General features: G+C 74.1%; 12 protein-coding genes (2 of these 12 only partly in view). 1 reads left to right on the top strand and 11 read right to left on the bottom strand.

The annotated features are described in order from the left end of the window. From HUT19_RS36890 to HUT19_RS36875, 4 genes are all read right to left on the bottom strand, one after another. Positions 1 to 1,165: the beginning of a type I polyketide synthase gene (locus HUT19_RS36890; protein ID WP_176184987.1), read on the bottom strand. 2,717 nt of this gene lie to the left of the window's left edge; 1,165 of the gene's 3,882 nt are visible here — the first part of the coding sequence; its start codon is at positions 1,163 to 1,165; its stop codon lies off the left edge, out of view. Positions 1,166 to 1,179: 14 nt separating this feature from the next. Continuing rightward, positions 1,180 to 16,806, bottom strand: a complete 15,627-nt coding sequence (locus HUT19_RS36885) for a type I polyketide synthase (protein WP_176184986.1) — start codon at positions 16,804 to 16,806, stop codon at positions 1,180 to 1,182. A 67-nt stretch (positions 16,807 to 16,873) separates the two neighbouring features. After that, the gene (locus HUT19_RS36880; RefSeq protein WP_176184985.1) at positions 16,874 to 21,616 is read right to left on the bottom strand and encodes a type I polyketide synthase; all 4,743 of its coding nucleotides are present in this window, start codon (positions 21,614 to 21,616) and stop codon (positions 16,874 to 16,876) included. Further along, complete coding sequence (locus HUT19_RS36875; protein ID WP_176187747.1) at positions 21,616 to 27,006, bottom strand: type I polyketide synthase; 5,391 nt, start codon at positions 27,004 to 27,006, stop codon at positions 21,616 to 21,618. The genes HUT19_RS36880 and HUT19_RS36875 overlap by 1 nt, the downstream gene beginning before the upstream one ends. An 870-nt stretch (positions 27,007 to 27,876) precedes the next feature. On the opposite strand from HUT19_RS36875, the gene HUT19_RS36870 reads away from it, so the two are divergent. After that, positions 27,877 to 30,669, top strand: coding sequence for an AAA family ATPase (locus tag HUT19_RS36870; RefSeq protein WP_176184984.1), 2,793 nt, complete (start codon positions 27,877 to 27,879; stop codon positions 30,667 to 30,669). A gap of 158 nt (positions 30,670 to 30,827) precedes the next feature. Here the strand turns inward: HUT19_RS36870 and HUT19_RS36865 are convergent, their stop codons facing one another. From HUT19_RS36865 to HUT19_RS36835, 7 genes are all read right to left on the bottom strand, one after another. Then, positions 30,828 to 41,372, bottom strand: a complete 10,545-nt coding sequence (locus tag HUT19_RS36865) for a type I polyketide synthase (RefSeq protein WP_176184983.1) — start codon at positions 41,370 to 41,372, stop codon at positions 30,828 to 30,830. Positions 41,373 to 41,458: 86 nt separating this feature from the next. Further along, positions 41,459 to 52,213, bottom strand: a complete 10,755-nt coding sequence (locus HUT19_RS36860; RefSeq protein WP_176184982.1) for a type I polyketide synthase — start codon at positions 52,211 to 52,213, stop codon at positions 41,459 to 41,461. Positions 52,214 to 52,293: 80 nt separating this feature from the next. Further along, positions 52,294 to 53,592, bottom strand: a complete 1,299-nt coding sequence (locus HUT19_RS36855) for a methylaspartate mutase (RefSeq protein WP_176184981.1) — start codon at positions 53,590 to 53,592, stop codon at positions 52,294 to 52,296. Further along, entirely contained in the window at positions 53,589 to 54,065 is a 477-nt protein-coding gene (locus tag HUT19_RS36850; RefSeq protein ID WP_176184980.1) for a cobalamin B12-binding domain-containing protein, read from the bottom strand. Before HUT19_RS36850 ends, HUT19_RS36855 begins: the two co-directional genes overlap by 4 nt. Next, positions 54,062 to 55,300 carry a type III PLP-dependent enzyme gene (locus HUT19_RS36845; RefSeq protein WP_176184979.1) on the bottom strand — a complete coding sequence of 413 codons (1,239 nt, stop codon included), beginning with the start codon at positions 55,298 to 55,300 and terminating at the stop codon, positions 54,062 to 54,064. The genes HUT19_RS36850 and HUT19_RS36845 overlap by 4 nt, the downstream gene beginning before the upstream one ends. Then, entirely contained in the window at positions 55,297 to 56,826 is a 1,530-nt protein-coding gene (locus HUT19_RS36840; RefSeq protein WP_254885983.1) for an AMP-binding protein, read from the bottom strand. The genes HUT19_RS36845 and HUT19_RS36840 overlap by 4 nt, the downstream gene beginning before the upstream one ends. Continuing rightward, positions 56,823 to 57,671 carry the 3' portion of an AMP-binding protein gene (locus tag HUT19_RS36835; RefSeq protein ID WP_176184978.1) on the bottom strand. The gene runs 708 nt beyond the window's last position, so 849 of the gene's 1,557 nt are visible here — the last part of the coding sequence; its start codon lies off the right edge, out of view; the stop codon is at positions 56,823 to 56,825. Before HUT19_RS36835 ends, HUT19_RS36840 begins: the two co-directional genes overlap by 4 nt.

The following is a 57,671-nucleotide window of genomic DNA, read 5'->3' as shown; positions in this document are numbered from 1 at the left end:
GGCGCATCGCCATCACCATCTTGATGACACCCGCCACCCCCGCGGCGGTCTGGGTGTGGCCGATGTTGGACTTCACCGAGCCCAGCCACAGCGGCTGTCCGGGGTCGCGGCCCTGGCCGTAGGTGGCGAGCAGCGCCTGCGCCTCGATGGGGTCGCCCAGGGTGGTGCCGGTGCCATGGGCCTCGACCACGTCCACATCGGTGGCGGCGAGCCGCGCACTGGCCAGCGCGGCACGGATCACCCGCGCCTGCGACGGGCCGTTGGGCGCGGTCAGCCCGTTGGACGCGCCGTCCTGGTTGACGGCCGAGCCACGTACCACCGCCAGCACCTCATGGCCGTTGCGGCGGGCGTCCGACAGCCGCTCCACCACCAGCACCCCGACGCCCTCGGCGAAGCCGGTGCCGTCCGCGTCCCTCGAGAAGGACTTGCACCGGCCGTCCGGGGAGAGCGCGCCCTGTCGGCTGAACTCCACGAAGGTGCCGGGCGAGGCCATGACGGCGACGCCGCCGACGAGGGCCAGGCTGGACTCGCCCTGCCGCAGCGACTGCGCCGCCAGATGCAACGCCACCAACGACGACGAGCACGCGGTGTCGATGGACAGCGTCGGCCCCTCCAGACCCAGGGTGTACGCCACCCGCCCGGAGACGATCGAACCGCTGCCGAAACTCCCGAAGTAGTCGTGGTACATCACCCCGGCGAACACACCCGTCCGACTGCCCTTGAGCGACACCGGATCGATCCCCGCACCCTCCAGCGCCTCCCACGCACCCTCCAGCAACAACCGCTGCTGCGGATCCATCAACAACGCCTCACGCGGACTGATCCCGAAGAACCCCGCGTCGAACTCCCCCGCCTCATGCAGAAAACCGCCGTGGGCCGTGTACGACTTCCCCTCCATGCCCCGCTCGGGGTCGTGGAGGTCCTCGTCCCAGCCGCGGTCGGCGGGGAACGGGGTGATGCCGTCCCCGGCCCGCGCCACCAGGTCCCACAGCTCCTCGGGGGAACGGACCCCACCCGGGTAGCGACAGGCCATGCCCACGATCGCGATCGGCTCGCGCAGGGCGGCGTTCAGGGTGCGGTTCTGCTCGCGCAGCCGCTCGGTCTCCTTGAGCGATGCGCGGAGCGCCTGGACCGTCCTGGTGTCCGGCGTCTCGGGCTGGGCCACGTTCCCACTCCTTGTCACAGGGCGTCGTCCTCCCCGACGAGATCGTCGAGAGCCAGGCTGATCAGGCTTTCGGCGTCCATGGCGTCGATCGACTCACCACCGCCGTCGCCCGTACCGTCGCCGTTGCCACCGGCGGCGGTGGTGTCCGGGCCGAGGCCCGCCAGTTCCAGCAGACTGTCCATCAGTCCGGAGTCCCGCAGCCTGGCCAGCGGGATGGACACCAGGGCGCGGCGGACGGTGTCCTCCTCGCCGCCGGAAGCGGCCGGCGTGGCGGGTGCCAGTCCGGTCGTGAGGTGTTCGGCCAGCACCAGCGGGCTCGGATAGTCGAAGATCAGCGTGGCGGGCAGCCGCAGTCCGGTGATCTCGTTGAGGCGGTTGCGGAACTCCACGGCGGTCAGGGAGTCGAAGCCCAGATCGGTGAAGGCGAGCTCGGGGTCGACCGCGTCGATCCCCAGGACCTCGGCGGCGTGTTCCCGCACCAGCTCCAGCAGCATCGGGACGCGTTCGCCGTCCGCGAGGGCGGCGAGGTCACGCCGCAGCGCCGCGGACGCGGTGGACGCGGCCGGGGCCGCCCGGTGCGGGATGCGTACCAGACCGCGCAGCAGCGGCGGGATCCGTCCGCTCCTCGCCATCGCCGCCAGGTCGAGCCGGGCGGGCATCAGCACGGTCTCGTCGTGCCCGGCCGCGGTGTCGAACAGGGCGAGTCCGGTGTCCTCGTCGAGTGCGCGCACCCCCGCCCGCTCCATCCGGCGACTGTCGGTGTCACCGAGCCGTTCGGCCATCCCGCCGCCCGCCCAGGCGCCCCAGGCCAGGGAGGCCGCGGGCAGACCGAGCGACCGGCGGTGCACGGCCAGTGCGTCGAGGAAGGCGTTGGCCGCGGCGTAGCTCGCCTGTCCGGGGCCGCCCAGCAGACCGGAGGCCGAGGAGAACAGCACGAAGGCGGAGAGCGGCCGGTCCCCGGTGAGCTCGTGGAGGTTCCAGGCGGCGTCCACCTTCGGGCGCAGCACGGTCTCCAGGCGCTCGGGGGTGAGCGTGGCGACGGTGGCGTCGTCCAGCACCCCGGCCGCGTGGACGACGGCGGTGACCGGACGCCCGGTCAGCACACGTTCCAGCGCCTCGCGGTCCGCGGCGTCGCAGGCGACGACCGTGACGTCGGCGCCGAGCCCGGTCAGCTCCTCGGTCACCTCGGCCGCTTCGGGGGCGTCCGGACCGCGCCTGCTGAGCAGCAGCAGCTCGGACACCTGATGGGCGGTGACGAGGTGGCGGGCCACCGCGCGGCCGAGCGCACCGGTGCCGCCGGTGATGAGCACCCGTCCGGCCGCCCAGTCCACGGGGCGTCCGGAGCCGGCCAGCGGGACGCGGACCAGCCGTGGGGTGCTGAGGGCGCCGGAGCGCACCGCCACCTGGGGCTCGCCGGTGGCGAGGACACGTGGCAGCAGGCGGTGTGCGTCGGGGCCGTCGGTGTCCACCAGGACGATACGGCCGGGGTGTTCGGACTGCGCGGAGCGGAGCAGGCCCCAGGCGGCGGCGCCGCCGAGGTCGGTGATGTCCTCGTCCGCGACGGCGACCGCTCGCCGGGTCACCACGGCCAGTGTGGCGGTGGCGTACCGCTCGTCGGCCAGCCAGCCGCGCACCCGGTCGAGCAGGGCGCTCAGCCCGGTGCGGACCGCCGCGGGTCCGTCGCCCCCGGTGTACGCCAGGACGACGGTCCCGGCCGGGTCGCCGGATCCGGTCACCGCGTCGTCGGGTCCGGCGGCCACCACGACCTCGGCGACCTCATCGGCCAGGGCGTCGGCGATCTCCTGGTGTCCGTCGCCCTTCAGTACCGCCCAGCGTCCGGCGGAGGGTGTGATGTCGCCCGGCAGACCGGTCCAGTCGAGGGCGAACAGGGTGTCGTGTCCGCCGGTCGCGGCGGCGGCCAGCCGCTCCGGGGAGATCTCGCGCAGGGACAGCGAGGCGACGCGGACCACGGGTGTCCCCGCGGTGTCGGTGGCCTCGAGGGTGACCGCGTCGGGGCCGTGCGGGGCGATCCGTACCCGCAGGGCGGTGGCGCCCGTGGCGTACAGCTCGACCCCGCTCCAGACGAACGGGAGGGTCATCCGCTCCCGCGCCCCGTCGCGCAGGCCGATGGCGTGCAGGGCGGAGTCGAAGAGCGCGGGGTGCAGTCCGAGTCCGGCGGTCTGCGCGCCGGGTTCGACGGCGACCTCCGCGAACACCTCCTCGCCGCGGCGCCATACCGCGCGCAGCCCCTGGAAGCGCGGTCCGTAGAGGGCGCCGAGGCCGGCCAGCCGCTCGTAGGTGCCGTCCAGCCCGAGCGGTTCGGCACCGGACGGCGGCCAGGCCACCGGGGCGGACGGCGCCGGGGCCGGGGTCCCCCGCAGCACTCCGGTGGCGTGGGTGGTCCACGGGTCGCCGTCGGCGGCCGCCGCGTACACCCGGAAGGCGCGGGCGCCGGTGGCGTCGGGCTCGCCCACGGTGCACTGGAGCCGTACGGCGCCGTCGTCGGGCAGCACCAGCGGTTCCCCGATGGTCAGTTCCTCGACGGCGCCGCAGCCCACGCGTGCCCCCGCGGCGAGCGCCATCTCCACGTACGCGGTGCCGGGCAGCAGCACCGCGCCGCCGATGGCGTGGTCCGCGAGCCACGGGTGGTCACGCAGCGAGAGGTGTCCGGTGTGCAGGGTGCCGTCCGCCCCGGCCAGTTCCACGGCGGTGCCCAGCAGCGGATGGTCCGCGGGGGCGCCGTATCCGGTGGTGTCGCTGTCCATCCAGTAGCGGCTGCGCTGGAAGGCGTAGGTGGGCAGTTCGACACCTGTGCCGTCGGGGAGCAGCGTGGTCCAGTCGACGGCGGTGCCGTGGACGTGCAAGGCGGCCAGGGCGGTGAGCGCGGCCTCCGGCTCGTCGCGGTCCTTGCGCAGCAGTGGCACCACGGGTGCGTCGCCGCGCAGCGACTCGGTGGCCATCGCGGTGAGCACCCCGCCCGGCCCGGCCTCGGCGAACCGCCGGACGCCCAGTTCCTCCAAGGTGCGTACGGCGTCGGCGAAGCGCACGGCGTGGCGGGCGTGGCGCACCCAGTACTCGGGCGAGCACAGTTCCTCGGGGGCCGCCTGGGCACCGGTGAGGGTGGAGACGAGCGGGATGCGCAGGGGATGGTAGGTGAGTCCTTCGGCGATCCGCCGGAACTCCTCCAGGGCGGGTTCCACCAGGGGTGAGTGGAAGGCGTGGCTGACGGTGAGTTCCCTGGTCCGCTCGAAGCCGGTGGCGATGGCGCGCACCTCATCGGCGTCGCCCGAGATCACCACGGAGGACGGTCCGTTGACGGCGGCGATGCTCACCCGCGCGGTCAGCAGCGGTTCGATCTCCTCCTCGGTGGCCTTCACCGCCACCATCACTCCGCTCTCGGGCAGGGCCTGCATCAGCCGGCCGCGGGCGGCGACCAGGGTGCAGGCGTCCTCCAGGGACCACACCCCGGCCACATGGGCGGCGGCGAACTCGCCGATGGAGTGTCCGGCGAGCAGATCGGGCCGCACCCCCCAGGACTCCAGGAGCCGGTGGAGGGCGACTTCGACGGCGAACAGGGCGGGCTGGGTGTACTCGGTGCGCTCCAGCAGTTCGGCGGAGCCGATGGCCTCCCGCAGCGGACGGTCCAGCAGCGGGTCCAGTTGGGCGCACACCTCCTCGAAGGCACGGGCGAAGGCGGGGAACGCCGCGGCGAGCCCGGTGCCCATGTCCACGAGCTGCGAGCCCTGTCCGGAGAAGAGGAATGCCAGCTTGCCGTCGGCCGCGGTGCCGGTGGTCACGGCGGACGCGGTGGCGCCGTCGGCCACCTGGCGTACGCCGTCGAGGAGTTCACCGAGGTCGCGGCCGACCACGGCGGCCCGGTGGGTGAGGGCGGCGCGGGTGGTGGCGAGGGCGCCCGCCACCCGGTGCGGATCGGCCTCGGGGGTGCCGGTCAGCCGGTCCAGCAGCCGGGCGGCCTGGGCGCGCAACGCCTCGCGGCTGTGCCCGGACAGCAGCCAGGTCACGGTGGCCTGCGGCGGCGGGGCGGTCGGTGCGCTCTCGGGCTCGTCGGCGGGGGCGGCCTCGATCACCACATGGGCGTTGGTGCCGCTGATGCCGAAGGAGGAGATTCCGGCGCGCCGCGGACCGCCGTGGTCGGGCCACTGGTGTGCCTCGGTCAGCAGCCGGACGTTGCCGCCCTCCCATTCCACATGGCGGGAGGGCGCGTCCACGTGCAGGGTCGGCGGCAGCACCCGGTGACGGATGGCCTGCACCATCTTGATGACCCCGGCGACACCGGCGGCGGCCTGGGTGTGCCCGATGTTGGACTTCACCGACCCGAGCCACAGCGGACGGTCCTCGGTGTGTTCGGCGCCGTAGGTGGCGATGAGGGCCTGGGCCTCGATGGGGTCGCCGAGAGTGGTGCCGGTGCCGTGCGCCTCGACCACGTCGACCTCGGCGGCGCTGACGCCCGCCGCGCCGAGCGCCCGGCGGATGACACGCTGCTGGGCGGGGCCGTTGGGGGCGCTGATGCCGTTGGACGCACCGTCCTGGTTGACGGCGGTGCCGCGCAGGACGGCGAGCACGCGGTGACCGTTGCGGCGGGCGTCGGAGAGCCGTTCCAGCACCAGGACACCGGCGCCCTCGCCGAAGCCGGTGCCGTTCGCGGCGTCGGCGAAGGGGCGGCAGCGGCCGTCGCGGGACAGTCCGCGGTGGCGGCTGAACTCGACGAAGGTGCCGGGGGTGGCCATCACGGTCACCCCGCCCGCGAGCGCGAGCGAGCAGTCGCCCTGGCGCAGCGACTGGGCGGCCAGGTGCAGGGCCACCAGCGACGAGGAGCAGGCGGTGTCCACCGACAGGGTGGGCCCCTCCAGGCCGAGGGTGTAGGCGACCCGGCCGGAGACCACGCTGCCGGAGCCGAAGCTGCCGAAGTAGTCGTGGTACATGACGCCCGCGAACACCCCGGTGGCGCTGCCGCGCAGGGTGGCCGGGTCGATGGCGGCGCGCTCCAGCGCCTCCCAGGAGGTCTCCAGCAGCAGCCGCTGCTGGGGGTCGGTGACCAGCGCCTCGTCGGGGTCCATGGCGAAGAACCCGGCGTCGAAGTCGGCCGCGTCGTACAGGAATCCACCCTCGCGGGTGTAACTGGTGCCGGGGCGGTCCAGCGTGGGGTCGTAGAGCGCGTCCAGGTCCCAGCCGCGGTCGGCGGGGAACGCGCCGATGGCGTCGGTCCCCTCGGCGACCAGCCGCCACAGGGCCTCGGGCGAGTCGGCGCCGCCGGGGAAGCGGCAGCCCATGCCGATGATGGCGATGGGGTCGTCGGCCACCGCGGCCGGCACGGCGGGAACGGCGGGCCCGGTGTCGAGGCCGCCGACGAGTTCGGTCAGCAGATGGCGGGCGAGCGCCGCCGGGGTGGGATGGTCGAACACCAGGGTGGCGGGAAGCCGGAGACCGGTGGCGGCGGTGAGCGCGTTGCGCAGTTCGACAGCGGCCAGCGAGTCGAACCCGAGGTCGCGGAAGGGCAGTTGCTGCCCGACCGCGTCGGCCGAGCGGTAGCCGAGGATGGTGGCCACATGGGAGCGCACCAGCTCCAGCAGGACGGGTTCGCGTTCGGTCTCCAGCAGCGCGGCGAGCCGGTCGCGCAGTGCGTCCGCGCCCCCCGCGGGGCGTGCGGCGGCGCTCTGCCGCTGGACGGGCACCAGGGAGCGGAACAGCGGGGCGAGGCCGTCGCCCTGGGCGCGCAGTCCGGCGGGCTCCAGCTTCACCGGCAGGACCGCGGGGTCGGGGCCGCGCAGGGCGGCGTCGAAGAGGGCCAGGCCCTCCTCGGTCTCCAGCGGTGCGACACCGCCGCGGGAGATGCGCGAGCGGTCGGTGTCGTCCAGGGTGCCGGTCATGCCGCTCGCCTGCGCCCACAGACCCCACGCCAGGGAGTGTGCGGGCAGCCCGCGCGCGCGGCGGTGGCGGGCCAGGGCGTCGAGGAAGGCGTTGGCGGCGGCGTAGTTGCCCTGACCGGGCGGGCCGAGGGTGGCGGCGGCCGAGGAGAACAGGACGAACGCCGTCAGATCGAGCCCGGCGGTGAGCTCGTGCAGATGCCAGGCCGCGTCCACCTTGGGGTGGAACACGGTGTCCAGCCGCTCGGGGGTGAGGGAGGAGAGCACTCCGTCGGCGAGCACACCGGCGGCGTGCACCACGGCGGTCAGCGGGTGCTGTGCGGGGATCTCCGCCAGGACGGCGGCGAGGGCGGCGCGGTCGGCCACATCGCAGGCGGCGGTGGTCACCTCGGCGCCCAGCGCGGTCAGTTCGGCCACCAGGGCGTCGTCGGCGCCGCCGCGGCTGAGCAGCAGCAGCCGGCCCGCACCCCATGCGGTGACCAGATGACGGGCGATCACCCGGCCAAGGGCGCCGGTGGCGCCGGTCAGCAGTACGGTCCCGTCGCCGTCGAGGGCGGGCGGCTCCGTCTCCGGTGCGGGCGGCTCGGCCCTGACCAGCCGGGGGAGGTGCACCGCGCCGTCGCGGAGGGCGAGATGCGGCTCGCCGGTGGCGAGGGCCGCGTGGAGCAGGTCCGGCGGCGGTGCCGTGTCCCCGTCGTGTTCGACGAGCACGATCCGGCCCGGGTTCTCCGACTGGGCGGAGCGCACCAGACCGCCGACGGCCGCACCGGCGAGGTCGCCGCCGGCGACCACGGTCAGCAGGGTGTCACCGGACTCGTCGGCGAGCCGGTCACGCAGCGTGTCCAGCACCGTGTCGACGCTCGCCCGCACCTCTGCGGCGCCGGTGCCGGACGGGGCGTGGATGACCTCCGCCGGTGACGGCTCCGCACCGGATGCCGGGGCGGGGATCCAGTCCACCCGGTAGAGCGAACTCGCTCGGGACGACCGGGCGGCAGCGGCCAGCGCGTCGTTCGAGATCGGGCGGAGGGTCAGGGAGTCCACCGTGGCCACGGGCGCGCCGGTGGGATCGGCGAGGGTGACGGAGACCGTGCCCTCCTGGCCGGTGGGCCGCACCCGGACCCGCAGTGCGGTGGCGCCGGTGGCGTACAGCCGCACCCCGGACCAGGCGAACGGCAGCAGCGCGGTGTCCGCGGCGGTGTCGAGGAGGCCGACGGTGTGCAGGACGGCGTCCGACAGGGCGGGGTGCAGACCGAAGCCGTCGGTCTGGCCGCCTACGGCCACTTCGGCGCAGATGTCCCGGCCGTCGCGCCACGCCGCCTTCAGGCCCTGGAACGCCGGGCCGTAGCCGAGGCCGACCTCGACGAGCTCGTCGTAGAGCCCGTCCAGCGGGATGGACTCGGCGCCCGGGGGCGGCCATGCCGTGAGCCCGGTGGCCGCCGGTGCGGACGCGGTGTCGGGGGCGAGCAGGCCCTCGGCGTGGCGGGTCCAGGGCAGATCCCCGGCGGGGTTCTCGGGGCGCGCGTACACCGTGACCGGACGGCCGCCGTCGTCGGTGGCGCCCACGACGACCTGCAACTGCACCGCGCCGTGGGCCGGGAGCACCAGCGGCGCCTCGATGGTCAGCTCCGTGACCCGTCCGCAGCCGACCTGGTCACCGGCGCGCAGCGCCAGTTCGAGATGGCCGGTGCCGGGGAACAGCAGCTCCCCGCCCACCACATGGTCGGCGAGCCAGGGGTGGGTGCCCGCGGACACCCGGCCGGTGAGCACCACACCGTCGCCGTCCGCGCGCACCATCGCCGCGCTGAGCAGTCCGTGCTCGGCCGGGGCGAGACCGGCGGCGGTCACATCGCCACCGCCCGCGGCGCTGTCCAGCCAGTACCACTCGTGCTGGAAGGCGTACGGCGGCAGATCGACACGGCGCGGCCCGCGGCCTTCGAGGACGGCGTGCCAGTCGACGCTGGCCCCGTGGGCGAACGCCTCGCCGAGGGCGGTGACAAAGCGGGTCCGGCCGCCGTCGTCGCGGCGCAGCGAGCCGACGGCGGCCACACCGTCGTCGGTCTCCTGGATGCCGACGGTGAGCACCGGATGCGGGCTGGACTCGATGAACAGGGTGTGGCCGTGGCCGATGGCGGTCCGGACGGCCTGTTCGAAGAGGACGGTGCCGCGCAGATTGGTGTACCAGTACTCGGCGTCGAGGGTGGAGGTGTCGACGGCCTCGCCGGTGACGGTCGAGTAGAAGGGCACCTCGCACGTACGGGGCCGGACGTCGGCCAGCACCTCGAGCAGCCGCTCGCGCAGCGTTTCCACCTGCGCGGAGTGCGAGGCGTAGTCCACCGGGAGCCGTTTGACCCGGACGTCGTCCCGCTTCAGCCGCTCCTGGAGCCGGTCGAGGGCGTCGGCGTCGCCGGACACCACGGTGGAGCCCGCCCCGTTGACGGCCGCGACGGAGAGTCCGTCGCCGGGGGTGAGGCGTTCGCGGAGCAGGCCGGCGGATTCGGCGACGGACATCATGCCGCCCCCGCCGGACAGGTCCTCGGCGATGGCCTTGCTGCGCAGGGTGACGATCCGGGCGCCGTCCTCCAGGGAGAGGGCCCCGGCCGCACAGGCCGCGGCGATCTCGCCCTGGGAGTGGCCGATCACCGCGGCGGGGCGCACTCCGTAGGTCTGCCAGGTGTGGGCGAGCGAGACCATGACCGCCCACAGCAGCGGCTGGACCACATCCACCCGGTCCAGCGGGCCGTGCAGCTCCGCCATGAAGTCCCAGTCGATGAACGGTGCGCAGGCGGCGGCGCATTCGGCCATGTGGGCGGCGAACGCCTGTGAAGACTCCAGGAGTTCGGTGGCCATTGCGGACCACTGCGAGCCCTGGCCGGGGAAGACGAACACCGGGCGGACCTGGCCGGGGGCGCTGCCTTCGACGAGGCCGGGGGCGGTGGCCCCGGTGGCGAGGGCGGTGAGGGCGGCCCGCAGTTCGGTGGTGTCGGCGCCGATGAGGGCGGCCCGGTGGCCGAAGTGGGCACGGCTGGTGGCCAGCGAGAAGCCGATGTCGGAGGGGTCCGCGGCGGGGTGTGCGTCGAGGTGGCCGAGCAGCCGCTCCGCCTGGGCGGGCAGCGCCTCGGGGGTCTTCGCGGTGAGCAGCCAGGGCAGCGCCACACCGGGGGCCGGCGGGGCGGGTGTGGCAGCCGCGGAAGTGGCGGTACGCGGCGGCTGTTCGAGGATGGCGTGGGCGTTGGTGCCGCTGATACCGAAGGAGGAGACGGCCGCGCGGCGCGGGCGGTCCGGCTCGGGCCACTCCCGCTCCTCGGTCAGCAGCCGCACCTGGCCCGCGTCCCAGTCCACCTGCCGCGACGGCTCGTCGACATGGAGGGTGCGCGGCAGCACCCCGTGGCGCATGGCCATCACCATCTTGATGACGCCCGCGACACCGGCGGCGGCCTGCGTGTGGCCGATGTTGGACTTCACCGAGCCCAGCCACAGCGGCCGTTCGGGGTCGCGGTCCTGCCCGTAGGTGGCGAGCAGCGCCTGCGCCTCGATGGGGTCACCGAGGGTGGTGCCGGTGCCATGGGCCTCGACCACGTCCACGTCGGCCGGGGAGAGCCGGGCGTTGTCCAGCGCCTGCTGGATCACCCGTGCCTGCGACGGGCCGTTGGGCGCGGTCAGCCCGTTGGACGCGCCGTCCTGGTTGACCGCGGTACCGCGCACCACCGCCAGCACCTGGTGGCCGTTGCGGCGGGCGTCGGAGAGCCGTTCGACAACGAGGACGCCGACGCCCTCGCCCCAGACGGTGCCCCCGGCGGAGTCGGCGAAGGCGCGGCAGACCCCGTCGGGGGCGAGCGCACCCTGCCTGCTGAACTCGATGAAGGTCTCGGGGGTGGCCATGACGGCGACGCCGCCGACGAGGGCCAGGCTGGACTCGCCCTGCCGCAGCGACTGCGCCGCCAGGTGCAACGCCACCAACGACGACGAGCACGCGGTGTCGATGGACAGCGTCGGCCCCTCCAGACCCAGGGTGTACGCCACCCGCCCGGAGACGATCGAACCGCTGCCGAAACTCCCGAAGTAGTCGTGGTACATCACCCCGGCGAACACACCCGTCCGGCTGCCCTTGAGCGACACCGGATCGATCCCCGCACCCTCCAGCGCCTCCCACGCACCCTCCAGCAACAACCGCTGCTGCGGATCCATCAACAACGCCTCACGCGGACTGATCCCGAAGAACCCCGCGTCGAACTCCCCCGCCTCATGCAGAAAACCGCCGCGCCGCACATAGCTGGTGTCGGGGCGTTCGCGGGTGGGGTCGTAGACACGGTCGATGTCCCAGCCGCGGTTGACGGGGAAGGTGGTGATGGCGTCGGTGCCGTCGGCGACCAGCCGCCACAGGTCCTCGGGGGAACGCACGCCGCCCGGATAGCGGCACGCCATGCCGACGATGGCCAGCGGCTCGTCGGCGCGTACCGCGGTGGTACGGGTGGTCTTGCGCGGTCCCGTGTTCGCGCCGCTCAGCTGACCGCCGAGGTATCCGGCGAGGGCCCCCGCCGACGGATAGTCGAAGATCAGGGTGGCGGGGAGCCGCAGCCCGGTCTCGGCGGAGAGGGCGTTGCGCAGTTCGATGGCGGCGAGCGAGTCGAAGCCGAAGTCCTTGAAGGCGCGTTCGGGGTCGATGGCCTCGGGGGTGCTGTGGCCGAGGACCACCGCGACCTGGGCGCGTACCAGCCGCAGCAGGGCTTCGGCGCGGTCCTCGTCGCCGAGTCCGGCCAGCCGCTCGGTGAACGGCAGCCCGGCGCCCCCGGCGGCGGCCTCGCGGCGTGCGGCCCGTCCGGCGAGCGTGCGGAACACCGGGGCGAGCCCGGCTCCTTGCGCGCGCAGCGCGGAGAGGTCGAGCCGTACCGGGGCGAGGGCCGGGAGGGGGGTGCGCAGCGCCAGGTCGAAGAGGGCGGTGCCCTCCTCGGCGGTGAGTTCATTCATCCCGCCGCGGGAGATCCTGGCGCGGTCGGTGGCGTCGAGACCGCTGGTCATCCCGCTGGTGGGGGCCCAGGGTCCCCAGGCGAGGGAGAGCGCGGGGGCGCCCTGGGCGCGGCGGTGCACGGCGAGTGCGTCGAGGACCCCGTTGGCGGCGGCGTAGTTGCCCTGGCCGGGCGCGCCGACGACCCCGGCGACCGACGAGAAGAGGACGAACGCCGCGAGGTCGTGTCCGGCGGTGAGTTCGTGGAGGTGGAGGGCGCCGTCGGCCTTGGGGCGCAGGACGGCGTCCAGCCGTTCGGGGGTCAGTGAGGTCACCACACCGTCGTCGAGGGTTCCGGCGGCGTGGACGACGGCGGTGAGCGGGTGCTCCTCGGGGACGGTGGCGAGAACGGCGGCGAGGGCGTCGCGGTCTGCCACATCGCACGCGTGGACGGTCGCCTCGGCCCCGAGCGCGGCGAGTTCGGCGGTCAGTTCCCCGGCGGCGCCGCTCCTGCTGAGCAGCATGAGGTGGCGTACGCCGTGACCGGTGACCAGGTGGCGGGCGATGACGGGGCCGAGGCCGCCGGTGGCGCCGGTGAGCAGCACGGTGCCCTCGGGGTCGAGGGCGGGGGCGGGGTGGCCGGTGGTCCCGTCCGTCGTCGCCTCGGCGATGTCCGCGCGGACCAGCCGGGCGGCGTAGGCGGCGCCGTCGCGGACGGCGAGCTGCGGTTCACCGGAGGCGAGGGCCGGGGCGATCACCATATCGGCATCGGTGTACGCGTCGAGGTCGAGCAGGACGAACCGGTCGGGGTTCTCCGACTGGGCGGAGCGCACCAGGCCCCAGACGGCGGCGCCCGCGAGGTCGGTCACGTCCTCGCCGTCGGCCGAGACGGCGCCGCGGGTGACCACCACGAGGGTGTCGGGGTCCTCGGCCTGGAGGGCGTCCAGCGCCGCGCCGGTGGCGGCGCGTACGGCCCGGGGGTCGGCGCCGGGGACACTCTCCAGGACGCGGTACGCGGTGTCGGGTGCGGCGTCGTCCAGCCGGACGGGCTGCCAGCCGGTGCGGAACAGGGCGTCGGCGGCGTCGTCCCGGCTGGAGCGCATCCGGGTCAGCGGCCGGGAGGCGAGCGAGGTCACGGTGGCCACGGGCGCTCCGGTGGCGTCGGCCAGGTCCACGGCGAAGGAGTGGCTGCCGGTCGGGGTCAGCCGTACCCGCAGCGCGGACGCGCCGACGGCGTGCAGGGCGACCCCGGCGAACATGAAGGGCAGCCGGGCCGTTTCGTCGTCCGAGCCGTCGCCGAGCAGGGCGAGGGCGTGCAGGGCGGCGTCGAAGGCGGCGGGGTGCAGACCGAACCGGTTCGCGTCGGCGGCGGGCCGCTCGGGCAGCCGGACCTCGGCGAACAGCGCGTCGTCGCGCCGGTAGGCGGCGGTCAGGCCCTGGAAGGCGGGGCCGTAGTGCAGCCCGGAGGCGGCGTGCCGCTCGTAGAGCCCGTCGATGTCCAGCGGTTCGGACTCCGGCGGGGGCCAGGCGGTGAGGTGTTCACCGGGTGCGGCGGGCGCGTCGGTGAGCAGACCGCCGGCGTGCAGGGTCCACGGCTGGTCGGCGGGGGCGTTCTCGGGGCGGGCGTACACACTGACGCTCCGGCCGCCGCCTGAGCCGGGGACCCCGACGGTGACCTGGACGCGCAGCGCGTCGTCCGCGGGCAGTACCAGGGGAACTTCGAGGGCGAGTTCCTCCAGGTGACCGCAGCCGACCTGGTCGCCCGCCCGGATGGCCAGTTCGACCATGGCGGTGCCGGGCACCACCACCCGGTCGCCGACGACGTGGTCGGCGAGCCAGGGGTGGGTGCGTACGGCGATCCTGCCGGTGAGCACCGCGCCGTCGGTGTCGGCCAGCAGGGTGGCGGCGCCGAGCAGCGGGTGGTCGGCGGAGTCCAGGCCCGCGGAGCTGACATCGCCGGTGGCGGCGGTCTCGGGCCAGAACCGTTCGCGCCGGAAGGCGGTGGTGGGCAGGTCGACCCGCCGGGCCCCGGTGAACAGGGCGGACCAGTCGGGCGAGTGGCCGCCGTTGTGGAGCTGGGCGACGGCGGTCAGCAGGGTCTCGGTCTCGGGGCGCTCCCGGCGGGTGGTGGCGGCGAGCACCGTGTCACCACCCTCGAGGCACTCCTGCGCCATCGCGGTGAGGACGGCGTCCGGGCCGAGTTCGAGGTAGCGGGTGACACCGGAGGCCTCGAGGGCGCGGATGCCGTCGTGGAAGCGGACGGCCTCGCGCACGTGGCGCACCCAGTAGTCGGGGGTGGTCAGTTCGGCGGTGGCGAGCGCACCGGTCACATTGGACACCACCGGGACGGCGGGCGGTGCGTAGGCCAGTGACGCGGCGACGGTACGGAACTCCTCGAGCATCGGCTCGAGGAGCGGGGAGTGGAAGGCGTGGGAGACCGGGAGCCGCCTGGCCTTCTCGAACCGGGCGGACAGCGCCTCGACCGCGGCCTCCTCCCCCGAGATCACCACCGACCGGGGGCCGTTGACCGCCGCGATGCCGACACCGTCGGTGAGCAGCGGGGCCACCTCGGATTCGGTGGCCCGTACGGCGACCATGGCGCCGCCTTCGGGCAGCGCCTCCATCAACCGGCCGCGGGCGGCCACGAGGGTGCAGGCGTCCTCCAGGGTGAGCACCCCGGCCACATGGGCGGCGGCGATCTCGCCGATGGAGTGTCCGGCGAGGACGTCGGGGGTGAGTCCCCAGGACTCCAGCAGCCGGAACAGGGCCACTTCGAAGGCGAAGAGGGCGGTCTGGGTGCGGCCGGTGCGGTTCAGGGGTGCCGGGTCGGTGCCGAAGACGATGTCCTTCAGACCCCCGCTGTCCTTCGGACCCCCGCTGTCCTTCGGACCACCGCTGTCCTTCGGACCGTCACCGCCCTTCGGACCGTCGCCGAAGCGGGCGCAGATCGCGTCGAAGGCGCGGGCGAAGACCGGGAACTCCTCGTACAGCTCCCGGCCCATCCCCGCGCGCTGGGAGCCCTGGCCGGTGAAGAGGAAGGCGGTCTGGCCCTTGACGGTCCGGCCGCGCGGGGCGGCCCCGGCGGAGCCGTCGGCCACTTCGGCGAGGCCGCGCAGCAGTTGGTCGCGGTCCCGGCCGAGCACAACGGCGCGGTGGGTGTGGGCGGTTCGGGTGGTGGCGAGTGCGTGGCCGATGTCCGCGATGTCCTCGGAACCGGCGGCGGCGAGCAACCGTGCCGCCTGGTCGCGCAGGGCTTCGGCGGTGTGGCCGGAGAGCGGCCACGGCACGGTGGACGGCGCGGTGCGGAGCGGTGCGGGCTCGGCGGGCTGTCCGGTCCCCGGCTCGGAGCCCCGCCCGACGGACTGCCCGGCGTCCGACTCGGTGCTCGGATCGGTGTCCGGATCGGTGTCCGGCTGCGCCGGGTCCTCGGCGGGAGCCTGCTCGATGATGGTGTGCGCGTTGGTGCCGCTGGCGCCGAAGGAGGACACCGCGGCGCGGCGCGGACGGCCGGTCTCGGGCCACGCCCGTTCCTCGGTCAGCAGCCGCACCTCCCCCGCCGTCCAGTCCACCGTGGTCGACGGCTGGTCCACATGGAGGGTCCGGGGCAGCACCCCGTGGCGCATCGCCATGACCATCTTGATGACACCGGCGGCGCCGGCGGCGGCCTGGGTGTGGCCGATGTTGGACTTCACCGAGCCCAGCCACAGCGGCCGTTCGGGGTCGCGGCCCTGGCCGTACGTGGCCAGCAGCGCCTGCGCCTCGATCGGATCGCCGAGCGTGGTGCCGGTGCCGTGTGCCTCCACCGCGTCGACATCGGCCGTGGTCAGCCGCGCACCGGCCAGCGCGGCACGGATCACCCGCTGCTGCGACGGGCCGTTGGGCGCGGTCAGCCCGTTGGACGCGCCGTCCTGGTTGACGGCCGAGCCACGGATCACGGCCAGCACCTCATGACCGTGGCGGCGCGCGTCCGACAGCCGCTCCAGGGCCAGCATGCCGACGCCCTCGCCCCAGCCGGTGCCGTCCGCCGCGTCGGCGAAGGACTTGCAGCGGCCGTCGGGGGCGAGTCCGCGCTGACGGCTGAAGGCGATGAACGAGCCGGGGGTGGACATCACGGTGGCGCCGCCCGCGAGTGCCAGGGTGCATTCCTTCTGACGCAGTGACTGCACGGCCAGATGCATGGCGACCAGGGCGGAGGAGCAGGCGGTGTCGATGGTGACCGAGGGGCCCTCGATGCCGAGGGTGTAGGAGATCCGCCCGGAGATGACGGCCGCGAGGGCTCCGGTGCCCAGAGCCGCTTCGGTGTCCTGGGGCATCTTCTGCAACAGGTCGCGGTAGTCCTGTCCGTTGGTGCCCGCGAAGACCCCGACCCGGGCGCCGTGCACGGAGTCCGGGGCGATCCCGGTCCGCTCCAGCGCCTCCCAGGAGGCTTCCAGCAGCAGCCGCTGCTGGGGGTCCATCGCCACGGCCTCGCGCGGTGAGATGCCGAAGAAGTCGGGTTCGAAACCGGCGGCGTCGTCCAGGAAACCACCGTGCCGCACGTAGCTCTTGCCGGTGGCGTCCGGGTCGGGGTCGTACAGCGTCTCCACGTCCCAGCCGCGGTCGGCGGGAAAGTCGCCGATGGCGTCGGTCCCCTCGTGCACCAGCCGCCACAGGGCTTCGGGTGAGTCCACTCCGCCGGGGAAGCGGCAGCTCATCCCGACGATGGCGATCGGTTCCCGGTCCTCGGTCTCCAGCTCGCGCAGCCGCCGGCGGGTCTGGTGCAGATCCGCGGAGACCCGCTTAAGGTAGGAGAGCAGCTTGTCGTCGTTGGTCATCGCGTATCGCCACTTCTGTACGGAGCGGCCCGCCGGGGGCGCGCGGTCGGTCGCGGGTGGGGTGCGGTCACGCCGAGCCGAGTTCGTTGTCGATGAACGCGAAGACGTCGTCGGCGGAGGCGTCCTCCAGACGCCCGGCGATCGACGCTTCGCCCTCGGCCAGGGTGTCGCCCAGGCCGGTGAGGATCGCCTGCACCCGTGCGGTGATCCGGCCCTGTTCGATGTCCTCGGCGGTCAGAGCGCCGAGCCGGGCGGCCACCCGGTCCAGTTCGGCCAGGACGGAGTCCACGGAGGTGTCGGCCCCGGCCAGTTCGGCGCCCAGGTGTTTGGCGAGCGCGGCGGGTGTCGCGTAGTCGAAGATGAGGGTGGCCGGGAGGGACACCCCGGCCGCGGTGCTGATGCGGTTGCGCAAATCCACCGAGGTCAGCGAGTCGAAGCCGAGGTCGCGGAAGGCGGTGGTGGGCTCGACCCCGTCGGCGCCGTCGTAGCCGAGGACGGTGGCGGCCTGACCGCACACCAGGTCCAGCAGGGCGCGATCGCGCTCCCCGGCGGTCATCGCGGCGAGCCGTTCGGCGAACCCGTCGGGTACGGAGCTGTCGCCCCCGGAGGCCGGAATGGCCCGCACCTCGGGGAGGTCGGCCAGCAGCGGGCTGGGGCGGGTGGCGGTGAAGGCGGGCGCGAACCGGGTCCAGTCGATATCGGCCACGGTGACCGTGGTCTCGCCGCTCTCCAGGGCACGGCGCAGCGCGGTCACGGCGCGGCCGGGGTCCAGGGGTGACATGCCCAGGGCCCGGCTCGCGTCGCGTACGGCGCCGTGTCCGGCCATGCCGTCGCCGGCCCAGGGGCCCCACGCCACCGAGGTGGCGGGCAGGCCCGCGGCGCGCCGGTAGTCGGCGAGGGCGTCGAGGAAGGTGTTGGCGGCGGCGTAGTTGGCCTGGCCCGCGCCGCCGACGGTGGCGGTCAGCGAGGAGAACAGCACGAACGCGGTGAGGTCCAGACCGGCGGTGAGTTCGTGCAGATGGCGGGCCGCGTCCGCCTTCGGGCCGAGCACGGTGGCGAAGCGGTCGGGGGTGAGGGCGTCGAGCACTCCGTCGTCCAGCACCCCGGCCAGGTGCAGGACGGCGGTCAGCGGGTGTTCGGCGGGAACCGACTCCAGCAGTGCGGCGACGCTGTCGCGGTCGCTGACGTCGCAGGCGGTGAGGGTGACCAGGGTGCCGGTGGCGGACAGCTCCTCGACCAGCTCGGCCGCGCCCGGTGCCGCCTCGCCGCGGCGGCTGGTGAGCAGCAGGTGTCCGGCGCCCTCGGCGGCCAGCCAGCGGGCGACGGCCGCGCCCACCGCGCCGGTGGCCCCCGTGACCAGGACGGTGCCGGTGGGGGTCCAGGGGGTGCCGGTGCGGGGTGCGGCGTGCTCCAGCCGGCGTCCGTACGTCCCCGAGGCGCGCACCGCGATCTGGTCCTCGCCGGTGGTGGCGGTGAGTGCGGCGGCGAGCCGTGCCACGACGCCCGGTGCGAGCTCGCCCGGCAGATCGACCAGACCGCCCCAGCGCTCGGGGTGTTCGAGGGCCGCCACCCGGCCGAGGCCCCAGATCCCGGCCTGTTCGTAGCCGTCGGGGCGGGCCAGCGGCTCATGGGCCACGGCGTCCCGGGTGGCGCACCACAGGGGTGCGGTGGCTCCGGTGTCGCCGAGGGCCTGGACGAGGGCGGCGGTGGCGGTGAGCGGGACGTACGGGGCCAGCAGCGACAGCACGCCGTCGACCTGGCAGCGGTCGGTGAGCAGGGCGGTGAGCGCGGCGCGGTCGTGGGTGCCGTCGGGCACGGTGAGGGTGTCGACGGTCAGCCCCCGGTCGGCCAGTCCGTTCAGCACGGTCCGGACCCAGGGGTCGTCGGCGGCCGGTTCGGACACGACGGCCAGCCAGCGGCCGGTGGCGAGGGTGTCCCCGGCGCCGGGCAGTGGACGCCAGCCGACGCGGTAACGCCAGCCGTCGACGGTGGAGTTGGCCTGCCGCTGGTCGTGCCAGGTGGCGAGGGCGGGGACGAGGGAGGCCACCGCGGCCTCGTCGTCGGTGCCGAGGGTGGCGGCGACTCCGGACACGTCGCGGTCGCGCACCAGCTGCCAGAAGGCGTCGGCGCCGTCGTCCGCGCTCCGGCCCGCGGCGGGGGTGAGCGAGGGCGCGTTCTCCCAGTGCCGGTCGCGCCGGAAGGGGTAGGTGGGCAGCGGCACCCGCCGTCCGCCCTCGAAGACCACCGGCCAGTCGGGGCCCGCTCCGCTGAGGTGCATCCGGCACACCCCGCCGATGAGCGCCCTGGCCTCCTCCTGGTCGCGGCGCTGGGTGGCGATCACATCGGGGACGGCGTCCTGGGCCATCCCGGTGAGCACCGCGTCGGGGCCGATCTCCAGGAAGCGGGTGGCGCCCTCGTCGGCCAGGGTGCGGACGCCGTCGTGGAACCGGACGGCCTCGCGGACATGGCGCACCCAGTAGTCCGGCGAGGTGAGTTCACCGGGCGCGGCGAGCCGTCCGGTCACATTGGACACCACCGGCACCGTGGGCTCGTGGAAGGTGAGGCGGTCCAGCTCCGCGCGGAACGGCTCCAGCATGGCGTCCATGCGGTGGGAGTGGAAGGCGTGCGAGACCCGCAGCCGGGTGGTCTTCTCGAACAGTCCGGCCACCGCGAGGACGGCGTCCTCGTCACCGGACACCACGACCGAGCGGGCGCCGTTGACCGCCGCGATGTCCACCCCGTCGGTGAGCAGCGGGGTGACCTCGTCCTCGGTGGCCAGCAGGGAGACCATGGCGCCGCCGTCGGGCAGTTCCTGCATCAGCCGGCCGCGCGCCTCGACCAGCGCGCAGGCGTCCTCCAGGGAGAGCACACCCGCCACATGGGCGGCGACGATCTCGCCGATGGAGTGGCCGCCCAGCAGGTCGGCCCGGACACCCCAGTGGTGGAGCAGCCGGTACAGCGCGGTTTCGAAGGCGAACAGGGCGGCCTGGGTGTAGCGGGTCCGGTGCAGCAGCTCGGAGTCGGGGTCGAACATCACCTCGCGCAGCGGACGGTCGAGCCGCCCGTCGAAGGCGGCGCACACCTCGTCCAGGGCGGCGGCGAACACCGGGAAGCCGTCGTACAGTTCGCGGCCCATCCCGGGGCGCTGGGAGCCCTGGCCGGAGAAGAGGATCGCGAGCCGGCCGGGTTCGGCGGCGGCCACGGCGGTGTCCCGGCCGTCGGCCAGCGCCCGCAGCCCGTCGAGGAGTTCGGCACGGTCGCGGCCGGTGACGGCGGCCCGGTGGGTGAACAGCGAACGGGTGGTGGCCAGGGAGTGGCCGATGTCGAAGATGTCGTGGTCCCCGGCGGCGGCCAGCAGCCGGGTGGCCTGAGCCCGTACCGCCTCGGCGCTCTTGGCCGACAGCACCCAGGGCACCACCGGGAGCCCCGGGCGCTCGGGCGCCGGGGACTCGGGGACGGCGGGGGCCTCCTCGAGGATGGTGTGCGCGTTGGTGCCGGAGATGCCGAACGAGGAGATGCCCGCGCGGCGCGGCTGACCGTGGGTCTCCCACGGCCGGGACTCGGTCAGCAGCTCCACCTCGCCCGCGGTCCAGTCGACCGCGGTGGTCGGCCGGTCCGCGTGCAGTGACTTGGGGAGCACCCCGGCCCGCATCGCCATCACCATCTTGATGACGGCGGCCACTCCGGCCGCGGCCTGCGGATGGCCCATGTTGGACTTGATGGAGCCGAGCCACATCGGCCGCCCCTCGGGCCGGTCCTGGCCGTAGGCGGCGATGACGGCCTGGGCCTCGATGGGGTCGCCGAGGGTGGTGCCGGTGCCGTGTGCCTCGATCACATCGATCTGGTGCGGGGCGAGCTGGGCGTCGGCGAGCGCCTGGCGGATCACCCGGATCTGGGCGGGGCCGCTGGGCGCGGTCATCCCGTTGGACGCGCCGTCCTGGTTGATGGCGCTGCCCCGGATCACCGCGAGCACCTCGTGGCCGTTGCGGCGGGCGTCGGACAGCCGCTCCACTAACAGCATGCCCGCGCCCTCGGCCCATGCGGCTCCGGCGGCGTCGTCGGAGAAGGAGTGGCAGCGTCCGTCGGGCGACAGCGCCCGGCGCTCGCTGAACTCGATGAACATCTCCGGGCTCGCCATCACGGCTGCGCCGCCGGCCAGCGCGAGGGTGCACTCACCGCGGCGCAGCGCCTGGCAGGCGTTGTGCAGGGCGACCAGGGAGGCTGAGCACGCGGTGTCCATGGTGACCGCGGGCCCCTCGAGACCGAGGGTGTAGGCGATCCGCCCGGAGACGATGCTGCCCGAGATGGTGCCGCCCACGTAGTCGTGGTGCATCAGACCGACGAACACACCGGTCGGCGAGCCCTTGAGGGCGAGCGGGTCGAGCCCGGCGCGTTCGAACGCCTCCCAGCTCACCTCGAGCAGCAGCCGCTGCTGGGGGTCGGTGCCGGGGGCGTCCTTGGGGCTGATGCCGAAGAACGCCGGGTCGCAGTCGGCCGCGTCGTGGAGGAAACCGCCGTGGCGTACATAGCTCTTGCCGGGTGTGCCCTGCTGGGGGTCGTAGATCTCCTCGATGTCCCAGCCCCGGTCCACGGGGAATTCGGTGACGACGTCGACGCCGTCCGCCACGATCCGCCACAGGTCCTCGGGCGAGCGGGCGCCGCCGGGGTAGCGGCAGCCCATGCCGATGATGGCGATGGGTTCCCGGCTCCGGTCCTCCAGCTCGCGCACGCGGTGGCGGGTCCGCTCGAGCTCGGTCGTCGCCCGCTTCAGATAGTCGCGAAGCCTGTCGACGGTGGCCGCTTCTTCCATCACCGGTCTCCCAGTTCGTTGTCGATCCGAGCGAAGAGTTCCTCGTCGGTGGCGGAGCCGAAGTCCGCCGGAGGTGCCGCGGCGTCCGCCCGGCCGTGGATGTCGTGCCAGGTGCGCAGGAGGGCTTCGAGCCGTGCGGCGATCCGGCCGTGTGCGCCGTCCTCGTCGGGCACGTCCGTCAGGGCGGCTTCGAGCCGGTCCACCTCGGCCAGTGCGGCGCGCGCCAGGTCAGCGGGGCCGGGGACCAGGGCGGCCTTGAGATGGGCGGCCAGCGCCACCGGCGCGGGCTGGTCGAACACCAGCGTGGCCGGGAGCGGGAGTCCGGTGGCCGCGCCGAGGAGGTTGCGCAGCTCCACGGCGGCGAGCGAGTCGAAGCCCATCTCCTGGAAGGCCCGCCCGGGATCGACCGCGTCCGCCGAGGTGTGGCCCAGCACGGTGGCCACATGGGTGCGGACCAGGTCCAGCAGGACGCGGTCGCGGTCGCTCTCGGAGAGCGGGGCCAGCCGCTCGCCCCAGGACCGGGCGCCGTCCGGCCCGGCTCCGGTGGCGGCGGCCGTACGGGAGGTGCCGCGGACGAGGCCGCGCAGCAGCGCCGGTACGCCGTCGGGCCGGGCGCGTACGGCGGCGGTGTCCAGCCGGGTCGGTACGACGACGGCGTCCGGGGCGGCCACGGCTGCGTCGAAGAGGGCCAGGCCCTGGGCGGCGGTCATCGGTGGCAGGCCGAGCCTGCGCAGCCGTTCCACATCGGAGTCGTCGACCTGGGCGGCCATCCCGCCGGTCTGGGACCACAGGCCCCAGGCCATGGACACCGCCGGAAGCCCGGCGGCACGGCGGTGCGCGGCCAGGCCGTCGAGAAAGGCGTTGGCCGCCGCGTAGTTGGCCTGGCCGCCGCCGACGAGGAGGGAGGCGGTGGAGGAGAACAGCACGAAGGCGGTGAGGCCGGTGTCCTTCGTCAGCTCGTGCAGGTTCCAGGCGGCGTCGACCTTCGGCTTCAGAACACGTTCGACCTGGGCGGCGTCGAGGGTGGTGAGGGTGGCGTTGTCGACCACACCGGCGGCGTGGATCACGGCCCGCACGGTGTGGGCATCGAGCAGTTCGGCCAGCTGCGCCCGGTCGGCGGCGTCGCAGCGGGCGATGGTGACCTCGGCGCCGAGGCCGGTCAGTTCGGCGCGGAGCCCGGTGGCGCCGGGGGCGTCCTCGCCGCGGCGGCTGGTCAGCAGCAGGCTGCGCGCGCCGTGGTCGGTGACCAGATGACGGGCGATCAGTCCGCCGAGGCCGCCGGTGCCGCCGGTGATCAGCACGGTGCCACCGGGGTCCCAGCCGGGTGGGGTGCCGGGCTCCGCCCGTGCCAGCCGTGGCACCCGCACCTCGCCCTCACGCACGGACACTTCGGGTTCGCCGCAGGCCAGTGCCGCCGCGAGCCCGGCGGTGCCGTCGCTGTCCACGAGCAGGAAGCGGCCGGGGTTCTCGGCGGCGGCGGCGCGCACCAGGCCGGTGAGCGGTGCGTGGGTGAGGTCGTCGGCCCGCAGCAGCACCGCGAGCCGGGAGCGGGCGAACCGTTCGTCGTCGAGCCAGGCCCGCAGATCGGCGAGGGTCGCGTCGAGCGCCGCGCGAACCGCCGCCGGCGGGTCGCCGAGCCGGTCTCCGGTGGCCACCTGCCGCAGCACCAGCTCGGGCACCTCGGTACCGCTGGTCGCGAGGGAGGTCAGGTCGGGGTGGACGGCTGCGCCGAGGCCGAGGCCGTCGGAACCCCAGACGGCGCACGAGGCGGGGGCACCGGACACGGCGGGGCCGGGCAGGGGCACCCGGTCCAGGCGGAACAGCGACTCCGCGGCGTCGCCGGTGAGTTGTTCGGCCGACACGGGCCGTGCCACCAGCGCCGCCACCGAGGCGACCGGTGCGCCGCTGCCGTCGCTGACGGTCAGGGACACCGTGTCGGGGCCGGCGGGGGCCAGGCGCAGCCGGAGGGTGGTGGCGCCGGTGGCATGGAGGGTGACACCGCCCCAGCTGAAGGGGAGCACCGCGGGTCCGCCGCCCAGGTCGAGCAGGTTGATGTGCAGGGCGGCGTCAAGGAGGGCCGGGTGGATGCCGTACGCGCCCGCCGTGGCCCGTGCGCTGTCGGGGAGGGCGGCCTCGGCGAACAGTTCCTCGCCGCGGCGCCACGCCCCGCGCAGGGCCTGGAACGTCTCGCCGTAGCCGTAGCCGGACCGCGCCAGTCTGGGGTACAGCTCGTGCAGATCCAGCGGTTCGGCGTCCGCGGGCGGCCATGCCTCGGGGGCGGCGGCCGGGGTGCCCGCCCCCGTGGCGGTCAGGGTGCCGGTCGCGTTGCGGGTCCACGGGGCGTCGGGGGTGTCGGCGGGCCGGGACCACACGGTCAGCGGACGCCGTCCGTCCTCGTCGCCGCCGACCGCCACCTGTACGGCCATCGCGCCCTGTTCGGGCAGGATCAGGGGGGCGTGGAGGGTGAGTTCCGACACCTCCGGGCAGCCGGCCCGGTCGGCGGCCTGGACCGCCAGTTCGACGAAGGCGGTGCCGGGCAGCAGGACCGTGCCGTGCACCTGGTGGTCGGCGAGCCACGGCTGCGCGGAGCGGGAGAGCCTGCCGGTCAGCAGCAGACCGCCGGTCTCCGGCAGTTCGGCCACCGCGCCCAGCAGCGGATGTCCGGCGGAGCTCTGGCCGATCCCGTCGGCGTCGCCGCTGTTGCCGGTGGCCTCCAGCCACAGCCTGCCGCGCTGGAAGGGGTAGGTGGGCAGATCGACGCGTTCGGCGCCGTGGGGCGCGAAGAACGCGGCCCAGTCGACGGTGACACCGGCGGTGTGCAGACGGCCGAGGCCGTCGAGGAAGGTGCGCTCCTCGTCGCCCTCGCGCCGCATGGTGGCGGCCGTGGCGCGCTCGCCCGGCAGGCACTCCTGGGCCATGGCGGTCAGCACCGCGTCCGGGCCCACCTCCACGAAGGTGCGTACGCCCAGTTCGTCGAGTGCGCCGATGGCGGACGCGAACCGCACCGGACGGCGGACGTGGTCCACCCAGTAGTCGGCCGAGCCGATCTCCTCGGCCCCGGCCGTAGCGCCGGTGAGCGTCGAGACAATGGGGATCTCCGGGGCGCGGTAGGTGAGCGCCTTGGCGGCCTCGGCGAACTCCGGGAGCATCGGGTCCATCAGGGGCGAGTGGAAGGCGTGCGAGACCGTGAGGTGCGTGGCCTTCTCGACGTGGGCGGCGACGGCGGCGACCTCGGCCGCGTCCCCGGAGACCACCACCGACCGGGGGCCGTTGACGGCGGCGATGCCGACCCGGTCGGTGAGGAGCGGGAGCACCTCCTCCTCGGTGGCGCGCAGCGCGGTCATCGCGCCGCCGGGCGGAAGCCGCCGCATGAGCCCGCCGCGGGCCAGCACCAGGGTGACCGCGTCCTCCAGGGAGAGCACGCCCGAGACATGAGCGGCGGCCAGCTCGCCGACCGAGTGGCCCACGAGCACGTCGGGGCGTACGCCCAGCGACTCCAGCAGCCGGAACAGCGCCACTTCGACGGCGAAGATCGCGGCCTGGGCGTAGTCGGTGCGGGTCAGCAGGGCGGCGTCGGAGGCGATCACCTCGGCCAGCGGGCGTTCCAGCCGGGGGTCCATCAGGGCGGCGACGGCGTCGAAGGACGCGGCGAACACCGGGTGGCGGCGGTGCAGTTCACGGCCCATGCCCAGGCGCTGGCTGCCCTGGCCGGTGAAGAGGAAGGCCACTTTGCCGCCGACCGGTGTGCTGCCGGGGTGGGCGGCGAGCCGGTCGAGCAGTTCCGCGGTGTCGCTGCCGACGGCGACCGCGCGGTGTTCCCACGAGGAGCGGGCAGTGGCCAGGGAGTGGCCGATGTCGGCCGGGCGCAGCGCGGGCCGTTCGGTGACCCAGGAGCGCAGTCGGCGGACCTGGTCGGCGAGGGCCCGCGGGGTGCGGGCGGAGACGATCCACGGGACGAGCGGGGCCGTCGTGGTCTCCTGGCCGGTGCGCGCCGGTTCGGCCGTGGGCGGAGCCTGCTCGAGAACCACGTGCGCGTTGGTGCCGCTGATACCGAAGGACGACACCGCGGCGCGGCGCGGACGGTCGGTCTCCGGCCAGGGGCGGGCCTCGGTGGCCAGTTCCACGGCCCCGCCGGTCCAGTCGACTTCGGTGGTGGGCCGGTCGATGTGGAGGGTCGGGGGCACGGTGCCGTGGCGCATGGCCATCACCATCTTGATGACCCCGGCCACTCCGGCGGCCGCCTGGGTGTGGCCGAGGTTGGACTTCACCGAGCCCAGCCACAGCGGCCGGTCCGCGGGGCGTTCCTGGCCGTAGGTGGCGAGCAGGGCCTGTGCCTCGATGGGGTCGCCGAGCGAGGTGCCGGTGCCATGGGCCTCGACGACGTCCACCTCGGCGGGGCCGATTCCGGCGCAGGCCAGCGCCTGCCGGATCACCCGCTGCTGGGACGGCCCGTTGGGCGCCGTGAGCCTGCTGCTGGCGCCGTCGGAGTTGATGGCGCTGCCCTTGATGACACCGAGGATCCGGCGGCCGTTGCGCTGGGCGTCGGACAGCCGCTCGACGAGCAGCATGCCGACCCCCTCGCCCCAGCCGGTGCCGTCGGCGGAGGCGGCGAACGCCTTGCAGCGGCCGTCGGGGGACAGTCCGCGCTGCCGGCTGAAGTCGATGAAGGTCTCGGGGGTGGACATCACGGTCACCCCGCCGGCCAGGGCGAGCGCGCATTCACCGGACTGGAGCGCCCGGACCGCCCAGTGCAGGGCGACCAGGGAGGAGGAGCAGGCCGTGTCGACGGTGACGGCCGGCCCCTCGAGGCCGAAGGTGTAGGCGACCCGGCCGGAGGCGATACTCGCGGCGCTGCCGTTGGCGAGATAACCGTCGAGGTCGTCGGGAACCGAACTCAGCCGGGTGGCGTAGTCGTTGTACATCACTCCGGCGAACACCCCGGTGCGGCTGCCGCGCAGTGCCGAGGGCAGCACACCGGCGTCCTCGAAGGCGTCGTGCGAGGTCTCCAGCAGCAGCCGCTGCTGCGGGTCCATCGCCAGCGCCTCGCGCGGGCTGATGCCGAAGAAGTCGTGGTCGAAGTCGGCGGCGTCGTGCAGGAATCCGCCGGTGCGGGCGTAGGTCCGGCCGGGTCGTGCGGGGTCGGGGTCGTAGAGGGAATCGATGTCCCAGCCCCGGTCGGCGGGGAAGTCCGACACCGCGTCGGTGCCGGCGGCCACCAGGTCCCACAGATCGCCGGGGGTGCGCACACCGCCGGGATAGCGGCACCCGATACCCACGATGGCGACGGGCTCGTTGGCACGCTGTTCGTATGCGCGCAGCCGTCGCCGCGCCTCACGGAGATCCGCGGTCGTTCGCCTGAGGTAGTCGAGCAGTTGGTCCTCGTTGTTCACCAGCGCAGCCATCCGATCGAAATCGAAACCAGCTTCTCGGGCACGGCGGCCGCCCGGTTTGTCGGTCCGCGCTCCCCCTGCCAGTCGGAGGCTAAGGAGCGCCGGAAGGACCAACCAACCCCTACCGCCCCCAGCGGGACCCCGGATGCCCGAACGGTCACCCGACGGGGGTTACGGTGCCCGAAGAGCGCCTGAGGGTGACCGATCGGCTTGGTACGTACCGGCAATTGGCGGATGTCCGCGAGTAATACGCGATGCTGTTTCGAGCAGCTCGGAGATGCAACTGACGGACATAAAGTGATAGTTGACAACGTTAGTGAAGACCGATAACCTTCGGCTCACTTGGAGGCAGAATCTAATTTCGGCTCAATTGCGGTCGCGAGGAACCATGAAATCCTCAACAACGGCAGGTAATTGGCCAGCCGTTTATGAGCGTCACCCCGACCGGCCCTCAGACGTTCAGAGGCCGACGACTGGCTGTTCAACCGATCGGTTCACGCCATTCAGACGCACCGATCAGTGTTTCTTCGGCCAGTGGATCACGGTGACGACACGGCGGCAAATGCACGGCGCGCCACCGTCCTTGAGTTAAAGTCTAACCAACCTGAGGGGGGACCAGGGCGTGCGATCAATCCAGAGCAGTGCGGACCGGACGAAGCACCGTGCGGGCGGCTCTCCCGGCCCCCCTCCCCGGCGTCGGCGAAGCTGACGCACTTCATGGCCAACTTCCGACGCCCGGCGCCATGACCACCTGTTTCCGCACAGGGTCCAGGCGGCGCCATGCCGCCCCCACGACCAGCGACGTTGCCCTCGGGCCCGATGTGGGAGGTGCGCCGCCTCAAGGGCGAAGGCCGACTTTAGGGGATCACCATGCGCCTGTTCGACCGCACCACTGAACTGGAAATCCTGAGCGAAGCGTTCGCCGCCTGCACAGGCGGATCCGGCCAACTCGTCATTGTCACAGGAGGCCCTGGTTCCGGTAAGACGGAACTTGTTTACGAGTTTTTAACCAGGGCGGGCGAGACGGGCGCCCTCGTCCTGACGGCCACCGCCTCCCGCATGGAGCGGGCGCGGCCGATGAGCGTGTTCAGTCAATTGCTGCACAGCGGCGACGTGTCATGCGACGCACGCGACCTCATCCCTCCTCCAGATGCCCAGGGCGGCACGAAATCGCGTACGGAGCACGGCCCGAGTGGCGTCGACCACATTTCTCATCAGGTCACGACTTCGCTTCTGGAACTCTCCCAGGGCCGCCCTGTGGTGATCGCGATCGACGACGCGCACCTCATGGACAACGATTCGCTGCATACCACGCTCGATCTCCTGAGGAGAATGCGTACCAGAAAAATACTAGTGATATGCGTAAGCTGGGGCCTGGACAGATTGACGGGTTCTCATGTCCACGCGGACCTCATCCGGCGCCCGCATCGGCGGATCAGGTTGACTCCGCTGTCCGAAACGGGCGTCGCGGCGATGCTGATCGCGCAGGCGGGCCGGCGACTGCCCCGTCAGGTCAGTGACGCCTACCACCGCGCCACCGCCGGGAATCCGATGCTGGTGCACGCGCTGCTGGACGACAGCGCCCGGTTCGGGGCGCTGGCCGCGGAGCCCGTCGCCAGCACCGCCTACCGACAGGCCGTACTCGCCTGTCTGCACCGCGGCGAGCGACGCCACGCCCGGATCGCCCGCGCCGTGGCCGCGCTCGACGAGTACGCCACCCCCCGCACCACCTCGCTGCTGGCCGGGGCCGGCCCGGGTCCGGTGCAGGAGGTGGTGGACATCCTCAACTCCACCGGACTGCTGGACGGTTACCGCTTCCGGCACCCGGCCGGCGCCGCCGCGGTGCTGCAGGACCTGGCTCCGGCCGAGCGGTCACGGCTGCACGGCGAGGTGGCACGTCAGCTGTACCTGGACGGTGTGCCCGCGCCCGAGGTGGCCCGGCATCTGGTGACCGCCGACCGGATCCCCGACGACTGGGGGTCCGCGGTACTGCGCGCCGCGGCCGAACAGGCCCTGGCCGACGACGATGTCAAGCAGTGCACCACCTATCTGCGGCTGCTGTTGCAGGATGCCGAGGACGGGGCCGAGCGGCACGCGCTGCTGGCGGCCCTGGGCCGCGCGGAGTGGCGGGTGAACCCGGCGGCCGCCGGTACCCATCTGGCACCGCTGCGTCAGCCCGCGCTGGACGGCACGCTGGACGCCCGCGACACGGCCACCGTGGCGCGGCACATGCTGTGGCAGGGCGACATCGAGTCCGCCGCCACCGCCGTCAGCCGGCTCGGCCCCTCGCTCCCCCGGTCCCAAGGACACTCCATCGCCGAGGTGGAGTTCATCCGGCAGTGGTTCTACGGGGTGCCGCGGGTCGGCAGGCGCGGTGAACCGTCCGCCCTGGCCTCGCTGGAGCCCGGTGCGGTGGACGGCACCCACGGCCTGGGGCCGAAGGTGGCCCAGCTGATCAGCGGCAGCGCCACCGACGAGTCGGTGGCCAACGTGGCCGAGGCGTTGCAGGGCCACCGGCTCGACCATCTCAAACCCGAGCTGGTGGCGATGTCCCTGCTGGCCATCGCCCACACCGACCGTACCCAGACCGCCGCGCGCGTGTGCGACGCGGTGCTGAAGTGCACCGTGGAGCGCAAGGCCACCACCTGGCAGGCGCTGATCGGCAGTGTTCGGGCGGAGATCGCCCTGCTCCAGGGCGATGTGGCCACCGCCGAGCTGAAGGCCACCCAGGCCCTGGACATGCTGCACGCCCAGGGCTGGGGGGTGCTGATCGGACTGCCCCTGTCCACGGCCGTCTTCGCCCGCACCAGTATGGGCAAGCACGACGCCGCCGCGCATCTGCTCAAACGCGAGGTCCCGGAGGCGATGTTCGGAACCATCTTCGGCATTCAGTACCTGCGCGCCCGGGGCCATCACTACCTGGCCACCGACCGGGCCTTCGCCGCGCTCAACGACTTCGAGAGCTGCGGCCGTCTGATGCGGGACGGCAATCCGCACCTCCAGAAGGGCATCCCGTGGTGCGCCGATCTGGCCCAGGCCAATCTGCGGATCGGCAAGGTGCGCACCGCCCGGGAGTGGGTGGAGAAGCAGATCAGACTCCCCGGCGGGCACAGTTCCCGGTCACGGGCGATGGCGCTGCGGGTGCTGGCCGGTGCCAGCCAGCCGCATCAGCGCACCTCGCTGCTGAGAGAGTCGATCGACCTGCTGAAGGCGTGCGGCGACCGGCTGGAACTGGCCCTGGCGTACGCGGATCTGTCCGCCGCCCACTACGAGCTGGGCGAGTACGACCGCGCGCGGCTGGTGGCCCGTCAGGCCGCCCAGGAGGCCGAGTGGTGCCAGATCGCCTCTCCGGTCGACAACCGGCTGGTGGCCTCCGCGCCGGCCGAGAAGCCGGAGGGCGAGGAGATCGCCGCCCCGGTCCTCAGTGACGCCGAGTGCCGGGTCGCCGGGCTCGCCGCGCTGGGCTACACCAACCGGGAGATCAGCAGCCGGATCCATGTCACCATCAGCACCGTCGAGCAGCATCTGACCCGGGTCTACCGGAAGTTGAACGTGGCCAGCCGGGCCGAGCTGCCGTCGAAGGTGCTGGAGCACCAGATCCCTACGATGTCGGAGCACCCGTTCCGCGCCCGCTCCTCGGCGGTGGAGGGCCGGTTGGCCTGACGGCCGTAGCCGGTTGGGCCTGACGGCCGTACCCGCCCACCGCTTCCACCGCGTTCCGACCTCGCGGCCCGCCGGACCGATCCGGCGGGCCGCTCTTCTCATGCGCTCGTCACAGGTGGCGGGGGGCGTCCCGGCGGGCCGGGACGCCCCGCCGGCGCTCAGTTGAAGCTGCCGAGCTCGTCGTCGAGGATGCCGAACAGCTCGTCGGCCGTGGCCGATTCCAGACCGGGCCCGTCCTCGACCTCATCGGTGTCCCCGCCGGTGTCCCACTCCCCCGTGCCGGTCCACTTCGCGGTGAGAGCCCGCAGCCGCATGGCCACCCGGGCCCGGGTCTCCTCGTCCACCGTCGCGGTGTCGAGCACCGCCTCCATGCGGATCACCTCGGCCTCGGCGTCCTGCCCGGCCCCGGCCCCGTCAGCGGTGTCGCCGACCAGTTCGGCGAAGAGCAGATCCGCGATGGCTCCGGGGTTGGGGTGGTCGAAGGTCAGGGTGGTCGACAGCCGCAGTCCGGTGTCCGCGCCGAGCCGGTTGCGCAGCTCCAGCGCGGCCAGCGAGTCCACGCCCAGCTCACCGAAGGGACGCTCCGGGTCCACCGCTTCGGCACCGCCGTGGCCGAGCACCCCGGCGACATGGCCGCGGACGGTCTCCACCAGCAGCAGCCGGGCATCGGCGGGCGACAGCGCGGCCAGCCGCTCGGTCAGCGCCTCGGGCCCCCGCGGTCCGCTCTCGGCGACCGCCACGGGGGCGATCCGCACGGTGCGCCGGGCGGGCGTCGGCACCAGCCCGCGGACCAGCGGCGGAGCGTCCTCGGTGGCCCGGACCCGCACCGGCAGCAGGGCGGCCGGCCGCGCGTCGAGCGCCCGGTCGAAGAGCGCCAGCGCGCGGTCCACCGGCAGCGGTTCGATACCGTCCCGGGCCAGTCGGCGCAGCTCGGACGTGCCGAGCCCGCCCGCCATGCCCGAGTCGGTGTCCCACAGCCCCCAGCCCAGGGAGAGGGCGGGCAGTCCGGAGGCCCGGCGGTGGGAGGCGAGGGCGTCGAGGAAGGCATTGGCGGCCGCGTAGTTGCCCTGCCCGGCCGCGCCCAGGGTGCCCGCCGCCGACGAGAACAGGACGAAGGCCGCCAGGTCGAGGTCCTGGGTCAGCTCGTGCAGATGCCACGCGGCGTCCGCCTTGGACCGCCAGACCGCCTCGACCCGCTCGGGGGTGAGCGCCGAGAGCAGCGCGTCGTCGAGCACTCCGGCGGCGTGCACCACCGCGGTCAGCGGATGCGCGTCCGGTATCCCGGTGAGCAGGGCGGCCAGCGCCTCGCGGTCGGACGCGTCGCAGGCGGCCACGGTGACGGTGGCTCCGAGCCCGGTCAGTTCGCCGAGGTCCCCCGGGTCACCGCCGCGGCTGCACAGCACCAGATGGCGGACCCGGTGGACGGTGACCAGATGGGCGGCGATCAGCCGGCCCAGGGTGCCGGTGCCACCGGTGATCAGGACCGTGCCCTCGGGGTCGAGCTCCGGGAACGCGCCCGCGGGGACGGCCTCGGCCAGCCGGGGTGCGTACACGTCTCCCGCCCGCAGCGCGAGCTCGGGCTCCCCGGTGGCCACCGCGGCGGTGAGCCGCTCCTCGGAGGCGGGGTCGTCGTCGAGGTCGACGAGGACCAGCCGGCCGGGGTACTCGACGGCGGCGGAACGCACCAGTCCCCAGACGGCGGCCTGGGCCGGGTCGGGCGGACCGGCCACCCCGACCGCTCCCGTGGTGACCACCACCAGCCGCCCGGTCGCGTGGCCGTCGTGGGCGAGGCGCTTGTGGAGCGTGGCGAGGACGTCGAGCGTGGTGGCGAGCCCGGCGGCGGACGCTGTGTCCTCGGCGCGCGGGGTGAAACGCACCACCTCCGGGGCCGGCTGGGCGCGATCAACGCCTTCGGACAGCGTCACCGGCTCCCAGCGCACCTCGTACAGATCGCCGGTGTCCGGGGCCGCCGCGGCCAGCTGCTCGGCGGTGACCTGGCGGATACGGAGCGAGGACACCTCGGCGACCGGGGCGCCCGCACCGTCGAACAGCCGCAGGGTCATCCGCTCGGGGCCGTCGGGGGTGAGCCGCAGCCGTACGGCGGAGGCGCCCGCCGCGTACAGCGAGACCCCTTCCCAGGCGAACGGAAGTGTCATCACGGTCGGGTCCTGGCCGTCCAGCAGGTCGATGGCGTGCAGGGCGGAGTCCAGCAGCGCCGGGTGGAGTCCGAAACCGCCGGTGGCGGCGGACTCTGGCAGCGCCAGCTCCGCGCAGACCTCCTCGCCGACCCGCCACGCGGTGCGCAGGCAGCGGAAGAGCGGGCCGTAGCCGTAGCCCTGTGCGGCGAGGTGGTCGTAGGTGCCGCTGAGGTCGACGGGCCGGGCACCGGCCGGGGGCCATGCCTCCAGGGCGGCGGGCTCGGGCGCGTCGGACGGTGCGAGCACACCGGTGGCGTGCCGGGTCCAGGCGGGTGTGCCGACCTCGGGGCGGGCGTGGACGGTGAGCCGCCGCTGCCCGGAGTCATCCGGGGCGCCCGCCACCACCTGGAGCAGCACCGCACCCCGCTCGGGCAGGACCAGCGGGCGTTCGATGGTCAGTTCGTCGATACGCGGGCAGCCGACCCGGTCGCCCGCCTGGACGGCCAGCTCGACGAAGGCGCTGCCGGGCAGCAGTACCACCCCGGCGACGGCATGGCCGGCCAGCCAGGGGTGGGTGCTCAGGGACAGCCGTCCGGTGAGGGCGAGGGTGTCGCTGTCCGCGAGGCCGAGGGCCGCGCCGAGCAGCGGGTGTCCGGCCGGTGTCTGGCCGAGTCCGCCCGCGTCGGCCGGGCCCGACGGGCCGTCGTCCAGCCACAGGCGCCGCCGCTGGAAGGCGTAGGTGGGCAGCGGGACACGGCGGACACCGGTTCCGGCCCAGGCCCGCCGCCAGTCGACCGGAACACCGCGGACCTGGAGGGTGGCCAGCGCGGTGGCGAGGGCGACCTGCTCGTCCCGGTCGCGGCGCAGCGCGGGGACGAGGACGGAGCGCTCGGCGTCGGCGAGGCAGTGGGTGCCCATGGTGGCGAGCACGGCGTCGGGGCCCAGTTCGAGGAAGGTGCGTACGCCCTCGTCCTCCAGGGTCCGGATGCCGTCGGCGAACCGTACGGCCTCCCGGACGTGGCGCACCCAGTACGCGGGGGAGGTCAGCTCGTCCGGGTCGGCCGGCCGGCCGGTGAGGTTGGACACGATCGGAATGGCGGGCGGGGCGAACCGCAGCTCCCGCGCCACCGCCTCGAACTCCTCCAGCATCGGGTCCATCAGCGGTGAGTGGAAGGCGTGGCTGACCTTCAGCCGCTTGGTCCTGCGGCCCTCGAAGGCGGCCTCGACGGCGGCCACCGCGGCCTCGGTGCCGGACACCACCACGGCGGTGGGGCCGTTGACTGCGGCGATGCCCACCTCCGGGCCCAGCCGCGGGATCACCTCCTCCTCAGTGGCGTCGATCGCGAGCATGGCGCCACCGGCGGGCAGGCCCTGCATCAGCCGGCCGCGGGCGGCCACCAGCCGGGCGGCGTCGTCCAGGGTGAGGACGCCCGCGACATGCGCGGCGGTCAGCTCGCCGATGGAGTGTCCGGCGAGGTGGTCCGGCCGGACGCCCCACGACTCCAGGAGCCGGAACAGCGCCGTCCCGACGGCGAACAGGGCGCACTGGGTGTACTGCGTACGGTCCAGCAGCGCGGCCTCGGGGGCGTCCGGTCCGGCGAACATCACCTCGCGCAGCGGCCGGTCCAGATGGGCGTCGAGCCGGTCGCAGACCTCGTCCAGCGCCTGCCGGTACACCGGGAAGGCGGTGGCCAGCTCCTGTCCCGCACCGGGGCGCTGGGCGCCCTGCCCGGTGAAGAGGAACGCGAGCCGTCCGGCGCCCTGTTTGCCGCGGACGACGGTGTCGGCGGTGGCACCGGTGGCCAGCGCGGTGAGCCCGGCGGCCAGTTCATCGCGGTCGCGGGCGATCACGGCGCCGCCGTGGGTGAGGGCGGCGCGGCCGGTGGCGAGGGAGTGGGCGAGATCGGGGACGGAGATGTCCTCGAGGGTGCGCAGCCGGTCGGCCTGGGCGGCCAGGGCCTCGGGGGTGGCGCCGGACACCAGGACGGGCAGCAGGGGCGGGGAAGTCCGCGGCGGGGTGGTGTCCTCCGGCTCGTCGGCGGGGGCCTGTTCGAGGATGGCGTGGGCGTTGGTGCCACTGATACCGAAGGAGGACACCGCGGCGCGGCGCGGACGGCCGGTCTCGGGCCACGCCCGCTCCTCGGTCAGCAGCCGCACCTCCCCCGCCGTCCAGTCCACCTGTCGGGACGGCTCGTCGACATGGAGCGTCCGCGGCAACGTGGCGTGGCGCATCGCCATCACCATCTTGATGACGCCCGCGACACCGGCGGCGGCCTGGGTGTGGCCGATATTGGACTTCACCGAGCCCAGCCACAGCGGCCGTTCGGGGTCGCGGCCCTGGCCGTACGTGGCCAGCAGCGCCTGCGCCTCGATCGGATCGCCGAGCGTGGTGCCGGTGCCGTGTGCCTCCACCGCGTCGACATCGGCCGTGGTCAGCCGCGCACCGGCCAGCGCGGCACGGATCACCCGCTGCTGCGACGGGCCGTTGGGCGCGGTCAGCCCGTTGGACGCGCCGTCCTGGTTGACGGCCGAGCCACGGATCACGGCCAGCACCTCATGACCGTGGCGGCGCGCGTCCGACAGCCGCTCCAGCAGCAGGATGCCCACGCCCTCGGAGAGCGCGGTGCCGTCGGCGCCGTCCGCGAAGGACTTGGCCCGGCCGTCCGCGGCGAGGTTGCGCTGCCTGCTGAAGTCCACGAACGTGTCACTGGTGGACATCACGGAGGCGCCGCCCGCCAGGGCGAGTTCGCACTCCCCCTGCCGCAGCGCCTGGGCCGCCAGATGCAGCGCCACCAGCGAGGAGGAGCAGGCGGTGTCGACGGTGAGGGTCGGCCCCTCCAGGCCCAGGGTGTAGGCCACCCGGCCGGAGGCGACGCTGCCGAGGCTGCCGTTGCCCAGGTAGTCGCGTACCGCCTCGGGCGCATTGCGGAGCCTGCTGCCGTAGTCGTGGTACATGATGCCGGTGAACACGCCGGTGCGGCTGCCGCGCACCGATCGGGGGTCGATTCCGGCGCGCTCCAGCGCCTCCCAGGACGTTTCCAGCAGCAGCCGCTGCTGGGGGTCCATCGCCAGTGCCTCGCGCGGGGAGATACCGAAGAAGTCGCCGTCGAAGTCGGCGGCGTCGTAGAGGAATCCGCCCTCGCGGGTGGAGCACCGGCCAGGTTTTCCCGGCTCGGGGTCGTAGAGGTCCTCGTCCCAGCCGCGGTCGGTGGGGAAGGGTGCGATGGCATCACCGCCGTCGGCCAGCAGCCGCCACAGCTCCTCGGGGGTGCTGACCCCGCCGGGGTAGCGGCAGCTCATCCCGACGATGGCGACCGGCTCGTCGTGCGCCGCGGTGGCGGCGGCCGGTGCGGTGGCCGTCGCCTCCGCGTCGGGGCCGAGGAGTTCGGTCCTGAGGTGACCGACGAGGGCGTGGGCGTCGGGGTAGTCGAAGACGAGGGTGGCCGGGAGCCGGAGGCCGACGGCGGTGCCGAGCCGGTTGCGCAGCTCGACGGCGGTGAGCGAGTCGAAGCCCGCCTCGCGGAAGGCGCGGCGCGGGTCGAGGACCATGTCCGGGCCGTGGCCGAGGACGGCTGCCACATGGGTGCGGACGAGCTCGAGGAGGACGGCGTCGCGTTCGGCCGGGGCCAGCCCGGCCAGCCGGTCCGTGAGCGCGCCGGGCTCCGCGCGGCCCGCGGCCGTCCGCCGGGCCGGTGCGGGCACCAGGCCGCGCAGCGGGGGCGGCAGGACGGCGGCCCGGCGCAGCGCGGGCAGATCGAGGCCGATCGGGAGCAGAAACGCCTCCTCGGTGGCCAGCGCGGTGTCGAACAGTGCGAGGCCGTCCTCGGTGGCCAGCGGACGGACCCCGGAGCGGGCCATGCGCTCGACGTCGGCGTCGGTCAGATGGGCGGTCAGGCCGGTGCGCCGCTCCCAGAATCCCCAGGCGAGGGAGACGGCGGGCAGACCGCGGGCGCGCCGGTGGTGGGCCAGCCCGTCGAGGAAGGCGTTGGCCGCGGCGTAGCCGGACTGTCCGGCGCCGTCGACGGTGCCCGCGGCGGAGGAGAAGAGCACGAAGGCGGAGAGGCCGAGCTCCTCGGTGAGGCGGTGCAACTGCCAGGCCGCGTCCACCTTGGGACGCAGCACCGCGTCGAGCCGGTCCGGGGTGAGATCGGTGACCAGGCCGTCGTCCAGGACACCGGCCAGGTGCACCACCGCGGTCAGCGGGTGCTCGGCGGGCACATCGGCGAGCAGCGCGGCGAGTTGACCGGGGTCGGCGGCGTCGCACCGGACGACGGTGATCTCCGCGTCGAGGTCGCCGAGGTCCTCCGCCGCGGTGCCGCCACGGCCGGCGAGGATCATGTGGCGCACCCCGTGGGTGTCGACGAGGTGGCGGGCGAGGAGGCAGCCGAGCACCCCGGTGCCACCGGTGATCAGAACGGTGCCGTCAGGGTCGAAGGCGGGGGTGGCGGGGGTGGCGGGGGTGTGCCGCGCCCGTGTCATCCGGGGGACGTGGACGGTGCCGTGGCGCAGGGCGAGTTGGGGCTCACCACTGGACGCGGCGGCCGTCACCGCCTCCTCGGGGGTGGTGTCCGCGTCGACGAGCACGAACCGGTCGGGGTGTTCGGCCTGGGCGGCCCGGACCAGCCCCCACACGGCGGCGCCCGCGAGGTCGGTCACCGTGTCGTCGCCGGTCACGGCCACGGCCCCGTGGGTGAGCACCAGCAGCCGGGAGCCGTCGGTGCGGTCGCTGTCCAGCCACTGGCGCAGTGCCGCGAGCACCCGGCCGGTGGCGTCCCGGGTGCCGGTGACGGGGTCCGCGCCGGGCTCGGTGTCCGCGTCGTGGCCGGGGGTTCCGGTCAGGGGAAGGACGGTGTACGCGGGCAGCGGGCCGGAGGTGCCGAGAAGGTGCTCACCGAACACCGTGTGGTCCGCCGTGGTCCGCTCCGCCACCGGCAGCGCGGGCCACGCGAGCCGGAAGAGGTCGTCCGTGCGGGCCGTCGCCGCGGCCAGCGCGCCGGTGTCCACGGCGCGGGAGACCAGCCCTTCCACGGAGGCCACCGGGGCGCCGGTGGTGTCCGCGAGCTGGAGGGTCAGGGTGTCCTCGCCCCCGCCCGGTGCGATACGGACCCGCAGCGCGGTGGCGCCGGTGGCGGCGAGGGAGACGCCGTTCCACACGAAGGGGAGGTGGGCCGGGCCGTCGTCGGCGTCGTCGAGCGCGGCGGCGTGCAGGGCCGCGTCGAACAGGGCGGGGTGCAGACCGAACCGGCCTTCCTCCACGGGGAGTTCGACCTCGGCGAAGAGTTCGTCACCGCGCCGCCAGGCGGCGCGCAGCCCCTGGAACGCGGGGCCGTAGGTGTAGCCCTGTCCGGCGAGCCGGTCGTACGCGTCCTCCACGGCGACGGCGGTGGCGCCCGCGGGCGGCCAGGCGGCGAGGTCGAACTCCTCCCCCGCGGTGTCCGGTTCCAGCAGTCCGGAGGCGTTGCGCGCCCAGGGGGCGTCGTCGTCGCCGTCGGGCCGGGAGTGCACGGTCAGGGCGCGCCGTCCGGTCCCGTCGGGATCCGCCACATGGAGCTGGAGCCGGACCGCGCCGCGTTCGGGCAGGGTCAGGGGTGCTTCGAGGGTGAGTTCGGCGACCCGTCCGCAGCCGAGGCCGTACCCGGCGCTGATGGCCAGTTCGACGAGCGCGGTACCGGGCAGCAGCGGTGTGCCGCCGACGGCGTGGTCGGCGAGCCAGGGGGCGGTGGCGGTGGACAGCCGGCCGGTGAACAGGGTGCCGCCCCCGGCCACCGGTACGGCGGCGCCGAGCAGAGGGTGTCCGGTGGCCGACAATCCCGCGGCGGTGACATCACCGGCCGCCGGGGAGCGGCCGAGCCAGTAGCGCTCTCGCTGGAAGGCGTAGGTCGGAAGCTCGGCCCGGCGCACCGGCAGACCGTCGAAGACCGGGCGCCAGTCGACCGGCACCCCCTGGGTGAACGCCTCGGCGAGGGAGGCGAGGAAGCGGTCCGGGCCGCCGTCGTCACGGCGCAGTGAGCCGACGCCGACCACCTCGCGCCCGGCGGCGTCGGCGGTCTCCTCGATGCTGTGCAGCAGCACCGGGTGCGGGCTGCATTCGACGAACACACCGTAACCGGCGCCCAGCAGCACCCGGGTGGTGGGCTCGAAGAGCACGCTCTGCCGCAGATTGGTGTACCAGTACGTGGCGTCGAGGTCCTCGGTGTGGTGGAGCGCGCCGGTGACGGTGGAGTAGAACGGCACCTCGGCGGTGCGGCCCCGGACCCCGGCGAGCTCGGTCAGCAGCCGTTCGCGGATCGACTCGACCTGGGCGGCGTGCGAGGCGTAGTCCACGGGGAGCCGTTTGGCGCGGGCGCCGTCGGCCACCAGGGCGTCGCGCAGTTCGTCGAGGGCGTCGGCGTCACCGGAGAGGACCACGGAGGAGGCGCCGTTGACGGCGGCCAGCGAGATCCGGCCCTCGTACGGGGCGAGCCATTCGCGGGCCCGCTCCTCCGGGAGCGCCACCGACATCATGCCGCCGCGCGCCGACAGCTCCTCGGCGATGGCGAGGCTGCGCAGTGCCACCACCCGGGCGCCGTCGGCCAGGGAGAGCGCCCCGGCCACGCACGCGGCGGCGATCTCGCCCTGGGAGTGGCCGATCACGGCGGCGGGCCGCACTCCGTGCGAGCGCCACAGCTCGGCCATCGACACCATGACGGCCCAGAGCACGGGCTGGACCACGTCCACCCGGTCCAGCGGCCGGGCACCGCGGACGGTCTCCAGCAGATCCCAGTCGACGACGGGGGCGAGCGCTTCGGCGCACTCGGCCATCTTCGCGGCGAACACGGGTGAGCCGTCGAGCAGTTCGGCGGCCATGCCGGTCCACTGCGAGCCCTGTCCGGGGAAGACGAAGGCGATACGGGAGAGGTCGCCGGGGACGCCCTGGACGAGCTGGGGTACGGCGGTGCCCTCGGCGAGGGCCGTCAGCCCGGCGGTCAGGGTGTCCGGGTCGGCGCCGATGACCACGGCGCGGTGGTCGAGTGCGGCGCGGGTGGTGGCCAGGGAGTGGGCGAGGTCCGGAACGGGGGCGTCGGTGAGGTGGCCGAGGAGCTGCCGCGCCTGGGCCGCCAGACCCTGTTCGCCCTTGCCGGAGAGCACCAGCGGCAGCGGCCCGGTCCACGCGGGCTCCCGGTCACGGGGTTCGGGCTCCGGTGCGGCCTCCACGATCACATGGGCGTTGGTGCCGCTGATGCCGAACGAGGACACCGCCGCCCGGCGGGGTTCGGCGGTGCGCGGCCACTGACGTGCCTCGCTGAGCAGTTCGACGGCTCCGGAGGCCCAGTCGACCTGGGGGGTGGGTTCCTCCGCGAAGAGCGTCCGGGGCAGTCTGCCGTGGCGCATCGCCATGACCATCTTGATCACCCCGGCCACGCCCGCGGCCGCCTGGGTGTGGCCGATGTTGGACTTCACCGAGCCCAGCCACAGCGGTTCGCCGTCGGCCCGGTCCTGGCCGTAGGTGGCCAGCAGGGCCTGTGCCTCGATGGGGTCGCCGAGCGGGGTGCCGGTGCCGTGTGCTTCGACGGCGTGCACCTGGTGGGCGGCGAGCCGGGCGTTGGCGAGCGCCTGGCGGATCACCCGTTGCTGGGACGGGCCGTTGGGGGCGGTCAGTCCGTTGGAGGCGCCGTCCTGGTTGGTGGCGCTGCCCCGGACCAGGGCGAGCACCGGATGGCCGTTGCGGGTGGCGTCGGAGAGCCGCTCCAGCAGCAGCATGCCGACGCCCTCGCCCCAGCCGGTGCCGTCGGCCGACGCGGCGAACGACTTGCAGCGGCCGTCCAGGGCGAGCCCGCGCTGACGGCTGAAGTCCACGAAGGTGTCAGGGGTGGACATCACCGTGACCCCGCCGGCCAGGGCGAGCCCGCATTCGCCCTGGCGCAGCGACTGCACCGCGAGGTGCAGGGCGACCAGCGAGGACGAGCAGGCGGTGTCCACGGTGACCGCGGGGCCCTCCAGGCCCAGGGTGTAGGAGACCCGGCCGGAGGCGACACTGCCGAGGTTGCCGTTGCCGAGGTAGCCCTCGACGCCTTCGGGCACCTCGGTGAGCCAGCTCCCGTAGTCGTGGTACATGACGCCCGCGAAGATCCCGGTCCGGCTGCCGCGTACGGTGTGCGGATCGATGCCCGCCCGCTCGAACACCTCCCAGGAGGTCTCCAGCAGCAGCCGCTGCTGCGGGTCCATCGCGATGGCCTCGCGCGGCGAGATACCGAAGAACGCGGCGTCGAAGCGCGGTGCGTCGTAGAGGAACCCGCCCTCGCGCACATGGGTCTTGCCGGGGGTGTCGGGGTCCGGGTCGTAGAGGCCGTCCACGTCCCAGTCCCGGTCGGCGGGGAAGTCCCCGACGGCGTCCACCCCGTGGTCGACGAGGTTCCACAGCTGCTCGGGCGAGCTGACGCCACCGGGGTAGCGGCAGCTCATCGCCACGACGGCGATGGGCTCCTCCGCCGCCGCGGTGATCTTCGCGTGCTGGTTGCGGAGCCGTTCGTTCTCGAGCAAGGACTCGCGCAGCGCCTCGACGATCTGCTCGACGGATGTATCCACGGTCTGTGTCGCTCCCTGAGTGCGTGGCGGCGCCGATGGCTCGGCCGCCTGATTGCCGGGCGGGCCTGGTTGCTGGGCGGCGTCGCTCAGTTGGCGGCGCTGTGGTCGAGGGCGGCGCGGACGAGGTCGGCGACGGCCATGGTCTTGATGTCCAGGGACCGGTCGTCGGGCGCCGTCTTCTGTGCGCGGGGTTCGGACAGGCTCAGCAGGGTGTCCAGGAGCCCGGCCTCCCGGATACGGGCGACCGGGATGGCCGCCAGCAGCTCGCTCACCCGCGCGTCGTCGGTCTCCTGGGCCGGGTCCTGGGCGCGGGTGTCCCGCAGCACGGTGGCGAGCAGATGACCGGCCAGTGCCGCGGGGGTCGCGTAGTCGAAGACGAGGGTGGACGGCAGCCGAAGCCCGCTGACCGCGTTGAGCCGGTTGCGCAGCTCCACCGCGGCGAGCGAGTCGAAACCCAGCTCGGTGAAGGCACGTTTGGGTTCGATGGAGGTGGGCCCGTCGTGGCCGAGCACCGCGGCGACCTCGGTGCGCACCACGTCCAGCACGGTGTGCTCGTGGTCGGCGGCGGGCAGTGCCCGCAGCCGGTCGGCCAGTGAACGGTTCGCTCCGGCGCGGCGGTCCGGGCGGGGCCCGGCCAGGGCGCGCAGCACCGGGGGCACGGCGTCGCCCGCGCGGCGCAGCGCCGCGGTGTCCAGCTCCACCGGCACCAGGGTGGCGCGGTCGGCGCGCAGGGCGGTGTCGAAAAGGGCGAGACCTCGGTCCGGGTCGAGGGCGCCCAATCCGGAGCGTTCGATGCGCTGCCGGGCGGGGGCGTCGAGGGTGGCGCCCATGCCACCGGTGCCCGCCCACAGCCCCCAGGCCAGGGAGAGGGCGGGCAGCCCCTCGGCCCTGCGCCGCTCGGCCAGCGCGTCCAGGAAGGCGTTGGCCGCGGCGTAGTTGCCCTGTGCCGCGGCGTCCAGGCTTCCGGCCGCCGAGGAGAACAGCACGAAGTGGGCGAGGTCGCGGTCGCGGGTCAGCTCGTGCAGATACCAGGCGCCATCGGCCTTGGGGCGGAGGACGGTGTCGATGCGCTCCGGGGTCAGCGAGCCGACGAGACCGTCGTCGAGCACCCCCGCGGTGTGCACCACACTGTCGACGGGGTGGTCCGCGAGCAGCGCGGCCAGCGCGGCGCGGTCCGCGACGTCGCAGCGCACCGCCTCCGCGTGGGCGCCCAGTCCGGTCAGTTCGGCCAGCAGCTCCGGGGCCCCGGGTGCGTCCGGGCCGCGCCTGCCCGCGAGCAGAAGGCGGCGGACACCGTGGTGGCGGACCAGATGGCGGGCGAGGAGCGCGCCGAGGCCGCCGGTGCCGCCGGTGACGAGGACGGTCCCCCAGTCGCGGCCGGTGGCCTCTGCGGGGATCTCGGCGGTGGGCACACGGACGAGCCGGGGTGTGTGCAACCCACCGTGGCGCAGCGCCACTTCGGGTTCACCGGAGTCCAGGACGGCGGTGAGCGCGGCGCGGGTGAGTGTTCCGCCGCCGAGGTCGACGAGGACCACCCGGCCCGGGTCCTCGGACTGCGCGGCGCGGACCAGCCCGCGTACGGCGGCGCCCGCGAGGTCATCCGTGGTGACGATGACGAGGACCGAGGCCGCGTGGCGCTCCTCGCCCAGCCAGCGCTGTACCGGTTCCAGGGCGGTGGCCAGGGCGGTGCGTACGGCGGCGGGGGCGTCGTCGTCCCCGGAGGAGTTGCGCACCGGCAGCAGCACCGCGTCGGGCACGGTGTCCCCGAGCGCGGCCGGATCGGGATGGACCGGATGTCCCAGACCGAGGTCGTCATCGCCGAGCACCGCGTAGGTACGCGTATCGGCCGTGGTGGCGGACTCGGGAAGGGGCGTCGGCTCAATGGCGTACAGCGGGTCCTGGCGGGTGGCGCCGAGCCGGTCGGCGGTGACCGGGCGGGTGACGAAGGAGTCGACCGAGGCGAGTGGCGCACCGGTGCTGTCGGCCAGCTCGATCCGGGTGCCGTCGGTGGTGTGACGGGTCAGCCGTACGCGGGCCGCCGCCGCGCCGTGGGTGTGCAGCGTGACACCGGTCCAGGCGAACGGCAGCGCGATGCCCGCCCCGTTCTCGGTACGCTGCTCGCCGTCGGCCCGCCGCTCCTCGTCGAGCAGGGACGACACATGCAGCGCGGAGTCGAGCAGCGCGGGATGCAGTCCGTAGCGGGCCGCTTCCTGGCGGGCCGCGGAGACCAGTTCGAGTTCGGCGAAGACCTCGTCGCCACGGCGCCAGGCGGCGCGGACACCGCGGAAGACGGGACCGTAGCCGTAGCCCTCGTCCGCCATCCGGTCGTACAGCCCGCCGACGTCCACGGGTTCGGCGCCCGGCGGCGGCCATGCGCCGAGCTCCGGAGGATGCTCTTCGGTCCGTTCGGTGAGGGTGCCGGCGGCGTGACGGGCCCAGTCGGCACCGTCGGCCGTGTTCTCCGGCCGGGAGTGGATCTCCACGGTGCCGTCCGGGGCCACGGCCACCTGGATCTGTACGGCGCCGTCGAGGACCAGGGGCGCCTGGAGGGTCAGTTCCTCCAGCACCGGCCGTCCCACGAGGTCACCGCCGCGGAGGGCGAGGTCGACCAGCGCGGTCCCGGGCAGCAGGGCCGTGCCGAACACCGTGTGTTCGGCGAGCACCGGGTGGGTGGCCGTGGAGAGCCTGCCGGTGAGCAGCACGGCGCCGGAGCCCGCCATCCGGATCTCGGCACCCACCAGCGGGTGGTCGACCGGTGCGAGTCCCAGTCCGCCCGCGTCGGCCCGGGGCGCGGGGGTGTCGAGCCAGAACCGCCGGTGCTGGAAGGCGTAGGTGGGCAGGTCCAGGTGGCGGGCCGGACGGCGGCCGTGGAGGGCGGACCAGTCGACGTCGGCGCCGCGGGTGTGCACCCGCGCCAGGGCGCCGAGCGTCTCCCGCACCGGCGGGGCGTCCTTGCGGGCGGTGGCCACGAACACCGCGTCGGAGTCCTCGCTGACGCAGTCGGCGCCCATCGCGGTGAGCACGGCGTCCGGGCCGAGTTCGAGGAAGGTGTCCACGCCCTGGGCCTCCAGGGTGGCGACAGCGTCCGCGAACCGCACGGTGTGCCGGATGTGCCGGACCCAGTAGTCGGAGGAGGCCAGTTCACCGGCGGTGGCCGGGCGGCCGGTGAGCGTGGAGACGACGGGGATCGACGGTTCGTGGGCGGTCAGGCCCGCCATGACCGCGCCGAACTCCTCCAGCATGGCGTCCATGCGCGGTGAGTGGAACGCGTGTGAGACCCGCAGCCGGGTGGACTTCCCGAACCGGGCGGCGAGGCCGAGCACGGCGTCCTCGTCGCCGGACACCACCACCGAACGGGGCCCGTTGACAGCGGCGACGCTCATCCGCTCGTCCAGCAGCGGCAGGACCTCCTCCTCGGTGGCGCGCACCGCCACCATCGCGCCGCCCTCGGGCAGCGCCTGCATCAGCCGCCCGCGCGCGCCGACCGCGGTGGCCGCGTCCTCCAGCGACCAGACCCCGGCCACATGCGCGGCCGCGAACTCACCGATGGAGTGGCCCGCCAGCTGGTCCGGACGCAGTCCGAAGGACTCCAGCAGCCGGTACAGGGCCACTTCGGTGGCGAACAGGGCGGCCTGGGTGTACTCCGTGCGCGCCAGCGGCTCCGGGTCGTCCCCGAACACCACCTCGGTCAGGGGCCGTTCCAGGCCCTTGCCGAGCAGTTCCGCGGCCCGGTCGAAGTGGGCGGCGTAGACGGGAAAGGTGTCGTACCACGCACGGCCCATGCCGGGGCGCTGCGATCCCTGGCCGGAGAAGAGGAAGGCGAGACCGCCCTCGGTGACGGAGCCGGTGACCAGACCGGCCGCGGAGGTGCCGTTGGCCAGTGCGGTGAGTCCTGCCTCGGCCTCGGCGCGGTCGGTGGCGAGGACCACGGCGCGGTGCGGATGGACCCCGCGGGTGGTGGCCAGCGCATGGCCCAGATCGGCCGGTTCGACGTTGGTGAGGGCCAGCAGCCGTTCGGCCTGGCCGCGCAGGGCACCCGGGGCGCGGGCCGAGACGGGCAGCGCCACCAGCTCCGGTGCGGCGCCCTCCCGCGGCTCCCCGGCGGGCGGTTCGGGGAGTTCGGTGGCCTCCTCCAGGACCACATGGGCGTTGGTGCCGCTGATGCCGAAGGAGGACACCCCGGCCCGGCGCGGGGAGCCACCGGTCTCCCAGGGCCGGGCGGCGGTGAGCAGTTCGACCGCCCCGGCCTCCCAGTCCACCTGGTCGGAGGGCGCGTCCACGTGCAGCGTCTTCGGCAGGGTCCGGTGGCGCATGGCCATCACCATTTTGATGATCCCGGCGACACCGGCCGCGGCCTGGGTGTGGCCGATGTTGGACTTGATCGACCCCAGCCACAGCGGCCGTCCGTCGCGGCGCTCCTGGCCGTAAGTGGCCAGCAGGGCCTGGGCCTCGATGGGGTCGCCGAGCGTGGTGCCGGTGCCATGGGCCTCGACCGCGTCGACATCGGCGGCGGTGAGACCGGAGGCGGCCAGCGCGGCGCGGATCACCCGCTGCTGGGACGGTCCGTTGGGGGCGGTCAGCCCGTTGGAGGCGCCGTCGGAGTTGACGGCCGAGCCGCGGACCACGGCCAGCACGCGGTGGCCGTTGCGGCGGGCGTCGGAGAGCCGTTCGACCACCAGCATGCCGACGCCCTCGCCCCAGCCGGTGCCGTCGGCCGCGGCGGCGAACGACTTGCAGCGGCCGTCGGCGGCCAGACCGCGCTGACGGCTGAAGTCCACGAAGGTGTCCGGGGTGGACATCACGGTGACCCCGCCGACCAGGGCGAGTTCGCACTCCCCCTGCCGCAGCGCCTGCGCGGCCAGGTGCAGGGTGACCAGCGACGAGGAGCAGGCGGTGTCCACGGTGACGGCCGGCCCCTCCAGGCCGAGCGCGTAGGCGACCCGTCCGGAGACCACACTGCCCAGGCTGCCGTTGCCGAGGTAGGCGGCCACGTCCTGGGGCACCTCGGTCAGCCAGCTGCCGTAGTCGTGGTACATGACGCCCGCGAACACCCCGGTGCGGGAGGCGCGGAGGGCGGCGGGGTCGATCCCGGCCCGTTCGCACGCCTCCCAGGACACCTCCAGCAGCAGCCGCTGCTGGGGGTCCATGGCGACGGCCTCGCGGGGACTGATGCCGAAGAAGTCGGCGTCGAAGCGGGCCGCGTCGTAGAGGAAACCGCCTTCGCGCGCGTAGGACTTGCCGGGGGTGCCGGGTTCGGGGTCGTAGAGCGCGTCGGTGTCCCAGCCGCGGTCGGCGGGGAATCCGGCGATCCCGTCGACACCGTCGGCGACCAGCCGCCACAGCTCCTCGGGCGAACTGACCCCGCCGGGGTAGCGGCAGCTCATCCCGACGATGGCGATGGGTTCATCGGCCGCCGCGGCCACGGTGGCGGCGGTGGGCCGCGGCTCCCGCGCGGCGCCGTAGAGGGTGTCGCGGATGTACTCGGCGAGGGCGGTGGACGTGGGGTAGTCGAAGACGAGGGTGGCGGGCAGCCGCAGTCCGGTGCTCGTGCCCAGGCGGTTGCGCAGCTCCACGGCGGCCAGGGAGTCGAAGCCCAGCTCGGTGAAGGCCCGGCCGGGGTCGATGGCCGCGGCGCCGTCGTGCCGCAGGACGGCGGCCACTTCGGTGCGGACCAGCTCCAGCAGGGTGCGGTCCCGTTCGGCGGGCGGCAGCGCGGCGAGTCCGGTGGCGACGGCCGGTTCCTGGGCCGGCGGTGCGGCCGCCCGGCGGGTGTGCGGCCGGACCAGGGAGCCGAGCAGCGGCGGGATGCCGTCGGCCCGCTTCCGTACGGCGGTGGCGTCCACCTCGACCGGGACCACCCGGGGCGCACCGGCACGCACGGCGGCGTCGAACAGGGTCAGGGAGCGCTCGGCGCCGAGGCCGGGCAGCCCGTACCCGGCGATCCGCGCGAGGGTGGCCGCGTCGAGCGCCGCGCCCATCCCGGTGTCCGTGGCCCACAGTCCCCAGGACAGGGCGGTGGCGGGCAGGCCGAGCAAGGCGCGGTGGTCGGCGAGGGCGTCGAGGAAGGCGTTGGCCGCCGCGTAGTTGCCCTGTCCCGCACCGTCGAGGACGGCGGCGAGGGAGGAGAAGAGTACGAAGGCGGACAGCGGCCGGTCGCGGGTGAGGTCGTGCAGATGCCAGGCGCCGTCGGCCTTGGCCCGGAACACCTCGTCGAGCAGTTCGTCGGTGAGGGAGGTGACCACGCCGTCGTGGACGGTGCCCGCCGCGTGGATCACCGAGTCGACGGGGTGGTCGGCCAGCAGTGCGGCCACCGCGTCGCGGTCGGACACATCACAGGCCACCACGGCCACATCGGCGCCCAGCGCGGTCAGTTCGGCCGCCAGTTCGGGGGCGTGGCCACGGCGGCCGGTGAGCACCAGGGAGCGCACCCCGTGGGTCCGTACCAGGTGCCGGGCCACCAGGCCGCCGATACCACCGGTGCCGCCGGTGATCAGGACGGTGCCCCAGTCCGGCGCGGCGGCGGGCGCGGGCTGGAAGGCGGTCAGCCGGGGGACGCGCGGGGCCCCGTCGGTCAGCGACACCTCGGGTTCACCGGTGGCGAGGGCGGTGCGCAGGGCGGCGTGCAGCGCGGCATCCGAGAGGTCGCCGTCGTGCTCCACCAGCACCAGGCGCCCGGGGTGTTCCGCCTGTGCCGAGCGGATCAGGCCGCGCACCGGCGCATGGGCCAGGCCGGGGGTGACGGCCACCACCAGCCGGGTGCCGTCGAGGCGTTCCTCGCCCAGCCAGCTCCGGAGCAGCCGCAGCACCTCGGAGGCGGCGGCCCGGGCGGCGGCGGTGGGCTCGCCACCGTGGTCGGCCACCCGGTGGACCACGGCGTCGGGCAGCGGTTCGGAGAGCAGGGTGTCCAGGTCGCCGGTCCAGGTGGCGATCCGCGGTGTCGGGGTCTCGGCGAGCCGGGCGGCGGGTGTCCAGCGCACCGTGTACAGCGGTTCGGCGCCGTCCTGGACGGGGCGGGAGGTGAGCGCGGCGATGTCGGCCACGGGTGCGCCGGTGGCGTCGGCGAGTCGCAGCGTGAGGGTGTCGGTGCCCGCGCCGGAGATCCGGACCCGCAGGGCGGACGCGCCGACGGCGTGCAGGGTGACTCCGCTCCAGGCGAAGGGGATCAGGATCTCGGAGCGGGGCGGGGTGTCGAGGTCGGCGGCGTGCAGGGCGGCGTCGAGCAGGGCGGGGTGCAGTCCGAACGCGGAAGCGCCCGCCGCGGTCTCCTCGTCCAGGACGACCTCGGCGTACACATCGTCGCCGTGGCGCCAGGCGGCGCGCAGCCCCTGGAAGGCCGGTCCGTAGTCATAGCCCTGGGTGGCCAGGTCGCCGTAGGCACCGGACACATCGAGTGGCCGGGCGCCCTCCGGCGGCCAGCTGTCCAGGGGCTCGGGCACGGGTGCGGTGGCGGGGGCGAGGACGCCGTCGGCGTGCCGGGTCCAGGGGGCGGTGTCCTCGCCCTCGGGGCGGGAGTGGACGGTGAGCGGGAAGCGGCCGCTGTCGTCGGGCTCCCCCACCGCCACCTGCACGGCCACCCCGCCGTCGGCGGGGAGGGCCAGCGGGGCGCCGAGGGTGAGTTCTTCCAGCGCGCCCGCGCCCACGTGCTGTCCGGCGCGCAGCGCCAGTTCGACGAAGGCGGTGCCGGGGAACAGCGTCCGTCCGGAGATGACATGGTCGGCCAGCCAGGGCTGGTGGCGCGGTGCGAGCCGTCCGGTGAGCACCACTCCATCGGCACCGACGGCCACGACCGCGCCGAGCAGCGGATGTCCGGCGGGGAGCTGGCCCAGTGCGGTGGTGTCGGTGGTGGCCGGTCCCTGGTCCAGCCAGAACCGCCTGCGCTGGAAGGGGTAGGTGGGCAGGTCCAGACGGCGGGTGCCGCGGCCGGTGAAGAACCGGTCCCAGTCGACGGGGACCCCGCGACGGTGTGCCAGGGCGAGGGCGGAGAGGGCTTCGTCGGTCTCGGGCCGGTCCCGGCGCAGCAGCGGGGCGAAGACGGTGCCGGGGGCGGTGGCGCAGTCGGCGCCCATGGCGCTGAGCACCCCGTCGGGTCCGAGCTCCAGGAAGGTGCGGACGCCGGTGTCCTCCAGCGCGCGCACCGCGTCGTGGAAGCGCACCCTGGCACGGACGTGTTCCACCCAGTACTCGGGGTCGCACAGTTCGTCGGTGGTGAGGGCGCCGGTGACCGTGGACACGATGGGGAGGGAGGGCGGGGTGTAGTCCAGGACGTGGGCGATACGGCGGAACTCGGCCAGCATCGGTTCCATCAGCGGTGAGTGGAAGGCGTGGCTCACCCGGAGCCGTTTGGTGTCGTGGCCGCGTTCGGCCAGCTGTCCGGCGAGGGCCAGCACCTCGTCCTCGGCGCCGGAGAGCACCACCGCCGAGGGGCCGTTGACGGCGGCGATGCCGACGCGTTCGGTGAGCAGCGGTGCCACCTCGGCCTCGGTCGCCCGGACGGCCACCATGGCGCCGCCCTCGGGGAGTTGCTGCATGAGGCGGCCGCGTGCGGCGACGAGGATGGCCGCGTCCTGGAGGGTGAGGACACCGGCGACATGAGCCGCGGCCAGTTCACCGATGGAGTGTCCGGCGAGGTAGTCGGGGCGCAGCCCCCAGCTCTCGAGAAGGCGGTAGAGCGCCACCTCGATGGCGAACAGGGCGGGCTGGGCGTAGGCGGTACGGTTCAGCCGGGCGGCCTCGGACGAGTCGGGGGCGGCGTCGGGACGGCCGAACAGCACCTCGCCGAGGGGCTGTTCGAGCTGCATGTCGAGATGGGCGCAGACGTCCTGGAGGGCGTCGGCGAACACCGGCTGGGTACGGAGGAGTTCCAGACCCATGGCGATGCGCTGACTGCCCTGGCCGGTGAAGAGGAACGCCACTTTGCCGGGGGCCGCGACACCGGTGGTGGCCGCCGATCCCGCGGCGACGGCCTCCAGTTCGCGGCGCAGGGTGTCCCGGTCCCCGGCCACCAGGACGGCGCGGTGGGAGAGCGCGGCGCGGGTGGTGGCGAGCGTGGCGGCGAGGTCGCCGAGCGGGGCGTGGTCCACCAGGGGCAGCAGACCGGATGCCCGGTCCCGGAGCGCCTGGTCACCGCGGGCGGAGAGGACGAACGGCAACGGGCCGTCAGCCGTGGCCGAAGGCTCGGGTTCGGCGGTGGCTGACTCCTCGGAGTGTTCCAGGATGAGATGGGCGTTGGTGCCGCTCACGCCGAAGGACGACACTCCGGCACGGCGCGGCCGTCCGGTCTCCGGCCACGGCCGGTCCTCGGTGGCGAGTGCGACGGCGCCCGCGGACCAGTCGATGTGCGGACTGGGCGCGTCGATGTGCAGGGATTTGGGCACCCGGCCGTGACGCATGCTGAGGATGGTCTTGATGACCCCGGCGACCCCGGCCGCGCCCTGGGTGTGCCCGATGTTGGACTTGACCGAGCCGAGCAGCAGCGGGGTGTCCCCGGCCCGGTCCTGGCCGTAGGTGGCGAGCAGCGCGCCCGCCTCGATGGGGTCGCCGAGCCGGGTACCGGTGCCGTGGGCCTCGACCACGTCCACGTCGGCGGCGGTCAGCCCGGCGTTGGCGAGCGCCTGGCGGATCAGCCGGGTCTGCGCGGTGCCGCTGGGGGCGGTGAGCCCGTTGCTGGCCCCGTCCTGGTTGACGGCCGAGCCACGGACGACGGCCAGCACCCGGTGGCCGCGGCGGCGGGCCTCGGAGAACCGTTCCAGGACGAGCACACCGACGCCCTCGGCGAAGCCGGTGCCGTCGGCCGACTCCGCGAACGCCTTGCAGCGGCCGTCGGGCGCCAGTCCGCGCTGCCGGCTGAACGCGGTGAACACCCCGGGTCCGCCCATCACCGCGACACCGCCGGCCAGCGCGAGCGTGGACTCGCCCTGCCGCAGCGACTGGCAGGCCAGGTGGATGGCGACCAGCGAGGCGGAGCAGGCGGTGTCGACGGTGACCGCGGGGCCCTGTGCGCCGAGGACGTAGGCCACCCGTCCGGAGATGACACTCGGTGCGTTGCCGGTCATCAGATAGGCGTCGAGCCCGTCGGGGGCGTGGTGCAGCCGCGGGCCGTACTCCTGCACCTCGGCGCCGAAGAACATGCCCGCGGCGCTGCCGCGCAGCCCGGTCGGGTCGATCCCGGCGTCCTCCAGGGCCTGCCAGGCGGTTTCGAGCACCAGGCGCTGCTGGGGGTCCATGCCCAGCGCCTCACGCGGGCTGATGCCGAAGAAGTCGGCGTCGAACTCGGTGGCGGTGTCCAGGAATCCACCGGCGCGCACCGTGCTGGTACCGGGGGCGTCGGGGTCCTCGTCGAACAGGGCGGTCAGGTCCCAGCCCCGGTCGTCGGGGAACCCGGAGAGCACCTCGCCACCGTCGACGAGGAGGCGCCACAGGGCGTCGGGTGAGTGGATGCCGCCGGGGAAGCGGCAGCCGATGCCCACGACGGCCACGGGTTCGTCGGCCGGGCCGGCGGTCTCCGGCTCCGGCGGCGGGAGCGCCGCGGTGCCCAGGGCTCCGGTGAGCAGCCGGTCGGCGAGCGCGTCGGGGGTCGGGCAGTCATAGGCGACGGTGACCGGAAGGTCGAGCCCGGTCTCCTCGCCGAGCCTGCGGTGCAGATCGACCGCGGCCAGTGAGTCGAGCCCCAGATCGGCGAACGGAAGCCGCATGTCCGGCAGACCGGTGGTCTCGGGGCGCACGGCCCGGAGCGCCGCCGTCACCTGGGCGTGCACCAGGTCGAGAACCACCCTGCGGTGTTCCGACGGCGCGGTCGCGGCCAGCATTCGGGCCAGTGCTGATTCGGAACCGGAGCCGTTCATCCACGCATCTCACTTTCGGCCGGCAGCTTTATTCCTCACGTTTTCCTCACGCTAGAGACGTCCGTACCGCGGCCCCACCCTTAACCGCCCCTAGAGCCGAGGGCGTTGCCGCCGGGCGGCGCCGTGAGCGTCTCCGGGTCGAACGTCCGGCGGACATAGGACAGCGAAGCGAGCAGTTCACCGGAGGTGATGGTGCGGGAATCGCGGGTGTTAACGATTCCGGTCAGGGGCATTCCGCCGATGTCCGCCCAGCGCAGCCGCCCCCCGGCGTCGATATAGCTTCTGCTGCGCCCGGCGTTGTCCGGGTGCAGACAGTAGGGAACGTCGAGATAACCGCGGCGGAACGCCAGCAGAATCGCCTGGTCCAGGTCCTCCGCCAGATTCAGTACGGCGGTGACCAGTGCGGATGCCTCCGCGTAGATCTGTGATCCGGTGTCGGCGGGGACCTGGGCCACGGTGCGGCGTGCCGCGGCCGCCGCGGTCGCCGCGTATTCCAGTGCGCTGACGTTCTCCTCCACCGTCGGAATGCGCACGGATTCCGCGACGGTCTTCACGATCAGCCGCTCGGAACCCGACACCACGGCCAGTTCGGCCGCCCGGCCCAGCAGCCGGTAGGCCCCTTCCGGGGTGACCGGATAGAGCCCCATGTAGGCGTAGACGACCACATGCCATTCGGCGTCCGGCAGCAACTCGGCGCAGAGCCTGCGCAATGCGGCCACCGCTTCGATGTCCTGCCGGTGATCGGTCTGCTGGGCATAGCTGGCGGAAATGCTGCGCAGTCCGTGGCGGTAGAAGAACAGCGCTTCCAGCGCGCTGATGGCCACCAGCAGACTCGGCGGGCAGAGCTGGCCGAGCATACAGCCGCCGAAGGTCTCCAGATGCGGATGCCCGCCGTCCTCCCGCAGCCGGGCGAACAACTCGGTCGAGCGGGCCCAGTTGGCCACCGACTCGCTCAGCGGGATGCGACCGTAGGGCAGGCAGTACGAGACGGGTCCGCCTTCGGAGGCGTCCAGGCCGACGGCCGTCAGCGCCCGGAAGATGTCCATGGGGGCGGCCGAGCCGTGGCGGACCTGGACGGGGAAGTCCTCGCCGTACGCGCCCTCCAGGACGCCCCGGGTGGTGTCCGGGTCATGGCTGGCGATCGGGTAGCCGTTGAGCGACACCCCTTCCATCAGGGCGAGTCCGGCCGACTCCAGATCCCCGACCCGGGTGTAGCTGTCGATGGTGAGGGTGCCGACGGTGGTTCCGGCGGCGGCCTTGGTGGCGAGCAGACCGGCCCGCATCCGGGCCGGTTCGCTCATCCCCATCCGGGGCTGCACCACGAGGTCCCCGGCCCGGTGAGCCCGGCGGACGAACGCGCCGAACCCCCCGCCGGTCACACCAGGGCCCGCTGCGGAAGCGTGCCGAGCAGCCGGGCGAAGGACCGGACGCCCTCCGGGGTGTCGTCGAACACCGCGGTGTATCCGGCGCCTCTGAGCCGGGTCCGCTCCGCCGCGCTCAGCGTGCCGGAGATGCCCAGCTTGCCGCCGATGACCACCGGCAGCCCGCCCAGACCGGGGTGTTCCCGCAGCCGGGTGATGGTGCGCATGCCGTCCTGGTAGCCGTGGCCGTTGACACTGCTGATCACGATCAGCGCGGGCCGCCGGGCCAGCGCCTCGGAGATCAGCAGCTCCTCGGGGACACACGGGCCGAGGTTGACGACGGTGTGGCCGTGTTCCTCCAGCAGCAGTTGCAGGAAGACCAGGTTCCAGGTGTGCGAGTCGGAGATCCCCCCGGCGACCAGGACGGGCGCTTCGACGGCCGCGGGGGCCGCCGCGCCGGCCGGGACCGGGACGGCTGCGGAGGTGTTCATCGAAGGGCCTGCCCGTGGACGTAGGTGCGGAGGTGCTCGATCCGGGACACGGACACCACCTCCGGGCCGCGCACGACGACCTCGGCGGGCGCGGGGCGGCCCAGGAACATCAGCAGGCTGGCCGTCACCCCGTAGGCCCCGGCGTTGGGCACGGTGAGGAGGTCCCCGGGGGCCGGGTCCACCAGTGCCACGTCCCGGCCCAGCACATCGCCCGGGGTGCACAGCGGGCCCACCAGCATGGCGGGTTCACCGGTCCCGGGCACCGCCTCGTCGGGCTGTACAGAGACCGGCAGGATACGGCCGAGGCCGGACATCCCGCCGAAGGTGTTGATCCCGCCGTCCAGGATGACAAAGCGGCGGCCGCGGCTCTCCTTGACGTTGACCACGCCGACCAGCAGGGTGCCGCTGTCGCCCACGAGATAGCGCCCCGACTCGCACGCGATCCGCGGACCGCCGTCCCGCCAGCCGGGGAAGTGGGTGTCCAGCGCGTCGCCGAGCGCCTCCCGCAGCCCGCCGTAGACGGGGCGTTCCCCGGTCACCGCGTACGGGGCGGAGAACCCGCCGCCGATGTCGACGAACCGGAAACGCACCCCGAGCCGCTCCTGGAGTTCGGCGGCCTTCTCGATGGTGTGCCGGAACTCGGCGATGAGGCTCGCCTCGTCCTCGGCGTTGCTCAGCGGGAAGAAGTGCAGTCCCGCCACGTTCGTCCCGGGGACACCGGTCACCTCCTCGCGCAGCGCGGGCAGCGTCTCGCTGTCGAAGCCGAACTGGGAGGGCACACCGGTCATCCGGATACTGGTGGTGGCGCTGGCGCTGACGCTGTTGACGCGCAGCAGACAGTCGGCGACCACACCCAGGCGTCCGGCCGCCGCGCCCACCCGCCGCAGATCGCCGGGCGATTCGACGGAGAACAGCCGCACCCCCTTGGCCAGCGCCTCGGTCAGCTCCTCGTCTGTCTTGCCGGGGCCGGTGTAAAGGATGTCGGCGCCGGAGAACCCGGCCTCCAGGGCGGCGGCGAGCTCTCCGACGGAAGAGATCTCGGCCCGGCAGCGGTCACCGCGGCCGCGCATCTCCCGCAGGATCTCGGGATGCGGATTGGCCTTCGCCGCGTAGAACACGTGCATCGCGTCCGGCAGCGCGGCGAGCAGATCGCGCCGGGCCGCCCGGACCCGGTCGAGGTCGTAGACGTACGCGGGGGTGCCGAAGCGTTTGGCGAGCTCCGTATGGCCGATCACGAGGGAGTCCCTTCGAAGAACTGGGCGAGCCGCCGTCGCGCGTGCTTGCCGTGGAGGGTCAGCGGAAGCTCGTCGACGACCCGGCACAGACCGGGTACCTTGGCGGGCTCCAGCCGCCGCGCCAGCTCCCGCAGCACGGTGTGCGGGGCGATGTCGCCCTCGACGCACACCGCGAGGTCGCGGTCGTCCTCGGGCGGCAGGACGGCGGCGGCGCGGACACCGGCGATGTCGGTGGCGGCGGCCTCGATCTCCATCGTGCTCATCCGGACGCCCTTGCGTTTGAACATGTCGTCCCGGCGGCCCTCGTAGTAGAGGAAACCGTCCTCGTCGAGGTGGCCGTAGTCGCCGGTGTGCAGCCGGAGCCCGCCGTCCGGGGCGGGGCGGAAGGTGCGCTCGGTGATCTCGGGGGCCCGCCAGTAGCCGGGCATCACATGCGGTCCCTCGACCACGATCTCGCCGGTGGCACCGGTCGGCAGCGCGGTGCCGTGCTCGTCGACGACGTACACCGTGGTGCCGGGCAGCGGGCGGCCCACCGAGGCGCCCTTGCTGGCCTGGAACTCCGGCCGCAGGACGGAGATGCGCTTGCACTCGGTCTGGCCGAACTGGAGCACCACCTCGGAGCCGGGGAACGCGGTGCGCAGGCCCTCGGCGGTGGCCCGGGGCAGCGCGGCACCGGTGTTGGTGAACATCCGCACCCGCGACTCCGCGGCCGGTTCGCGCCCGGCCAGCGTCACGATCATGGTGGCCAGCGAGGGCACGATGGGCACCACCGTGGCCCCGCACTCGCGGATCCGCTTGAGCAGCACCAGGTCCGACTCCCCGTCGGCCAGGACCAGTTCACACCGGCCCAGGGCGGTGAGCAGGATCTTGTACAGGCCGTAGTCCCAGGAGATCGGGAACCGGCAGAACACCACGTCGTCGGGGCGGTAGCCGAGTTCCCGCTGAATGGCCTCCGAGGCGAAGACCATGCGGCCGTGCGGGCAGATGACGGCCTTGGGCGCCGCGGTGCTGCCCGAGGTGTACACGAGCACCGCGACGGCCTCCGCGTCGAACTCCGCGCCGCCGGTGGCCCGGGCGTCCCGTGCGCGCAGCGCGGACACCTCCTCCCAGACGGCGTCGACGCCGAGGACGGGCGCCGCGGAGAAGCCCGCGATGCGCTCCACCGCGGAGTCGGCGACGACGGCGAGCCGGGGTTCGGCGTTGGCGAGCACCGACGTCAGGTGGTAGTCCTTCATCCCGGTGTTGACCGGGACGAACACCGCGCCGCGCCGGGAGGCGCCGTAGAACAGCGCCACCAGTTCACGGGTGCTGGGCACCTGGACCAGCACCCGGTCGCCGGGCCCGATGCCACGCGCCTCGAGCCACGCGTCCACGGCGTGGCTGTACGCGCTGAGCTCGGAGTAGGTCCACCGCCCGCCCGGGTCGCTGACGGCCACGGCCCCGGGGCCGGTGTCCGCCGTGGCCTCGTCCAGCAGGGTGTGCACCAGCACACCGCGCCGGGGATCCGATGTCGAGTTACGGTTCACTGCGCCCCGTACTGCCTTTCCTCAGAGCCCTCCTGTGCGGCCTGGAGGGCGAGACTTCTGCGGTCGGTCTTCCGGTTGGAGTTCAGCGGGAACGCCTCCAGGTGGCGGTAGCGTTTGGGGACGACCGCGGCGGGCAAGTACTGCCGCACCTCGCCCGCGAGCCGGACCGGCGGCACCACGTCGCCGGTGTAGAACACGGCCAGTTCGGTGCTGCCGTCGACAGGCACGGGCACGGTGACCGCGTCCCGCACCCCCGGACAGCGCCGGACCGCCGCGTCCACCTCGGCCAGTTCCACCCGCACCCCGTGCACCTGGACCTGGGCGTCGGTACGGCCCAGATAGAGCAGGGTGGTGCCGTCATCGGCGCGCCGGACCCGGTCGCCGGTGCGGTACCAGCGGCGGCCGTGGCGGGTGAAGAAGCGGCCGGCGTCATCGGCGGGGTCGAGATAGCCGGGGGTGAGCTGGGGTCCGGCGACGCACAGTTCGCCCTCGGTCGCGCTCTCCTCGCCGTCGTCGCCGAGCAGCAGCGTCCGGTGTCCTTCGTGCACGGCGCCGATGGGCACCATGTCGTGGAGGGCGCGCTCCCCGGTCCACCGGTGGGAGCTGACGGTGATGGTCAGTTCCGTCGGTCCGTACAGGTTCTCCAGCACCGCGTACGGCGCGGCGTTGCCCCAGTCCTGTGCGTCCTGGCAGCTCAGCGCCTCACCGGCGAAGAAGCTCCAGCGCAGCGAGGGCATGGCGCCGGGTCGCAGCCCGCCCATGCGGCGGACCAGCGCGATGGCGCTGGGGGTGGAGAACCAGACGGTCAGCCCCTGCGCGGCGATGTACTCCGGCAGTTCGCGGTA

This window comes from Streptomyces sp. NA02950 (assembly GCF_013364155.1).
GTDB lineage: Bacteria > Actinomycetota > Actinomycetes > Streptomycetales > Streptomycetaceae > Streptomyces.
Note: the sequence above shows the minus strand (reverse complement) of the source record. Positions and strands in the feature narration are given on the sequence as shown.

What these genes read in the sequence shown, in the direction of transcription:
- HUT19_RS36870 (WP_176184984.1), top strand. Translation starts at nt 27,877, where the DNA reads ATGCGCCTGTTCGACCGCACCACTGAACTGGAAATCCTGAGCGAAGCG.
- HUT19_RS36860 (WP_176184982.1), bottom strand. Translation starts at nt 52,213, where the DNA reads ATGAACGGCTCCGGTTCCGAATCAGCACTGGCCCGAATGCTGGCCGCG.
- HUT19_RS36880 (WP_176184985.1), bottom strand. Translation starts at nt 21,616, where the DNA reads ATGGAAGAAGCGGCCACCGTCGACAGGCTTCGCGACTATCTGAAGCGG.
- HUT19_RS36885 (WP_176184986.1), bottom strand. Translation starts at nt 16,806, where the DNA reads ATGACCAACGACGACAAGCTGCTCTCCTACCTTAAGCGGGTCTCCGCG.
- HUT19_RS36850 (WP_176184980.1), bottom strand. Translation starts at nt 54,065, where the DNA reads ATGAACACCTCCGCAGCCGTCCCGGTCCCGGCCGGCGCGGCGGCCCCC.